The 57,671-nt window shown below is 49.7% G+C and carries 49 protein-coding genes (2 of these 49 only partly in view); 24 read left to right on the top strand and 25 right to left on the bottom strand.

Going from position 1 to position 57,671, the window contains the following annotated elements:
• The 8 genes from O3681_RS04955 to O3681_RS04920 form a co-directional block, all read left to right on the top strand.
• On the top strand, positions 1-903 hold the 3' portion of the coding sequence (locus tag O3681_RS04955) for an SPFH domain-containing protein (RefSeq protein ID WP_070838552.1). 111 nt of this gene lie to the left of the window's left edge; only the last 903 of its 1,014 coding nucleotides appear in the window; its start codon lies off the left edge, out of view; it ends in the stop codon at positions 901-903.
• A gap of 203 nt (positions 904-1,106) precedes the next feature.
• The gene (locus tag O3681_RS04950; protein WP_371459421.1) at positions 1,107-2,627 is read left to right on the top strand and encodes a DUF4178 domain-containing protein; all 1,521 of its coding nucleotides are present in this window, start codon (positions 1,107-1,109) and stop codon (positions 2,625-2,627) included.
• Between the two features lies 1 nt (position 2,628).
• The gene (locus tag O3681_RS04945) at positions 2,629-2,775 is read left to right on the top strand and encodes a hypothetical protein (protein ID WP_162837292.1); all 147 of its coding nucleotides are present in this window, start codon (positions 2,629-2,631) and stop codon (positions 2,773-2,775) included.
• Complete coding sequence (gene speD / locus O3681_RS04940; protein WP_107723595.1) at positions 2,772-3,155, top strand: adenosylmethionine decarboxylase; 384 nt, start codon at positions 2,772-2,774, stop codon at positions 3,153-3,155. Before O3681_RS04945 ends, speD begins: the two co-directional genes overlap by 4 nt.
• Positions 3,156-3,233: 78 nt before the next feature.
• Positions 3,234-3,761, top strand: a complete 528-nt coding sequence (locus O3681_RS04935) for a hypothetical protein (protein ID WP_107723594.1) — start codon at positions 3,234-3,236, stop codon at positions 3,759-3,761.
• A 170-nt stretch (positions 3,762-3,931) separates the two neighbouring features.
• Positions 3,932-5,647 carry a DUF4178 domain-containing protein gene (locus O3681_RS04930; protein ID WP_107723593.1) on the top strand — a complete coding sequence of 572 codons (1,716 nt, stop codon included), beginning with the start codon at positions 3,932-3,934 and terminating at the stop codon, positions 5,645-5,647.
• Positions 5,648-5,715: 68 nt separating this feature from the next.
• Positions 5,716-7,326 carry an NAD(P)-binding protein gene (locus O3681_RS04925; protein WP_371459420.1) on the top strand — a complete coding sequence of 537 codons (1,611 nt, stop codon included), beginning with the start codon at positions 5,716-5,718 and terminating at the stop codon, positions 7,324-7,326.
• 68 nt (positions 7,327-7,394) lie between these two features.
• On the top strand, positions 7,395-7,763 hold the full coding sequence (locus O3681_RS04920) for a hypothetical protein (protein WP_107723591.1): 369 nt from the start codon (positions 7,395-7,397) through the stop codon (positions 7,761-7,763).
• Between the two features lie 104 nt (positions 7,764-7,867).
• On the opposite strand, the gene O3681_RS04915 is transcribed toward O3681_RS04920, so the two are convergent.
• Complete coding sequence (locus tag O3681_RS04915; RefSeq protein ID WP_003745733.1) at positions 7,868-8,506, bottom strand: bifunctional 4-hydroxy-2-oxoglutarate aldolase/2-dehydro-3-deoxy-phosphogluconate aldolase; 639 nt, start codon at positions 8,504-8,506, stop codon at positions 7,868-7,870.
• 90 nt (positions 8,507-8,596) lie between these two features.
• Positions 8,597-10,432 carry a phosphogluconate dehydratase gene (gene edd / locus O3681_RS04910; protein WP_308881504.1) on the bottom strand — a complete coding sequence of 612 codons (1,836 nt, stop codon included), beginning with the start codon at positions 10,430-10,432 and terminating at the stop codon, positions 8,597-8,599.
• A gap of 481 nt (positions 10,433-10,913) precedes the next feature.
• On the opposite strand from edd, the gene zwf reads away from it, so the two are divergent.
• The 5 genes from zwf to pgi all read left to right on the top strand — a co-directional run bounded on the left by zwf (position 10,914) and on the right by pgi (position 16,794).
• On the top strand, positions 10,914-12,359 hold the full coding sequence (gene zwf, locus O3681_RS04905) for a glucose-6-phosphate dehydrogenase (protein WP_371459419.1): 1,446 nt from the start codon (positions 10,914-10,916) through the stop codon (positions 12,357-12,359).
• Between the two features lie 63 nt (positions 12,360-12,422).
• Positions 12,423-13,118, top strand: a complete 696-nt coding sequence (gene pgl / locus O3681_RS04900) for a 6-phosphogluconolactonase (protein WP_308881502.1) — start codon at positions 12,423-12,425, stop codon at positions 13,116-13,118.
• The gene (locus O3681_RS04895; protein ID WP_371459418.1) at positions 13,099-14,112 is read left to right on the top strand and encodes a glucokinase; all 1,014 of its coding nucleotides are present in this window, start codon (positions 13,099-13,101) and stop codon (positions 14,110-14,112) included. Before pgl ends, O3681_RS04895 begins: the two co-directional genes overlap by 20 nt.
• Before the next feature lie 46 nt (positions 14,113-14,158).
• A complete protein-coding gene (gene hexR / locus O3681_RS04890) occupies positions 14,159-15,007 on the top strand; it encodes a DNA-binding transcriptional regulator HexR (RefSeq protein WP_004519348.1) in 849 nt (282 codons plus the stop codon).
• 143 nt (positions 15,008-15,150) lie between these two features.
• Positions 15,151-16,794, top strand: a complete 1,644-nt coding sequence (pgi, locus tag O3681_RS04885; protein WP_371459417.1) for a glucose-6-phosphate isomerase — start codon at positions 15,151-15,153, stop codon at positions 16,792-16,794.
• Positions 16,795-16,845: 51 nt separating this feature from the next.
• On the opposite strand, the gene O3681_RS04880 is transcribed toward pgi, so the two are convergent.
• The 6 genes from O3681_RS04880 to O3681_RS04855 form a co-directional block, all read right to left on the bottom strand.
• Entirely contained in the window at positions 16,846-17,943 is a 1,098-nt protein-coding gene (locus tag O3681_RS04880) for an NnrS family protein (protein WP_371459416.1), read from the bottom strand.
• Between the two features lie 295 nt (positions 17,944-18,238).
• Positions 18,239-18,853: a CadD family cadmium resistance transporter gene (locus O3681_RS04875; RefSeq protein ID WP_036491903.1), complete on the bottom strand. Its 615-nt coding sequence runs from the start codon at positions 18,851-18,853 to the stop codon at positions 18,239-18,241.
• 309 nt (positions 18,854-19,162) lie between these two features.
• A complete protein-coding gene (locus O3681_RS04870; RefSeq protein WP_371459481.1) occupies positions 19,163-19,855 on the bottom strand; it encodes an ATP-binding cassette domain-containing protein in 693 nt (230 codons plus the stop codon).
• A complete protein-coding gene (locus tag O3681_RS04865) occupies positions 19,855-20,652 on the bottom strand; it encodes an ABC transporter permease (protein ID WP_371459415.1) in 798 nt (265 codons plus the stop codon). Before O3681_RS04865 ends, O3681_RS04870 begins: the two co-directional genes overlap by 1 nt.
• Positions 20,653-20,866: 214 nt before the next feature.
• Positions 20,867-21,844 carry an ABC transporter substrate-binding protein gene (locus O3681_RS04860; RefSeq protein WP_371459414.1) on the bottom strand — a complete coding sequence of 326 codons (978 nt, stop codon included), beginning with the start codon at positions 21,842-21,844 and terminating at the stop codon, positions 20,867-20,869.
• A gap of 56 nt (positions 21,845-21,900) precedes the next feature.
• Positions 21,901-23,820, bottom strand: coding sequence for a TonB-dependent receptor (locus tag O3681_RS04855; protein ID WP_371459413.1), 1,920 nt, complete (start codon positions 23,818-23,820; stop codon positions 21,901-21,903).
• Between the two features lie 308 nt (positions 23,821-24,128).
• On the opposite strand from O3681_RS04855, the gene fumC reads away from it, so the two are divergent.
• A complete protein-coding gene (gene fumC / locus O3681_RS04850; protein ID WP_371459412.1) occupies positions 24,129-25,517 on the top strand; it encodes a class II fumarate hydratase in 1,389 nt (462 codons plus the stop codon).
• Between the two features lie 50 nt (positions 25,518-25,567).
• Here fumC and O3681_RS04845 read toward each other — a convergent pair whose 3' ends face one another.
• A complete protein-coding gene (locus O3681_RS04845; RefSeq protein ID WP_371459411.1) occupies positions 25,568-26,092 on the bottom strand; it encodes a hypothetical protein in 525 nt (174 codons plus the stop codon).
• Between the two features lie 168 nt (positions 26,093-26,260).
• Positions 26,261-27,640 carry an argininosuccinate lyase gene (gene argH, locus O3681_RS04840; RefSeq protein ID WP_371459410.1) on the bottom strand — a complete coding sequence of 460 codons (1,380 nt, stop codon included), beginning with the start codon at positions 27,638-27,640 and terminating at the stop codon, positions 26,261-26,263.
• Between the two features lie 93 nt (positions 27,641-27,733).
• On the opposite strand from argH, the gene O3681_RS04835 reads away from it, so the two are divergent.
• Entirely contained in the window at positions 27,734-28,771 is a 1,038-nt protein-coding gene (locus O3681_RS04835; RefSeq protein ID WP_371459409.1) for a sensor histidine kinase, read from the top strand.
• A gap of 200 nt (positions 28,772-28,971) precedes the next feature.
• Entirely contained in the window at positions 28,972-31,557 is a 2,586-nt protein-coding gene (acnB, locus tag O3681_RS04830) for a bifunctional aconitate hydratase 2/2-methylisocitrate dehydratase (RefSeq protein ID WP_293193021.1), read from the top strand.
• Between the two features lie 180 nt (positions 31,558-31,737).
• On the opposite strand, the gene O3681_RS04825 is transcribed toward acnB, so the two are convergent.
• Positions 31,738-33,132 (bottom strand): DEAD/DEAH box helicase, encoded by a 1,395-nt coding sequence (locus O3681_RS04825; protein WP_371459480.1) that lies wholly within the window; start codon positions 33,130-33,132, stop codon positions 31,738-31,740.
• 427 nt (positions 33,133-33,559) lie between these two features.
• Here O3681_RS04825 and O3681_RS04820 point away from each other — a divergent pair, with 427 nt between their 5' ends.
• Positions 33,560-33,910 (top strand): hypothetical protein, encoded by a 351-nt coding sequence (locus O3681_RS04820; protein ID WP_107723576.1) that lies wholly within the window; start codon positions 33,560-33,562, stop codon positions 33,908-33,910.
• Between the two features lie 189 nt (positions 33,911-34,099).
• On the opposite strand, the gene clpX is transcribed toward O3681_RS04820, so the two are convergent.
• The gene (clpX, locus tag O3681_RS04815) at positions 34,100-35,365 is read right to left on the bottom strand and encodes an ATP-dependent Clp protease ATP-binding subunit ClpX (RefSeq protein ID WP_371459408.1); all 1,266 of its coding nucleotides are present in this window, start codon (positions 35,363-35,365) and stop codon (positions 34,100-34,102) included.
• A gap of 313 nt (positions 35,366-35,678) precedes the next feature.
• Here clpX and O3681_RS04810 point away from each other — a divergent pair, with 313 nt between their 5' ends.
• Positions 35,679-36,587: a serine hydrolase gene (locus O3681_RS04810; protein WP_371459479.1), complete on the top strand. Its 909-nt coding sequence runs from the start codon at positions 35,679-35,681 to the stop codon at positions 36,585-36,587.
• Positions 36,588-36,696: 109 nt separating this feature from the next.
• Positions 36,697-37,470, top strand: coding sequence for a M48 family metallopeptidase (locus O3681_RS04805; protein WP_371459407.1), 774 nt, complete (start codon positions 36,697-36,699; stop codon positions 37,468-37,470).
• Between the two features lie 63 nt (positions 37,471-37,533).
• Here O3681_RS04805 and O3681_RS04800 read toward each other — a convergent pair whose 3' ends face one another.
• Positions 37,534-38,028 (bottom strand): DMP19 family protein, encoded by a 495-nt coding sequence (locus O3681_RS04800; protein WP_371459478.1) that lies wholly within the window; start codon positions 38,026-38,028, stop codon positions 37,534-37,536.
• Positions 38,029-38,140: 112 nt separating this feature from the next.
• Here O3681_RS04800 and O3681_RS04795 point away from each other — a divergent pair, with 112 nt between their 5' ends.
• Both O3681_RS04795 and O3681_RS04790 read left to right on the top strand, forming a co-directional pair.
• Positions 38,141-38,338, top strand: coding sequence for a zinc-finger domain-containing protein (locus O3681_RS04795; protein ID WP_003745781.1), 198 nt, complete (start codon positions 38,141-38,143; stop codon positions 38,336-38,338).
• A 3-nt stretch (positions 38,339-38,341) separates the two neighbouring features.
• Positions 38,342-38,698, top strand: a complete 357-nt coding sequence (locus O3681_RS04790) for a hypothetical protein (protein ID WP_036473192.1) — start codon at positions 38,342-38,344, stop codon at positions 38,696-38,698.
• 6 nt (positions 38,699-38,704) lie between these two features.
• Here O3681_RS04790 and mutY read toward each other — a convergent pair whose 3' ends face one another.
• Complete coding sequence (gene mutY / locus O3681_RS04785) at positions 38,705-39,739, bottom strand: A/G-specific adenine glycosylase (RefSeq protein WP_371459406.1); 1,035 nt, start codon at positions 39,737-39,739, stop codon at positions 38,705-38,707.
• A gap of 162 nt (positions 39,740-39,901) precedes the next feature.
• On the opposite strand from mutY, the gene O3681_RS04780 reads away from it, so the two are divergent.
• A complete protein-coding gene (locus tag O3681_RS04780) occupies positions 39,902-40,942 on the top strand; it encodes a zinc-dependent alcohol dehydrogenase family protein (RefSeq protein WP_049335428.1) in 1,041 nt (346 codons plus the stop codon).
• Between the two features lie 68 nt (positions 40,943-41,010).
• Here O3681_RS04780 and trmA read toward each other — a convergent pair whose 3' ends face one another.
• The 7 genes from trmA to O3681_RS04745 all read right to left on the bottom strand — a co-directional run bounded on the left by trmA (position 41,011) and on the right by O3681_RS04745 (position 49,156).
• Complete coding sequence (gene trmA, locus O3681_RS04775) at positions 41,011-42,093, bottom strand: tRNA (uridine(54)-C5)-methyltransferase TrmA (protein ID WP_371459405.1); 1,083 nt, start codon at positions 42,091-42,093, stop codon at positions 41,011-41,013.
• A gap of 117 nt (positions 42,094-42,210) precedes the next feature.
• Positions 42,211-43,713 (bottom strand): phosphate acetyltransferase, encoded by a 1,503-nt coding sequence (pta, locus tag O3681_RS04770; protein ID WP_371459404.1) that lies wholly within the window; start codon positions 43,711-43,713, stop codon positions 42,211-42,213.
• Positions 43,714-43,874: 161 nt separating this feature from the next.
• Positions 43,875-44,951: a peptide chain release factor 1 gene (gene prfA / locus O3681_RS04765; protein WP_295848489.1), complete on the bottom strand. Its 1,077-nt coding sequence runs from the start codon at positions 44,949-44,951 to the stop codon at positions 43,875-43,877.
• Between the two features lie 155 nt (positions 44,952-45,106).
• Entirely contained in the window at positions 45,107-46,375 is a 1,269-nt protein-coding gene (locus tag O3681_RS04760) for an Nramp family divalent metal transporter (RefSeq protein ID WP_070504437.1), read from the bottom strand.
• A 287-nt stretch (positions 46,376-46,662) separates the two neighbouring features.
• A complete protein-coding gene (locus tag O3681_RS04755; RefSeq protein WP_371459403.1) occupies positions 46,663-47,430 on the bottom strand; it encodes a TatD family hydrolase in 768 nt (255 codons plus the stop codon).
• Positions 47,431-47,443: 13 nt separating this feature from the next.
• Positions 47,444-48,427, bottom strand: coding sequence for an asparaginase (locus tag O3681_RS04750; protein ID WP_371459402.1), 984 nt, complete (start codon positions 48,425-48,427; stop codon positions 47,444-47,446).
• 66 nt (positions 48,428-48,493) lie between these two features.
• Positions 48,494-49,156 (bottom strand): DedA family protein, encoded by a 663-nt coding sequence (locus O3681_RS04745; protein ID WP_371459401.1) that lies wholly within the window; start codon positions 49,154-49,156, stop codon positions 48,494-48,496.
• A gap of 249 nt (positions 49,157-49,405) precedes the next feature.
• On the opposite strand from O3681_RS04745, the gene ubiD reads away from it, so the two are divergent.
• Complete coding sequence (gene ubiD, locus O3681_RS04740; RefSeq protein ID WP_371459400.1) at positions 49,406-50,884, top strand: 4-hydroxy-3-polyprenylbenzoate decarboxylase; 1,479 nt, start codon at positions 49,406-49,408, stop codon at positions 50,882-50,884.
• A 267-nt stretch (positions 50,885-51,151) separates the two neighbouring features.
• Here the strand turns inward: ubiD and O3681_RS04735 are convergent, their stop codons facing one another.
• From O3681_RS04735 to nirK, 4 genes are all read right to left on the bottom strand, one after another.
• Positions 51,152-53,245, bottom strand: coding sequence for an AsmA family protein (locus tag O3681_RS04735; protein WP_371459399.1), 2,094 nt, complete (start codon positions 53,243-53,245; stop codon positions 51,152-51,154).
• Positions 53,246-53,421: 176 nt separating this feature from the next.
• A complete protein-coding gene (gene rpsO, locus O3681_RS04730; RefSeq protein ID WP_003679932.1) occupies positions 53,422-53,691 on the bottom strand; it encodes a 30S ribosomal protein S15 in 270 nt (89 codons plus the stop codon).
• A 209-nt stretch (positions 53,692-53,900) separates the two neighbouring features.
• Positions 53,901-54,656 carry a formylglycine-generating enzyme family protein gene (locus O3681_RS04725; protein ID WP_003745813.1) on the bottom strand — a complete coding sequence of 252 codons (756 nt, stop codon included), beginning with the start codon at positions 54,654-54,656 and terminating at the stop codon, positions 53,901-53,903.
• 173 nt (positions 54,657-54,829) lie between these two features.
• Entirely contained in the window at positions 54,830-55,999 is a 1,170-nt protein-coding gene (gene nirK / locus O3681_RS04720; protein ID WP_371459398.1) for a copper-containing nitrite reductase, read from the bottom strand.
• A gap of 399 nt (positions 56,000-56,398) precedes the next feature.
• Here nirK and O3681_RS04715 point away from each other — a divergent pair, with 399 nt between their 5' ends.
• On the top strand, positions 56,399-57,671 hold the 5' portion of the coding sequence (locus O3681_RS04715) for a nitric-oxide reductase large subunit (protein ID WP_371459397.1). 983 nt of this gene lie beyond the right edge of the window; only the first 1,273 of its 2,256 coding nucleotides appear in the window; its start codon is at positions 56,399-56,401; its stop codon lies beyond the right edge, outside the window.

Genomic DNA, 57,671 nt, shown 5'->3' with positions numbered 1-57,671 from the left:
GCGAGCCTGACTGTGCGCGAGGCGCAGATGGCGATGTTTGTCGATGAAGGCGTAACCGCCGACGTGTTCGGTCCGGGGCGTTACACGCTCAATACGCAAACTCTGCCAGTGCTGACTAACTTGAAAAACTGGGACAAGCTTTTTGAATCCCCGTTTAAATCGGATGTTTACTTTTTCAATACCAAACAACAGCTCGCACGAAAATGGGGTACATCCCAACCTGTTACCGTGCGTGATGCCGAGTTTGGCGCGGTGCAACTGCGTTCGTTCGGTATGTATTCTTACCGCATCAGCGATCCGGCAAAATTCTTCAAAGAAGTCAGCGGTGTGGCGGCGCAATACAGCGGTGTAGATTTGGAAAACCAGCTGCGCAATATTGCAGTCACCCAGTTGGCGGCCGCGTTTGGCAGCTCCGGTATCCCATTCTTGGATATGGCGGCGAACCAAGTTTTGCTGTCGCAAAAAATCGGCGAATTGCTCGGTGCGGAATTTGCCAAGCTGGGTTTGGCGCTAGAAAACTTCACTGTTGAAAGCATTACCTTGCCTGCGTCTATTCAGGCTGCGTTGGATAAGAAAATTTCGATGGGCGTTATCGGCGATTTGGGACGCTACACCCAATATCAAACCGCCGAATCCATCCCGCTTGCGGCACAAAATGAAGGCGGACTTGCCGGAATCGGTGCAGGTTTGGGCGTAGGTGCCGGCATTGGTCAGGCGATGGCGGGTGCCATGTCTGGCATGATGCAGCCGAATGCGCAACAGGCTCAGCAAAATGTTCAGCCGGCTGCCGAAGATCCGCAGGCGAAATTGGTGAAACTCAAGTCTTTGCTGGATGGCGGTTTGATTTCGCAAGAAGATTTTGATAAAGCCAAGGCTGAAGTGTTGAAACAGTTGATTGGTTGACAAATTGAAGGCCGTCTGAAAAATATCATTCAAAGAAGCGTTGAGCTGCTTCTGTGAAAAGGTTTCAGACGGCCTTTCGAGTCATTTGAGTGAGTTCGTTCGGCGATTTGGTTTGTTTCTAATCTGAAATCATTGATAAAACCAGTTGATATAAACATTAAGGCCGTCTGAAATACTCCAACCCATTCCGAAAAAGCAAATCTATGTCTCAAACTCCTTTCTTCAAAACCGACTGTCCAAGCTGCGGCGCACCTGTTGAAGCGCATTCTGCTTCTGCCGTGACGCTGGTGTGCGGCTATTGCAACAGCATGCTGGTGCGGCAAGATAACGGCGTTGTCGACTCCGGCCGCGATTCCGCATTGCTGGAAGATTTTAGTCCGCTTCAAATCGGAACCAGCGGCACATTTGTCGCTCAACGCTTTACCTTGGTCGGACGGCTTCAGGTGCAATACGACGATGGTGCGTGGAATGAATGGTATGCGCTGTTTGACGACGGCAGGGCAGGTTGGCTTTCTGAGGCGGGTGATTTGTATGTGATGACCATGCCGGTCGAAATCGATAATCCGCCGAAATTTGAAGACACGCAAGCCGGATTTAGCGAGCTGACTTTTCAAGATAAGCACTATATTGCCTCCGATGTCCGCAAAATCAGCTTGAAACGCGCCGCCGCGCAGGGCGAATTGCCGTTTGTTTTGAAAGAGGATACAGAAAATCTGGTTTCCGACTGGCGTTGCGAAAACCTTTTCATCACGCTCGATTACAACAATGAAACACCCGAAGCCTTCTTCGGGCGGATGGTAAACCTAGATGATTTGAAGCTGGAAAACACGCGCCACGAAGATGAAATTAAAGAAAGCGCAGGCCGTCTGAAAGGCAGTATTACTTCAGAAAACTGTCCTAACTGCGGCTCGTCCATTCATTGGGTGAACGGCCTGACCTCTCATCTGAACTGTCAAAGCTGCGGCAGCGAATTGGCAGTCGGCAAGGATAAGGCGGAGCTTATTACCGCCAATGATCTGCGTTTGTCACAAAATACGATGTTTACTTTGTCTGTCGGCTCGACAGGCCGTCTGAAAAATAAAGAGTTTCATGTTATCGGCGCAATTAGATATTTAGAAACAGATGCGCAGGAAACATTTGATAACTTGTTCAAAGGTGCCAAGCATACATTGGCACCAGAAGGGCAGTGGACAGAGTATCTGCTTTACAACCCTACACAGGGTTTCTTATGGCTGGTTGAAGCTGATGAAGGTTGGAATATTTCTGAAACCTTGAATGATTGGCCGCGCCTCGACCGCAACCGCCAACCGCAAGGCTATGGCAAACTTTATGACTATGGCGGACGGGTCAGGATTGCCAGCGGCGCGTTTTATTGGCGTGTTCGAAGCGGTGATTTGAACTATTACAGCGATTACCGAGACGGGCAAAGCCGTAAGATTGGCTCCGAACTAAACAGTCACGAAATGGCATGGACTAGAAGTGCCCCAATTGCTTATCGGGAAATTGCAGACGCGTTTAATCTGACCAGCCAAGCTCCGCATTACACTGCAAACATGGCGGCAGACGGTATTGATAAATCATTAAGAATTATAATGACTGCTATCTTGGTTGTTGTTAATCTCCCTGCACTTCTGGCCAGCGACAGCTCTGCTGCACTTACCGTCATCTTTATAGGATGCTGGTTGTTGTGGACCATGGGCAAAAAAGACGAGGACGAGGATTAACATGTCGAGAATCACTTACATCATTTTCAGCACCATCATCATCGTCATCTCCATGATCATCAGCTACGGCTCTTCCGACTCCGACGGCTCGCGTATGCACTCCGGCGGCTATTACGGCGGCAGCGGTTATTCCGGAGGCCATAAATGACCCACATGCCCGGTAATCATGGCCTATTGGACTTATATAGCTGCGATGAAGCCATCTTAAAAGATGAAGGCCGTCTGAAAACCGCTTTGATGGCTGCTGCACAGGCCGCAGAAGCCACCATATTGACCGAACACTTCCACACCTTCGGCGGCGCAGGCGGCGTAACCGGCGTTTTACTACTTGCCGAGTCTCATATCAGTATCCACACTTGGCCGGAACACCATTTCGCCGCCATTGACGCATTTATTTGCGGCGGTATGAAATTGGAAAAAGTGAAGGAAATCTTGTGCAGGGAGTTGGCGGCTGAAAGAGCTGTTTGGACGGTTGTGCAACGTGGCGAAGGTATACTGGACGATATACAACCATCGGTTGAACAATAAAATCTGTCAGGCCGTCTGAAAAAAATGGCTGATAGCAAATTAGATAACAAATTTTGTATAGAAAGGTTTTAAAACAAAATGCTTAAAATAAGAGATTTGAATAGCAATAGAAGCTTACCGTTGGTTATTTCTTTGCTTACAGGTTTGTTTTTGCTAGGAGTGGGAAGTGCCGAAGCAAAAAAATTAACACATGATCGTACCGAGTATTGCCGTAATCAAGTTTATGTCAGTAATAACCAAGGCGCATCCCTGCAAGCCCAACCGGACGATAAAGCATCTTCAATCGCTCAATTGCACCATATGCAATACCTTTGTGTTATCGGTAATGACAGCAAAAATACCGAAGAAGGATACTCTTGGATAAAAGTAAAAAAAGTACCTTTGGCAATCAAAGAAAACCAAATCAGTTGTCATGATATGGGCCTACCTGACAACTGCACCAAACCTACCGATTTTCCGACTGAATGGAAAATCAAACCACCCAAAGGCAAAAAATGTCGTCTTTCTACTCATGTTGATGATGAAGGCCAGTTGCTTATTGTCGCAAAAGGCGTTTGCCCGACCGGATGGGTAAAAGAGAGAGATGTACAATTTTTTGCCGATTAGTAAACTTGGCTTTAGTTAAAGAAAAAAACAAAGGTCATCATATGGCAGAACAATCAAGAAAAAAGATTTAACGTATTCTTTATTAAAAGACAGGCCGTCTGAAAGCATATTCGATCCGTTTTCAGACGGCCTTAAACCTTGTTCTGCTTAAACTGAAATATTGACGTTATATGGAAAAAACGCCTTTTTTTAAAACCGATTGCCCAAGCTGTGGTGCGCCTGTTGAGGCGTATTCCGCTACTGCCGTGACGTTGGTGTGTGGCCATTGCCACAGTATGCTGGTAGTTAGAAAAGGAAAGAAAAAAAGCGGGAGCATTGTCTCATATTCGGAGCGGGATTCTGCGCTCTTGGAGGATTTCAGTCCATTGCAAATCGGCACGAGGGGTGTTTTTGCGCATCGGAATTTTACGCTGATCGGAAGATTGCAGGTGCATTACGATGTCGGCGTATGGAACGAATGGTATGCTTTGTTCGATGATGATCTGACCGGTTGGCTGTCTGAAGTTGGTGATTTATATGCTATGACCTGTGAGGCTTCAGGCAAGGCAAAAGGGTTGCCGACAACTTTTGAGTCAGTTCGCCTTGGGCAGAGCTCTTTCGAGTTGGACGGTAAAACTTTTGTCGTTTCAGACGCACGCACCATCCATTACCGCAACACTGATGCACAAGGAGAGTTACCGTTTAACCTGACCGCAAAAAAGGCGACAGGTAAGGTTTGTGATTTTCGTTGTGGCAAGCTGTTTCTGACCATAGATTTTACAGTATCGCCACTCACCATTTATCTTGGCCGCGTTGTCAGTTTGAATAGCCTGAAGCTGGAAAACTTACGCAGCGATGATGAGATCCAGGCAAGTGCAGGTCGTCTGAAAGGAGAAATTCACGCCGAAGCCTGCCCTAATTGTGGCGCATCGGTTCATTGGCCAAGTGGCGTAACTTCTTTTCTTCTTTGTTCCTCTTGCGGCAGCAGTCTGAATACGACGAAAGATACTGTCGAATTGATGAAGGAAAATACAGCACGGCAGGCACAGCAAAACCTGTTTACGCTGAATATTGGCACAGTAGGCCGTCTGAACGATACGGAATATCGGGTGATTGGCGCCGTACAATATGCCGAAATCCCTTTCGGCAGTATTACCCGTAACTATGTTGTCAAGGAAGAGCGGTTTGGGAAGTGGACGGAATACCTGCTTTACAATGCGCAGCAGGGCTTTGCTTGGTTGGTAGAATCGGGAAATAGCTGGCGGTTTTCGGAAACTTTGCAAGCATGGCCGGAGTTTGATGTCAACGGCAACCCTATCGATGAGAAGGTGGTTGATCGTTACGGCGGGCGGGTTGAAACAGCAGCGGGAGCGTTTTATTGGTGTGTCAAAAGCGGGGATTTGATTGACTATACCGAATACCGTTCAGCAACAGATTATTCTGACAATTCCAGATTGTGTGCCGAACAGGGCAAGGATGAAACGGTTTGGAGCAGAAGCAAACCTATTCCTTACAGCCAAATGAGAAAGGCATTCGACCTGCCGCGTGATTCGGTAGGTGCGTTTGGCTTATGGCTGACAAACGAAGAGAGGCGTCCTGAAGATCGTGATGACAGAATCCGTGCTTTTGCTACGTTGATTCTCATCGTTATCAATCTTCCGGCGTGGTTGTCTCCAGATTTGTTGAGCTTTGAAGGCATTGGGGTTAGTTTGTTTGCATTGGTGTGGATATGGATAGCGGAGAGATTTAAAGATGACGACGATTACGAAGAAGAGAGGGGGGTTATGGTTTTCGGTTTCTTCTTTATGATTTTTATTGCTACCTTATTCAACTATGTTAGCGTAGATGAAGGTGATTCGTCTTATTCGGGCAGCGGCTACAGTGGTTATTCTGGTGGACATAAATAGTACGAGGTGCACTCAAACTAAAGCAACCGCTATCTCATTTTTTTTTTCAGACGACCTTTTTATAAAACATGCTAACCCGCCGTCAATTTCTCAGTTATACTGCCGCGCTTGGCGCTGCCTCTGCTTTCTCTTGGCAGACTTATAAGTACCTCAACCACAAACCGCCGGTTTCTATTAACCGTGTCGGCTTGCCGTTGGGGCATTTGTTGCGCGACGGGGAATTGTTGCAAGCACCGGCTCGTCGTTATGAATGCAATACGCTGATACTCGGCGGCGGTGCGGCGGGTTTGGGGGCGTTGTGGTATTTGGCGAAGCATAATCACTGCGATGTATTGTTGGCAGAAGGGTTTGAACGCAATGGCAACAATGCCGCCTATACGTCTTCAGACGGCCTGAAAGCGCCGAGCGGTGCGCATTATTTGGCTTTGCCGTCGAAAGAAAGCGTGTATGTGCGCGAGATGTTGGCGGATTTTGGTATCTTGCAATCGGACGGCAGCTTTAGGGAAACCGATTTGGTTTATGCGCCCGAATCGCGCCTCTTATATCAGGATAAATGGGTGGAACATTTATTGCTGAAAGAAGATGCGGATTCCAAAAAGTTTTTTGATTTGATAGGCCGTCTGAAACAGGCTTACGGCAATGACGGTAAGAAAATTTTTGCCATTCCGATTGCGCTGTCATCGGCAGATGAGACATGGCGCAAACTCGATAATCTGACGTTCAAACAATGGCTTGAGCAAGAAGGTTACCACTCGCCCGAGCTTTTATGGTATCTCGATTATTGTTGCCGCGACGATTACGGACAAGGCATCGGGCAAGTGTCTGCCTTTGCCGGACTGCATTATTTTGCCGCCCGCAACAATGCAGAAACCGTCCTCACTTGGCCTGAAGGTTTGGCACATCTTTCTGAAAACTTGCGCCGTCATGCCGATTTGCAGGAAGGCTGGCAATGGCCGTCTGAAAACCGTATCCGTTTGGAGAAACCTGCTTCGGTTAATGCTTCAGCCGTCAAAATCAAACCGCTTTCAGACGGCCAGATTGAAGTGTGGCTGCGTGATAATGCAAAAGGGGAAACCGTTGCCGTCACCGCGCAACACGTTATCTCCGCCATGCCGCTGATGGTTGCCGCCCGCGTTATTGAATCTCCTGAACAATTTGGTCTGGACATCCCAGAATACGCGCCATGGCTGGTTTCCAATTTTGAACTGCACAGTTTCCCGAAAGAAAAAAACAACAGCGAACTTGCGTGGGACAATGTGGTTTACGGCAGCCAAGGGCTGGGCTATGTTGTTGCGACCAATCAGCTTATCCGGGTTGCCCGTCCTGAACGCACGATTTTTACCGCCTACGCCGCACTCAACCACGATACGCCACAAGCCGTCCGCCGCCAGCTGCTTGAAGCAAGCGACGAAGAGCTGCTCCAGCTTGCCGCCCAAGATCTGCTTACCGCTTACGGTGAAGGCTTTTGGCGGCACGTTTCCCATGTTGACATTACTGTTCGCGGGCATGGCATGAGCGTGCCGAAACCCGGCTATTTAAGCGATGAGGCTTTATTAAAAATCAGAAACCAAAATGCCGGATTGTTATTTGCACACAGTGATTTAAGCAGCTATTCGGTATTTGAAGAGGCTTTGTATTGGGGTGTGGAAGCGGCACGGAAAGTGTTGGGAAAAGGATAATTAGAATGAGGCGGATATTCGGCTAAATTTCTGTTTACATTCAAATTTCAATTTTAAAAGAAAACTATATGAAATATTTGAGCTTTTCTCTGATTGTTGCCTTAGGATTAGGGAGCGCGGCATTTGCCTCTGCTGAAAAAATGCTGCCTCTGAACGAAACAGGCTGCATTGACCAACCCTTACAGGTTAAACGTGGCCAAGTGTATGGTTTTAATAGTTCGGCAGATGCCGGTTTAGTGCTTTCATTCGCGCCTGTCAGTCCCGGTGTCGTTGTGAAAGACCCGAAAGGTAAACGGATTGCTTTGGAAGTAGGGGCTGATGGTGATGCGCCTGAAAACCGCTTCAGCTTTGCCGAAATCGATCAAAAAGGACGTTACACCATCCGCTTCCCGAGAGCAGGTAAGATTGAATCTTTGTGTGTTAATGCCGCCAGTTAGGATAAATATTAAGCCGAATAATGCTTGATTCGTATGCTTGCAGTAAAAAAAGGCCGTCTGAAATCATATTCAGACGGCCTTTTCTTTTTTAACCTATAACCTGATTAGGCTTTTGGTTTCAAAGCGGCAGCTTCGCGAGCCAGACGGGTGATGGTATCCCAGTCTTTGTTTTTGATGGCTTCTTTTGGAGTCAGCCATGAGCCGCCGACGCACAAGACATTAGGCAGCGCCAAGTACTCGGGAGCGGTTGCCAGGCTGATGCCGCCGGTCGGGCAGAAGCGCACGTCGGCATAAGGGCCGTAGAGTGCCTTGAGCATGGCTTTGCCGCCAACGACTTCAGCAGGGAAGAGTTTGAGGGTGTCGATGCCGTGTTCCAAAGCCAGTTGGACTTCACCCGGAGTGGCAACGCCGGGAATCAGGGGAATGCCGCTGTTGTGGCTGGCTTTGGCGAGGGATTCGTGCAAACCCGGGCTGATGGCGAAAACCGCACCTGCGTCTTCGACGGCTTTGAGCTGTTCGGGATTGGTTACCGTACCCGCGCCGACGATGGCATTGGGCACTTCTTTGGCAATCAGGCGGATGGCGTCGAGGCCGACAGGGGTGCGCAGGGTGATTTCGAGGGTGGGAATGCCGCCTTCGACAAGGGCATGGGATAAATCGACGGCAGTGCTCAAGTCGTCAATCGCCATTACCGGTACAACTGCGCCGGCAGTCAGAATTTCACGAGGGGTCAGTTTAGACATTTTAGGTCTCCGTTGGGGACTGTATCGTAATAGGGTCGATAACATGGTTTCAGACGGCCTGTTTGTTTTAAGAGGCCGTCTGAAAAGGGTTTAGGCAAATTCGCCGCCGAAGCTCATGGCACCGGTTTCTGCGCTGCTGGTCATGCTGCGGAAGTTGGCGAAGAGTTCGCGGCCGCAACCTTGTTGGTTCGCGCTCAAATCGATACGTTCGACTTCGCGAGAGTTCCATTCGGCTTCGTTGATCAGGACGTTGAGTTCGCCGGTAACGGAGTCGAAGCGGATCAGGTCGCCGGTACGGATTTTGGCGATATTGCCGCCCATCAAGGCTTCAGGCGTCATGTGGATGGACGCAGGCACTTTGCCGGATGCACCGGACATACGGCCGTCAGTCAGCAGCGCCACTTTGAAGCCGCGGTCTTGCAGGATGCCCAAAGGCGGGGTCAGTTTGTGCAACTCGGGCATACCGTTGGCGCGCGGGCCTTGGTAGCGGACGACACAGACGAAATCGCGTTCCAACTCGCCGCGTTCAAATGCGGCCAATACTTCGCGCTGGTCGTTGAACACGATGGCGGGTGCTTCGATGATGCGGCAGCCTTCGCGCACGGCAGATACTTTAATTACGCCGCGACCGATGTTGCCTTTCATTAGGCGCAGACCGCCGTCTGGGGAGAACGGGTTGTCGGCTTTGCGCAGGATATCTTCATTGCCGCTGGTTTCAGGGGCTTCACGCCATTCGAGTTTGCCGTCGATGAGGAAAGGTTCTTTAGTGTAGTGGCGCATACCGTGTCCGACGACGGTATCGACATCGTCATGCAACAGGCCTGCGTCCAGCAATTCGCGGATAACGAAAGGCAGGCCGCCGGCTGCGGTAAAGTGGTTCACGTCGGCTTTGCCGTTGGGGTATACGCGGATGAGCAGCGGGATGATGGAAGAAATTTCATCAAAGTCGTCCCAATTCAAAATCACGCCTGCGGCGCGCGCCATGGCGACGAGGTGCATGGTGTGGTTGGTCGAGCCGCCGGTCGCCATCAGACCAATCAGGGCATTGATGAAGGATTTTTCGGTCAACATTTCGCCCAATGGTTTGATGGTGCCGTTTTTAATGCCGCGTGCAAGGTGTCCGGCTGCGTAGCGGGTCAGAGCTTCGCGCAAATCGGTATAAGGATGAACGAAAGCGGCGGCGGGCAGGTGTACGCCCATCATTTCCATCATCATTTGGTTGGAGTTTGCCGTGCCGTAGAAAGTGCAGGTACCGGGGCTGTGGTAGGAACCCATTTCGCTTTCGAGCAAGGCATCGCGGCCGACTTTACCTTCGGCGAAAAGCTGGCGGGTACGGGCTTTTTCTTTATTACCGATACCGCTGGACATCGGGCCTGCCGGAACGAAGATGCCCGGAATATGGCCGAAAGACAAAGCGCCGATCATCAGGCCGGGAACGATTTTGTCGCATACGCCCATAAACAGGCCGCCGTCAAACATTTGATGCGACAGACCGATGGCGGTACTCATGGCAATCACGTCGCGGGAAAACAGCGACAATTCCATGCCGGCGTAGCCTTGCGTGATGCCGTCGCACATGGCGGGCGTGCCGCCGGCGACTTGGGCGGTCGCGCCGTTTTTTTGTGCTTCGTCTTTGATTTGGTCAGGGAAGTCTTTAAACGGCTGGTGTGCGGAAACCATGTCGTTGTAGGCAGTGATGATGCCTAAGTTGGGGACGGTTTCCTGAAGCATTTCGATTTTGATGCTCTTAGGCATGGAGGCATAGCCGTGCGCCAAATTGCTGCAGCCGAGTTGGTTGCGCTCTAAGCGTCCCATCTGTTTGGCGCTGCGGATTTTCGCCAGATACTTTTCACGCGTCGGGCGGCTGCGCTCGATGATGCGCTCGGTAATTTCGGCGAGTTTCGGGTGAATAGGAGTGGGGTTCATGTGCGGTCTCCTGGCTAAACGATATGATAGGGATTTTGTTTGCGCGTTTCTGATTTTTGTATTGGGTATGTTTCAGACGGCCTTGAGCTGTGGGAATGAATAATATGGGCCGTCTGAATATTTGAAGATTTCTCTTCGAAGCGTCTGCGTATTATAGTACAAAATCTGTAATTTTGTTACAAAATAATTTACTAAGTGAAAGAAATTTGATTTAAATCGAGGTATGGTCAATTCGTAAAATGGCAGGCTGCAAAAGTCATCAAACTTTTATGTTAAATCAAACAATTTGTAAAAATGAGAATAGACAAAATGTGTAGCCATGTGTAGTATTACTACTCATTAGCCCGCTTGTTTGAAATTTTGGTGCAGGCGATTGGTTTTTTACTGCTTATTGCTTAAAGGCTTTTGATTTTAATCGATTTTTATGGATGACGACAGTCCAAAAGTTTTGAAGCAAGCTTCCTCAACGAGAGATGAAACAATGAGTACACAGACAAATTTTGATTTGGTGTTGTTTGGCGCGACCGGCGATTTGGCAATGCGTAAACTTTTGCCTTGCCTGTATCAGGCGCATGTAGCCGGTTTGCTTCATCCCGAAGGTCGTATTTTGGGCGTAAGCCGCAGCGAATTGGATACCGCAGGCTTTTTGGCCAAAGTGGAAACGAATTCTAAAATCCATGTCAAACAAAACTTCTCTGATGAAGCGTGGGCATCGTTTATCCAACGTCTCGAGTATTTAAAAGTCGATGTGACAAAGAAAGACGACTTCATTGCTTTGGGCGACTTGGTAAAAGCGCGCAAGAATACTGAGAATGTCGTGATCTACCTCTCAACTGCGCCGAAATTCTTTGCGCAAGCCTGTGAAAACCTTGCCGAAATCGGTTTGAATGCCGATAACGTGCGCGTGGTTTTGGAAAAACCGTTGGGTACGGACTTGGCTTCTTCCCAACAAATCAATACAGATGTGGCCCGTTATTTCAAAGAAGAACAAATCTACCGCATCGACCATTATTTGGGCAAAGAAAGCCTGCAAAACCTGCTGGCCTTGCGTTTTGCCAATGTGATGTTCGAGCCTTTGTGGAACAACAAATATATTGAGAGCGTACAGCTGACCATCGCCGAGCAGTTGGGCGTGGAAGAACGCGGCGAGTTTTACGACATTACCGGCGCGTTGCGCGACATGGTGCAAAACCACTTGATGCAAATGCTTTGTATGACTGCGATGGAAGCTCCGGCGAGCTTGGATGCTGATGCCGTACGCGACGAGAAAGTGAAAGTCATCAAATCGCTGAAACCCCTGACCATCGAATCCGTCAACGAAAATGTTATTCGCGGCCAATATGTTGCAGCAAAAGGCATGAACGGCTATCTAGAAGAAGTCGATGTACCGAAAGACAGTTTCACTGAAACCTATGTCGCCATCAAAGCCGAAATCGAAAACGAACGTTGGAAAGGCGTACCTTTCTACCTGCGTACCGGCAAACGCATGGCAGGCAAAGTGGCGGAAATCGTGTTGAACTTCCGTCCGCTGCAAAACCATATTTTCGACAACAGCCAAGCCGCGCCGAATCGTTTGGTTATTGAACTACAACCGACCGAATCCGTCCGCCTTTACACTCAAGTAAAAACCCCGGGTGCAGGCAACAAAGTCGAAGTGACACCGATTGGCGTGGACTTGGGCACAGCCGTAGAGGGTCGCCGCGCTGAGGCTTATGAGCGTCTGCTGCTGGACGTGATTAACGGCAAACTCGCTTTGTTCAACCGTCGCGATGAACTCGAAGCCGCTTGGGAATATGTGATGCCGATTTTGGAAAACTGGGCGAACAATACAACGCCTCCACATGCTTACGAAGCCCATTCTTGGGGCCCTGAAGCTGCGCGCGCGCTGTTGGCGCGTGACGGCAACAAGTGGCACGAAGAGCAATAATATTTCTTTCAGACGGCCTTGTTTTCCAACAAAAGGCCGTCTGAAACCATGAAAGGACGAAATATGTTTGTTTGGTACGAACAAGAAAACGCTGCAACTGCCGCGCAAGCTCTCGCCGATGCCGTTGCCGCTGCATTGCAAGCCGCGTTGAATGAGAAAGGCCATGCGGTTTTGGCCGTTTCCGGCGGTCGTTCGCCGATCGCGTTTTTCGAGGCTTTGTCGCAAAAAGATTTAAATTGGCAAAACGTCGGCATTACTTTGGTGGACGAGCGTATTGTCCCGACCACGCATGCCGACAGCAATACAGGCTTGGTACGCGAATATCTGCTCAAAAATAACGCGGCCGTTGCCACATGGATTCCTGTTGTTGAAGACGGAAAGTCTGAAACTGAATTACAACCTGAAGTTGTCGTTGCTTACGCATTGAAACATTACAAGCAACCTGACGTGCTGGTGTTGGGTATGGGCGGAGACGGGCATACGGCGTCGTTGTTCCCTCAAGCGCCTCAATTACAGGCAGCAATCAATGAAGCCAATGACCCGACATTGATTCATACTACGCCGGTTACCGCGCCGCATGAGCGCGTAAGCATGACTTTGGGTGCGATTGCCAAAACGCCAAAAGTGTTTTTGGCTATTCAAGGCGCAGAGAAAAAAGCAGTATTTGATAAAGCTGCCACAAGGGTCGATACCGAATATCCGACCAGCTTGATTCTCAATCATCAAGGAATTAACTGCCATGTCTACTATGCACACTGAAGCTTATCCTCGTTTGGTTGCCGATATCGGCGGTACGAATGCCCGTTTTGCACTTGAAACTGCACCACAGGTCATTGAAAAGGCTGAAGTCTTGCCTTGCCAGGATTACGACACCATTGTCGATGCCGCCAAAACTTATTTGGAACGCGCAGGCAGTCCGAAAGTTTTGCACGCCGCCTTTGCGATTGCCAATCCGATTTTGGGCGACTGGGTACAGATGACCAACCACCACTGGGCATTCTCCATCGAAACCACCCGCCAGGCTTTGGGTTTTGAAACGTTGATTCTGTTGAACGACTTTACCGCCCAGGCTTTGGCAGTAACAAAAACCGATAAGAAAGACTTGATACAAATCGGCGGGCAAAAGCCCATCGAATTTGCGCCTAAAGCTGTCATCGGCCCGGGTACCGGTTTGGGTGTCAGCGGTTTGGTGCACAGTGCTGCCGGCTGGGTGGCATTGGCAGGCGAGGGCGGCCATACCAGCTTCCCGCCGTTTGACGATATGGAAGTGTTGATTTGGCAATACGCTAAAAACAAATACGGTCATGTTTCTGCCGAGCGTTTCTTGAGCGGCGCAGGTTTGAGCCTGATTTACGAAGCATTGGCCAAACGCGACAACATCAAACAATGCCGTCTGAAGCCTTCTGAAATCACCGATAAGACATTGAGCGGAACATCGCCGATTTGCCGTCAGACTTTGGATATTTTCTGCGCCATGCTGGGTACGGTTGCTTCCAATTTGGCTTTGTCATTGGGTGCGCGCGGCGGCGTGTATTTGTGCGGCGGGATTATCCCGCGCGTGTTGGATTACTTTAAAACGTCTCCATTCCGCAGCCGCTTTGAAAACAAAGGCCGCTTTGAGGCTTATCTTGCCGCTATTCCCGTGTATGTCGTATTGAGCGAGTTTCCGGGCATCGTCGGCGCAGCGGTCGCATTAGACAATCATTTAAATAACGTTTTAGACACACAAACGGCGGTGCAGGGCAGGGTGTGAAAAATGTACCTTGTCCTGAACGTCAAAGAATCAAAGGGTAGAGTATATGTTAAGCAAAATCAGCGAATCATTGTCCAATCTCTCCGGCGCAGAACGCAAAGTTGCCGAATCTGCGCTGGCCGAGCCGAAATGGTTCGTTCATGCCGCTGTGGCGGAAATCGCCGAGCGTGCATCCGTCAGTCAGCCGACTGTAATCCGTTTCTGCCGCAGCTTGGGTTACAAAGGCTTGCCTGAGTTCAAACTCGCTTTGTCTGCCAGCATCGGCCACGAAGGCATGCCTTACGTTCATGAAGAATTAAACGCCGATGACAACATGGGCAGCGTGGTCGAAAAAGTATTGGGCAATGCCGCAGCCTCCCTCTTGGGTGAGCGCCGTTTCCTGAAAGAATCCGAGCTGGAAAACGCGATTGCCATTCTGATGCACGCGCGACGCGTTGAGTTTTATGGTGTCGGCAACTCCGGCATCGTTGCCCAAGATGCGCAACACAAATTCTTCCGCTTCGGTATGTCCACCGTTGCCTATGTCGATACACATACCCAGCTGATGGCGGCTTCCGTATTGACCGAGCAGGATGTGTTGGTGGCGATTTCCAATACCGGCTCATCTATCGAATTGTTGGACGCGGCCAGTATCGCCAAAGAAAACGGTGCAGCCGTTATCGCGCTGACCCGCAATGATTCGCCGTTGGCCCAAATGGCCGACTGTGTATTGAGCATTGCTACTCAGGAAAATGCCGAGCTTTATACGCCTATGGTGTCCCGTCTTCTGCAGCTGGCCGTTATCGACATTCTTGCCATCGGCTTGGCCTTGCGTTTGGGCGACACTGCCAGCACGCAACTACAAAAAAGTAAAAAAAGCATACATAACAAGCACATCGAATACGATAAAGATTGATTCTTCACTGATATCTTCAGACGGCCCCAACCCATATCAAGGCCGTCTGAAACCTCAAAAAACGGAAACCATCCCGTTCCCGTTTCAGACGACCTCACGGCCGTTTTCTCAACAAAACTGTCCACTATCCAGGAGAGCATCCGATGAAACACCTTCACGATTTACCGGCTTGGTCAAAATTATGGATACATTTTGACGAAACCAAAGAACAACACATGCGCGAAATGTTCGAGCAAGATCCCGAACGTGCCGAGCGCTACTGGCTGCAGGTTGGCGGCCTGACTTTGGATTATTCTAAAAACCGTATCAACGACGAAACCATGGCACTGTTGTTCGAGCTGGCGCGTGAAGCAGGCGTGCCGGAACGGATGCAGCAAATGTTCCACGGCGAAAAAATCAATACGACAGAAAACCGCGCCGTACTCCACGTTGCCCTGCGCAACCGCACCAATGCCCCCATTGTTGTGGATGGTGAGGATGTGATGCCTAAAGTCAACCATGTCCTGCAACGCATGGGCGAGTTCGCGCATGAAGTCCGCAGCGGCAGCTGGTTGGGCTATACCAATCAAGTCATTACCGACGTCGTCAACATCGGTATCGGCGGCTCCGACCTCGGCCCTCTGATGATGTGTACTGCGCTCAAGCCTTTCGGCCATCCGCGTTTGAACATGCACTTCGTCTCCAATGTGGACGGCTCCCAACTGCGCGACGTATTGTCCAAAGTCCACCCTGAAACTACGCTGTTCATTATCGCCTCCAAAACCTTTACCACCCAAGAAACCCTGACCAACGCCCTGACCGCGCGTAAATGGTTCTTGGATCATGCAGGCGATGAAAGCGCCGTGGCCAAACACTTCGTTGCCGTATCGACCAACCAAAAAGCCGTTGCCGAATTCGGTATCGATACCGCCAATATGTTTGAATTTTGGGACTGGGTCGGCGGACGATACAGCCTGTGGTCGGCCATCGGCCTGCCGATTATGCTGTATCTCGGCGAAGAAAACTTCATCGAAATGCTCAACGGCGCGCACCTGATGGACCAACACTTCATCAACACGCCGCTGGAGCGCAACCTGCCGGTTATCCTTGCCCTTATCGGCGTTTGGTACATCAACTACTACGGCGGCGGCAGCCACGTTATCGCGCCTTACGACCAACATCTTCACCGCCTGCCTAAATTCATCCAGCAGCTCGATATGGAGAGCAACGGCAAACAAGTTACCCTTGACGGTAAACCGGTCGGTTACGAAACTTCCCCGATTATTTGGGGCGAAACCGGTATCAACGGCCAGCACGCCTTCTTCCAACTGCTGCACCAAGGTACGCACATCACACCGATTGACCTCATCGCCTCTCTTGAAAAACGCAGCAATTTGCAAGGTCACCACGAAATCCTGCTGGCCAACGTCTTTGCCCAAGCCGAAGCCTTTATGCGCGGCAAAACGCCTGACGAAGTACGCGCCGAGCTTCAAGCCCAAGGCATGGAAGCAGAGCGTATCGAAGAGCTGATTCCGCACAAAACCTTCTCAGGCAATCGCCCGACCAACCTCATCCTCATGGACAAAATCAACCCGCGCAATATGGGCAGCCTGATTGCCATGTACGAACACAAAACCTTCGTTCAAGGCATTATTTGGGGCATCAACAGCTTTGACCAATGGGGCGTAGAACTCGGCAAACAACTGGCCAAAACCATTCTTGCCGAATTGACCGGCGAGACCGAAGTGCAAAAACACGACAGCTCCACTACACGCCTGATTAATCTTTATTTGAACGCCAACAAATAAAGCATTTATTTAAAGCTAAGGCCGTCTGAAAGTTTCAGACGGCCTTTTGTGTTATTCCGGATCATCCGTAAACGCATTTTCCCGAAATATCGGTACAAACGTGAAAAGATACAGTACGAACACGGCGATGGTCAGAATCGCAGGAACGGTGATGAAGAAAATAGGGTTCACGTTCATTAAGAAAGCGCGTGAGACGGCAGCCATAAAGAGAAGGGGGACGGCAATGCGGCAGAGCTTGGGGTAGTCGAGTTTGGTAAAGCCGCTGTGCCACAGTCCGGCAGTCAGCCACACCATCATCACGCCGCTCATCATGCCGCCGAGGGTAATCAGGTGTAATGGAGCGGAGGAGGGCAGATTTTGCAGTTTCGCCGCGCCTGTCCACAGATAGCCTGCGGCGGCAAAGAGTTGGAGCAGGTAATAAGTGCGGACGTAGTGTTTGCGCAGGAGTTCGTGATGGTGAAGCTCACGCAGCTTGGCGAGCAGGATAAAGCCGACGGCAAGCGCAGTAAAACCAGCGGTTTGCGCGGGCAGCCAAAGTTCGGCGGCGGCGTGCAAGAGCAGGAAAGTAATGGCGATGTTTTTATAGACGACGTTGGGGATGAATACGGGGTCTTTTAGACGGCATTCTTTAAGGGCTTCCGCACCTAGAAGGACGCTGACGCGGACGGATACAAACATGACCGCCGCCATGTTCAGATGTACTTGCGCGCGCAGTAAGTTCAAATCGCCGCTGACAGCATAGGCCGTCTGAAAAACGGTAAACGCGGCAAGCAGCATTAAGAGGGAGAAGTTATCAGTGTTGCGGTCGAGCCAAATCAGCCAGGTGCAAAACAGCAGCAATACCAGCCAATAGGCGGCAACGAAAAACGAGGCAGTTTGCGGCGAAAAGGGCAGTATGGCGGATGCGGCGAGCAACAATGTCACCATCAAAGTAGCGACAGGTTTCAGACGGCCTTTATAACCCGTCCATTCGAGCATGGCGGCAGTCAGGAAACCACCGTATGCCGCAGGCAGCATGAGTTCTAAGAAGATTTGGCGGTGCAAAATGACGGCACCGGGGCTGATGAAAAATACCACCGCGCCGAGTATGGCAAGTGCCGCCGCGCCGACGAAAAATGGCCGCATGGGGTGGGTAAAAAATTTATTCATGGTTTGGCTTGATTCTGCATGAAGATGCTTTCGGATATAGATTTATTGGGAGGACAGGGTTGTATCTTGTATTGAAGAAGCAAACCTTCGGCTTGCTTGCCCTCTCCCTAGCCCTCTCCCACGGGGAGAGGGAATTGGGCTGTCGAGCCTGAACATTTTCAGGTTTACCTGTCATCTAATTCCCAATCCTGCACTCTTTGATTTTCAGCAACTTGATTCCCTCTCCCCGTGGGAGAGGGTTAGGGAGAGGGCAACGAACCGCAAGGTTTGTCAGATACTCAAATGCCCGTATCATTCATATTATTGATATTATTGTTTGAATTGTATTATTTTCAATAATAATAAATAACCCTAAACCAATATAAATAACAGCCATTATCCAACGACTAAACTTCTCTACAATTTCACCAACACCTGAAATATTAGCCAATCTTTGTGCTGTATATACTAAAACAAAAATCAATATTAAAAATACAAGAAGAGTAACTAATAAGTCGACAAGATCTAAAGTCACAAAGTAAGGAACAAAAAGTCCAATATTATCTGCACCACAACTAGCAACTGTAACCAAAGCAACAATACCGACTAATTTTGACAACCCTTTTTCATCCAATTCTTTTTTAGCTCTTTTTTCGCCCTCACAATCGTCGTAAATAGCAACTTTAATACCTAAGTAAATCGGTATTAAACCTAATAAACCCAACACCCATTTTTCCGGAACATAATGCAAAACAAAAGCTAGAAATAAACTAACTAATATTAAAATTACAGAACCTAAATATTGTCCGATATAAATATCTCGATATTCTTTTCTAGTATTTGCTCTAGCAAAAAATATTAATAGTATTACCAACAAATCTACTGCTGTAGCAATATATAAAACAGCAGCAGTAATCACAGTCGAAAACATAAAGCACCTCATAATGAATCCCCTGCCCCCTTGGCACCACGGCTTTTTCAAAAACCGAATCGCGTTCGGATAACAGATTCGTATCTTTCGCTAAAGAGGCAAGCCTGCGGCTTGCTTACCCTCTCCCTAGCCCTCTCCCACGGGGAGAGGGAATTGGGCTGTCGAGCCTGAATATTTTCAGGTTTACCTGACATCTGATTCCCAATTCTACGGCTCTCTGATTTTGAGAAACCTGATCCCCTTTCCCCGTGGGAGAGGGCTAGGGAGAGGGCAACGAACCGCAAGGTTTGTCAGAAATTTAAATTCCTATCACTCATAATAATGAATCCCCTGAAACTCTCTTGCCACCACGGCTTCTTCAAAAGCCCAATCGCGTTCGGACAGCGGCGTAGGCAGGGTAATCACGTTTTGCACGTTCATGCCCTTAGTGGAAAGCAGCATGATTTCATGGCTCAGGCGTGCGGCTTCGAAGCGGTCGTGCGTTACCAGCATACACGCCATGCCCTGCCGCTCGATTTTTTCCACCAGCATGGCGACCAAAATATCGCGCAAATCGCGGTCCAAACCGACGAACGGCTCGTCCAGCAAGGCAAGGTCGCAGCCGCACAGCAGCAGGCGCAAAAATGCTACCCGTTTCGCCATGCCGCCGGACAATTCGGTCGGATATTTGTTCAAATCGCCCTCAGTCAGCCCGACTTTCGCCGCCAGCGCGATGATTTCGCCTTCATCGGGTTTGTCCATAAAAATAGCGATATTCTGCATCGCGGTCAAGTTTTCCGGCAGGCGGTTTTCCTGAAACAGAAAACCTGTTTTGCGGAAAGTATTGCGTATCGAGCCCGATTTCGGCGTTTCCAAGCCCGCAATCAACCGCAAAACCGTCGTCTTGCCACAGCCGCTTGGCCCGAACAAGGCTTTTACTTCGCCATGTTGCAGGTTCAAACTGAAATCGCGCACGATGGGGTCGCGTAGAATTTCAAAACGCACGTTTTCAAGACAGAGCATCATCTCCTCCACGGCATAAACAAAATTTCCAAAGGCTTGGTAATCAGGTATTCAAATAGCGACACAAACACGATAACTAGCACCACATAAGCCATCACCGTCGAAGTCTCCAGCATCGCCCTCGCGTCTGCAATCCGCGCGCCCACGCCTTCGCTCGCGCCCAAGAGTTCCGCCATGATCACCACCTTCACCCCCATCGCCACCGCCACGCCGATGCTGGAAATCACATAGCCCGTCAGATGCGGGATATACAGATAACGGATTTTTTTCAGACGGCCTAACTTATAAGCGTCAAACAATTCCTCATGCTGCCTGTTCACGCTTGCCATCCCAACTGCCGCACTCGCAAACGTCAGCGGCGCAACCAACACAATGATGGTAAACAGCACGCTCGGATTGCCGAAACCGAACCAAAACAGAGCCATTACCACCCAAATAATCGGCGGCATCGCCAATAAAACCGTAATCACAGGCTTAAGCAACGCCATCGCCGTCTTAAAACTGCCTGCCACCAGCCCCGCTGTCAATCCAGCTACCAGCGCAACCGAAATACCCACCACCGACCGCCACAGCGAAATGCCAATTTCGTTTTCCTGAAAATGTTTCAATAAATCCAATGATTTTTGAAACACCTCCACCGGCGCAGGCAGCATAAACTCGCCGAACACGGCACTGCCCCACGCCCACAACGCCACCACCACCATCGCCACGCTCAAACCGGCAAAGCCGCTCCAAAGGTAGTCGATGATGTAAAACACCGCAGGCTGCGGTTTGCGTATTTTGTCGGTTTTAATCATGGTTTGGGTGTTGGTTCATAAGTGATGGTTTGGAGATGATAGGCTGTCTGAAAAAAAGTAGGTCGGATACTCGTATCCGACAGCCCTCGTTTAGCCGAAATGTCGGATTCAAGAATCCGACCTACACTGCTGATAATGTCCTGATAGGCCGTCTGAAAATGACAAGGCAGATTTCATGGCTACGCCACTATTTTCAGACGGCCTTTCTCCCATTTTAAGCTAAGAAGAATCCGTTATCCGGCAGCTTGCCGCCGAGAAGTTTCGGGTTGAACTGCATCAGGATTTCGTAAAACTTCAAAATCTCGTTCTTCACTTCGCTGCCTTTGGTTACCGTCAGCCGTGCGCCGTCCAAGCCCATGACTAGTGCGGGTTCGGGGGCGGGGAGGTAGTTTTTGCCGATTTTCGCCGCGCTTTGGCGGTTGGCCAGTATCCAGTTGAGCGCGTTTTTCAAATCCTGATGGAAGATGTCGAACTGTGCCTTGTGTGCGTGGAAATATTCTTCGTTGGCGATGATGCCCGCCATCGGAATCAGCGGTTTGGTGTCAAACTCCTGCCCCCATGCTTTCACCAAATCAAAGCCGCGCACGACGTTTACGCCCATGGTTTTGCCTTTCAGTAGGCTGGCGGTTGCCATCGGTTCAGGCAGGATGGCGGCGTGGTAGTCCTTGCTCAAAAACAGTCCGACTGCTTCGGGCGGCGTGGCGGTGTAAGTGATACCGACTTTATGCGCGTCGATTTTCAGTTTTTTCAGTAAGGCTTGCAGCACGATGTCGGGCATATCGTTTTTAAACGGCACGAGGATTTTTTTGCCGACCAAATCCTGCGGCGAGGCAATCGCGCTGCCTTTGCACATCAGCTGCGTGATGCCGTTGGTCAAAATATTCACCATGCCGACTTTCTGCCCTTGGTTGCGCAGGTTCACGCCGACATTGCTCGGACTCATCATCACTTTAAATTGTCCGCTCGCTACGCCTGCGCGCAGTTGGTCGGGCGAACGCCAAATTTTTAGCGATACATCCGCCTGTTTCGCCAGCTTGCCTTGCAACGCCGCTACGGCGATGGTAACGCTGGGCATTGCCGGTGCGCCGTACACGGTAAATTGTTCTTTACCTGCTGCCAACAATGAAGGCGAAACGCCAGCGGCTGCCAGCGCGGCGGTCATTTTTAAGAAATCACGTCTTTTCATGTCCATTTTTATCTCCTAATTCTTAATAAGCCAGTGTAGGCATTCTTTCAGACGGCCTGATTTTAAAAAGCCGCATGCAAACTCAACCAATATGTTCTGCCCGGTGTATACACTACGCTGGGGGATAGGGCGAGGACGTGGTCGCCGCTGATGTATTCGGCGTATTTTTTGTTGAACACGTTGTTCACGCCCAGGCGCAAGCCGTATTTGTCTTTGATGTTTACGCCTGCGTAAAGGTCGGCAACGGTAAAGCCTTTGGCGGCTTCGCGTTTGTCTATGCCCAGACCGCTTGCCGCGTCAAAATCGCCGCGCGTTTGTTTGGCGACAAAGCGTGTTGCTGCGCCAATGTTGTAGCTGCCGTGGGCAAAGTAGTTTTTGTAGTCGGCTTGGACGGCGGCTTCAAACGGACGGATTTGATAGAGCGGCCTGCCGTCGGTTTCGTTGTGTCCGTAGTTGTAGGTGGCTTTGATGCCTGCCGCCCAATGCGGATTGAAGTTGTAACGCGCGTAGGCCTGCGCGGTAAACAATCGTGCGTCCACGTTGCGTGTGATGATGCCGCCGCCTTTGGAAGCTGTGCCGCTTTGTCCGTGTGCGCGGTCAAAAATAATCAGGTCTTTGACTTTGTCCGCCACAAGCGTGCCGCCTACGTTCCAGCCCGCGCCTGCGAGCGAGTTCATATAGCCGTTGTAGTAGTCGTTGCGGCTGTCGGCGGTGAGCTTGATGCGGTTGTGTTTTTCGGTTTTCAGTAGGGGATTGCCTGCGATGGCGGCGACCGGGTTTTGGTTCGTCAACGCGCCGTTCATGCGGTTTTGCACGATGGCGGCAAGCGAGTTGAAGCGTTCGGTGTTGTCGCCGATGCGTTCCAAATGCGCGAGGGAAACGCTGTATTTTTGCGTTTCAGACGGCGTGAAATCGTATTTGAGTTCGCCTGAGAAGGCATGACGGCGCACTTTGCCGTTGAAGTCGTAGCCGTAATGGGTTTTCCAGATTTGTTGTGATGAGGCGAAGGCAAGGTTGCGGTTTATCGGATGGGCGGGCTGCGCCGTATTTTTGCGAACGTCCGCTTCATTGATTTCGTAGCTTAAACCCAAGCCCAGTTTGTGTTGGTCGTTGAACTTGTAAGACAAGGTATCGGCAATGCGCCAGCGGTCGATGTGCACATCGGCGAAACGGTAGCCGTTGAGGAAGTCGCGCATGGCGGTGTGGGCGTTGCGTTCGCCGTTTTGGCTGTCGTTGCGGTAGCTGACGGCGGCGGTGTTGTGGAATTTGCCGAAGTCCGCATCGTGTTTGAGCGAGAAGTCGTACACTTTGCGGTCAAGCTCTACGAACACTTGCTGCGGCGTGTTGTTTGGGCGCAGGGAGTAATTGTCGGCATGGCGTTTGAGTTTGATGATGCCTGCTTCTGCGCTGACCGTATTGCTCAAATCGGCATTGCCCCAACGCGCGTTGAGTTTGGCGATGTGTCGTTCGGTATCCAATGCGTCGTTGACGAACTGCGGCTGGCGGTCGTTGTTGATGTCGTCGTGTAGGTAGGTGAGGCGGTATTCCTGGTTTTCAGACGGCACGAAGCCGAGTACCAAAGCTTGATTAAAACGGCTGTATTTCCAATCGGTCTGATTGCCGTCGCCGTCTTTATAGCCGTTGGCCTTGGTGTGATTGAGGTTAGCCACGCCGTACACTTTTGCCCCACGCGCTTGCGCGGTAATGGAGTTGTAAAAGCTTTTGCCGTAGAAGCCGCTGTTCGCTTTCAGCGGACGGAAGGCTTGGTCTATGTTTTCGGTAACAAAGTAGTGATCGCTGCGGTCGGTGCGGTCGAATTGGTTTTCGGGGAAATAGCCTTGTGCGGCGGTCGGTGCAATCGGTTTGGGAGGGGAGAAGGTTTTGACAGGCTGGATTTCATCAGGGTCTGCCAAGGTTTCGGCAAAACCGTTTGCAGCGGCAAAACTGCTCATTAACAGGTAAACCAAATGTTTTCGTTTCATCTCTATCTCCTGATAATCATTTTTATTCATTATGCTCTTGGAGAGAAACAAAGTAAAGAAACGATAAGGTATTTATTGTCGATAAACACCTAGCGCAAAATACAAATCGGTAAGGAGGAGAATTTTTAGAAGAGGGGAGCGGCGGTGCAGGTTGTATTTGCTCCGAAATCGGGTTTTGTCTACTATTAATATTTCAGGGTAATAAAGCAAAAGGCTGTCTGAAAACCCCTCTCTTTTCAGACGGCCTTTTGCTGGGTATAATAAATTTACGAATCATTATTATTTCTGTTTAAATGTAGGAGAAACGCATGAGTACCCGTACCGAACACGACACCATGGGCAATGTCGAAGTCCCGTCCGAAGCCTATTGGGGCGCGCAGACCCAGCGCAGCCGCAACAATTTCAAAATCGGCGGAGAAACCCTGCCGCAGCCGTTGATTTATGCTTTGGCGCTGGTAAAAAAAGCCGCAGCCGCCACCAATGTTTCCCTCGGCAGGATTAAGCCCGAACAGGCAGATTTGATTACGCAGGCGGCAGATGATGTGTTGAACGGCAAGCTTGACGGGCAGTTCCCATTGGTAGTGTGGCAGACCGGCTCCGGCACGCAGTCCAATATGAACATGAACGAAGTGCTGGCGAACCGCGCCAACGAAATCGCTGGTACGGGTTTGGCAGCGTACCAGCCCGTCCATCCCAACGACCATGTGAACCACGCGCAATCGACCAACGACGCGTTCCCGACCGCCATCCACGTTGCCGCTGCAATTGAAATCAACTGTCACCTTATTCCGGCGGTCAAAGCCTTGCGCGATACATTGGACAAAAAAGCCAAAGAATTCGCCCCTATCGTCAAAATCGGCCGCACCCACTTGCAGGACGCGACGCCGCTGACTTTGGGTCAAGAGTTTTCCGGCTATGTTTCCCAGCTCGATCACGGTTTAGGCCGTCTGAACGATGCACTTAAAGACTTGTATGAACTCGCTTTGGGCGGCACAGCAGTTGGCACGGGTTTGAACAGCCATCCCGAATACGCCGAAAAAGCCGCCGCCAAACTCGCCGAACTGTCCGGCCTGCCGTTTGTCAGTGCGCCGAACAAATTTGAAGCCTTGGGCGGACGCGATGCTGCCGTTGCCGCTTCGGGAGCATTGAAAACGCTGGCGGCAAGCCTGAACAAAATCGCCAACGACATCCGCTGGCTGGCAAGCGGCCCGCGTTGCGGTTTGGGCGAAATAAAAATCCCTGAAAACGAGCCGGGTTCGTCCATCATGCCGGGCAAAGTCAACCCGACCCAATGCGAAGCGATGACCATGGTGTGCTGCCAAGTGTTCGGCAACGACGTTACCATCGGCATGGCAGGCGCATCGGGCAATTTCGAGCTGAACGTCTATATGCCCGTTATCGCCTATAATCTCTTGCAATCCATCCGCCTCTTGGGTGACGCGTGCAACAGCTTCAACGAACACTGTGCCGTCGGCATCGAACCCGTGCCGGAAAAAATCGACTATTTCCTGCACCACTCCCTGATGCTGGTTACTGCGTTGAACCGTAAAATCGGCTACGAAAATGCCGCCAAGGTCGCCAAAACCGCCTACAAAAACGACAAATCGTTGCGCGAAACCGCCATCGAATTGGGCTTGTTGACAGGCGAAGAGTTTGACGAATTGGTCGTTCCTGCCGATATGGTTCATCCGCGTTAAGCTTTAATAATGAAACATGCCGTCTGAAAATGTTTTCAGACGGCATGTTTTTATGCTGCACTTGTCTTTTTTTCGAATAGGTCAAAAATCATTGGCAGCAGATTGGCGACCATTAGAAACATTATTGAGCTCAAAAATGTACGCCAGGCGTAATACCACGCCTCCGTTCTGTCTGCTTGGGGTAGGAGCGATGCAGAATAGCGGTTGTGTAGGGTTTTTGCGGTGTCATTGTTTTCCAAATAGTCCAGCGAAAGTACCAATAATTTGCCCGTGTCCTTATGTTGTAAGAATTTGGCATGTTCAACCCAGATGCTTGGCTTGGCGTGTTCGCATAAAGATTCAATGCCGACGCAAGAGGCTAAGCTGTTTTGGTTGTTTTGCAAAATCGACAGCTCGTTTTTTTCAGCCTGCATGGTGGCGGCGGAGGTTTGATGAAGGTATACGCTCATGCCGTTGCTCTCTATTGCTTGAAAATCATGGAGCTGGCTGAATCCGCCATTTTCCCAGGCAACGAATACGGCATAGCATCCGCAGCATAGGCAGATCATGATCAATTTTAAGACAATGTTTTTCATCCTTGCTCCTTTTGTTTGAATAGGGCGGCAAAGTCAGGAGGCGTGTTTTCTCGTTTGAAGGTAAGTCAGGTTTTATCTGTTTTTATTGTGAGGTTGAGTGTAACATGGGTAATCAAAAGGCCGTCTGGAAACTTTCAGACGGCCTTTTACTTATGTGTTTAGATGGGTTTAAGCCAATAATTCACGCCAGCGTTTCACTTGGAAACGGACTTGTTCAGGCGCGGTGCCACCCAAGTGGTTGCGCGCGTCTAAGCTGCCTTCGGGTGTCAGCACGCTGTAAACGTCGTCGGCAATCAAACCGCTGAAACCTTGCAGGACTTCAAGCGGCAATTCGCTTAAATCAACGCCAGCTTCATCGGCATGGCGCACGGCTTGGGCAACAACTTCGTGGCTGTCGCGGAAAGGCATGCCTTTTTTCACTAAGTAATCCGCCAAATCGGTAGCCGTTGCAAAACCCTGCATTACGGCGGCGCGCATATTGTCGGGTTTGACGGTCACGCCGCGCATCATGTCGGCGTAAATGCGCAGGGTGTCGATAAGCGTGTCGGCAGTATCAAACAAAGGCTCTTTGTCTTCCTGATTGTCTTTGTTGTATGCTAAAGGTTGCGATTTCATCAGGGTAACCAGGCCGATCAGGTGGCCAATCACGCGACCGGATTTACCGCGCACGAGTTCGGGTACGTCGGGGTTTTTCTTTTGCGGCATGATGGAAGAGCCGGTGCAGAAACGGTCGGCAATATCGATGAAGCCGAAACGCGGGCTCATCCACAAAATCAATTCTTCGGAAAGACGGCTCAGGTGAACCATAATCAGAGAAGCGGCAGCCGTGAACTCAATGGCAAAATCGCGGTCAGATACGGCATCGAGCGAGTTTTGGCAGATTTGCTCAAATCCCAGCAGCTCGGCGGTAATTTCGCGTTGAATCGGATAGGTGGTACCGGCCAGTGCGGCAGCGCCGAGCGGCATACGGTTGACGCGTTTGCGGCAGTCGGCCATACGCTCGAAATCGCGGCCGAGCATTTCAACGTAGGCAAGCATGTGATGCCCGAAGCTGACCGGCTGGGCAACTTGCAGATGGGTAAAACCGGGCATGACGGTTTCGGCATTTTGTTCCGCCAAATCAACCAAGGCCGTCTGAAGGTTTTGAATCAGGCTTTGAATAACGGTAATTTGATCGCGCAGCCACAGGCGGATGTCGGTAGCGACTTGGTCGTTGCGGCTGCGACCGGTGTGCAGGCGTTTGCCGGCATCGCCGATTTTGTCGGTGAGGCGGCGTTCGATGTTCATGTGGACATCTTCCAAATCCAGCGACCAGGAAATCGTTCCTTCTTTGATTTCTGCTATAATCTCGGCCATGCCCTGACGGATGGCGGAGAGGTCGTCTTCGCTCAAAACGCCCGACTGTGCCAGCATTTGCGCGTGTGCCAGCGAGCCTTGGATGTCCCATTCTGCCAGTCGTTTGTCAAAATCAATCGAGCCGGTATATTTTTTGACCAGCTCGGAAACAGGTTCGTTAAAACGGCCTGACCAGGTTTTGTCCTTGCTCATATCAGCATCCTTAAAATATAAATAAAAAAACAGGGTCTACGTCTTCAATATAGCAGACCCGTCTATACATTATGAAAGAAAACGGTTGAAATCATGTCTATTATACGTCAAATAAACCAGAATTTCGCAGTGCCGGATTTGCGCAACTCCGCAACTCTGGTGCGCCTGCTCATTGTTTTGTTAATCAGTTTGTTTATCTTTCCGTTGATGACGGTATCGGGCGTGCCTTATCCGGAACAGATTTTCCAACATTTTTCATGGGCTTGCCCCGTCATCCTCTTAATTTTACTTAAAGTCTATTTCTTACAGGCATTTGCGCCGTCCCTGCTTCGCTCGCAGTACAGCGTCGTGGTTTCCTACGTCTCCAACCTGCTGATTTTCTTGTTTGTCGATCTAGTGATTTTGAAGACGGAAATTTGGCCGCTGATTCAACACTTCTTTTTGCTGACCTTTTTTTGTTTCAGTTTCATGTACATCGAAGCAGCCCGTCGCAACGGCCTTGCGCCTTCCATTTCCGAAGCCAGACTGAGCGCGTTGACGGCGCGTATCCGTCCGCATTTCTTGTTTAACAGCCTGAATGCCGCCATCAGCTTAATCCGTCTACGTCCGTATGACGCGGAAACTTTGCTGGAAAATCTGGCCAACCTGTTTCGCGCACAACTGCGCGACGGTAGTCAAAACAGCACCTTGGGGCAGGAAATCGAGTGGGCGCAGGAATATATTGCCATCGAGCAAATCCGTATGGGACATATGCGCGTACAGGTTATGTGGCAACACCATGCGCCCGATGATGCCGAAACGCCACATCTGTTGTTGCAACCGCTTTTAGAAAATGCCGTATTTCATGGCGTCGAATCTATCCACCGTCCAGGGATAATTACGGTATTAACAAAATTGGAAAAATCATCTATTTTCATCAGTATCGAAAATCCGTGCGGAACAGAACCTAACGAAAATACTAAGCCGCATAAAGGCAATTCTATGGCCTTGCGCAATCTGAAAGAGCGCCTGACTTTGATGTATGACACCGACGCGAAAATCAGATATATCCAATCAGACGGCCTGTTCCGCGTTGAAATCATATTGCCGTACCGTAAAAAATCAGCCGAAGTTTCCCGTCTGTTTGGCTAAAAAGCCTAGAAGAGGGCGGCTTTAGATAGGTTGAACTATTAACACATTAAACAAAATAGTTTAAATTTATTACATTCAGCAACATAACTGTTCCCATTTTTTGAAAACTGGTCTATGATGGTCAAAAGGATTGTTCACAATCCTTAATTGCAAATCATTTGCAACTGCCCAGAAGAAAAAACAGAAAAAGGAACAAAGAGATGTTAGAAGCCTATCGTAAAGCCGCCGCCGAGCGCGCCGCCCTTGGTATTCCCGCCCTTCCTCTGACTGCTCAGCAGACTGCTGATTTGGTTGAGCTGCTGAAAAATCCACCTGCCGGTGAAGGCGAATTCTTGGTTGAGCTGTTGGCTCACCGCGTACCACCCGGTGTGGACGATGCCGCCAAAGTTAAAGCCTCATTTTTGGCAGCCGTTGCCGAAGGTAGCGCATCCAGTCCGCTGATTTCCCCTGAGTATGCTACCGAGCTGTTGGGTACCATGCTTGGCGGTTACAACATTCATGCACTCATCGAACTCTTGGACAACGACAAACTTGCGCCTATCGCTGCAAATGGTCTGAAACACACTCTGTTGATGTTTGACTCTTTCCACGATGTGCAAGAAAAAGCCGAAAAAGGCAACAAATACGCGCAAGAAGTATTGCAATCTTGGGCAGATGCCGAATGGTTCACATCACGCGCCAAAGTTCCAGAAAAAATCACTGTTACCGTCTTCAAAGTCGACGGTGAAACCAATACAGACGACCTCTCTCCTGCACCTGATGCATGGAGCCGTCCTGATATCCCTCTGCACGCGCTGGCGATGTTGAAAAACCCGCGCGACGGCATCACGCCTGACAAACCGGGCGAAGTCGGTCCGATTAAATTGTTGGAAGAACTCAAAGCCAAAGGCCATCCGGTTGCTTACGTTGGCGACGTGGTCGGTACTGGTTCTTCACGTAAATCTGCTACCAACTCCGTGATTTGGCATACAGGCGAAGATATTCCGTTCGTACCGAACAAACGTTTCGGCGGCGTATGCCTGGGTGGTAAAATTGCTCCTATTTTCTTCAATACTCAAGAAGACTCCGGCGCATTGCCGATTGAAGTTGATGTTTCCGCGCTGAAAATGGGCGATGTCGTCGATATCCTGCCTTATGAAGGCAAAATCGTGAAAAACGGCGAAACTGTTGCCGAGTTCAGCCTGAAATCACAAGTATTGCTGGACGAAGTGCAAGCCGGTGGCCGTATCAACTTGATTATTGGTCGCGGTCTGACTGCCAAAGCGCGTGAAGCATTGAAACTGCCAGCTTCTACCGAATTCCGTTTGCCTCAAGCGCCTGCCGAAAGCAAAGCCGGTTTCACATTGGCTCAAAAAATGGTTGGTCGCGCCTGCGGTTTGCCGGAAGGCAAAGGCGTGCGCCCGGGTACTTACTGCGAACCACGCATGACTACTGTCGGCTCGCAAGATACTACCGGTCCGATGACTCGAGACGAATTGAAAGACCTGGCTTGCTTGGGCTTCTCAGCAGATATGGTGATGCAGTCTTTCTGTCACACCGCGGCTTATCCAAAACCTGTCGATGTGAGAACTCATAAAGAATTGCCTGCTTTCATCTCTACCCGTGGCGGTGTATCCCTGCGTCCGGGTGATGGCGTGATTCACTCATGGCTCAACCGTCTGCTGTTGCCTGACACGGTCGGTACCGGCGGCGATAGCCACACCCGTTTCCCTATCGGTATTTCTTTCCCTGCCGGCTCCGGCTTGGTTGCTTTCGCAGCAGCTACCGGCGTAATGCCGCTCGATATGCCTGAGTCCGTATTGGTACGCTTCAGCGGCAAACTGCAACCGGGCGTCACCCTGCGCGATTTGGTGAACGCCATTCCGCTGTACGCGATTAAACAAGGCCTGCTTACTGTTGCCAAAGCCGGTAAGAAAAACATCTTCTCCGGCCGTATCCTAGAAATCGAAGGCCTGCCTGATTTGAAAGTGGAACAAGCCTTTGAATTGACTGACGCATCTGCCGAACGCTCCGCCGCAGGTTGTACTGTGAAGCTCAACAAAGAGCCGATTATCGAGTACATGAAATCCAACATTGTGTTGATGAAAAACATGATTGCCAACGGCTATCAAGATTCGCGCACTTTGGAACGCCGTATCAAAGCCATGGAAGCATGGTTGGCAAATCCTGAATTGCTCGAAGCGGATAAAGATGCCGAATACGCTGCCGTGATTGAAATCAACATGGACGACATTAAAGAGCCAATTATTGCCTGCCCGAACGACCCTGACGACGTGTGCTTCATGTCTGAACGCTCCGGCACCAAAATCGACGAAGTGTTCATCGGTTCTTGTATGACCAACATCGGTCACTTCCGTGCAGCTTCCAAACTCTTGGAAGGTAAAACCGACATCCCGGTGCGTCTGTGGATGGCGCCTCCAACCAAAATGGATGCGAAAGAGTTGTCTGACGAAGGTCACTACGGTGTACTCGGCCGTGCAGGCGCGCGTATGGAAATGCCGGGTTGCTCATTGTGTATGGGTAACCAAGCACAAGTACACGAAGGCGCGACTGTAATGTCCACTTCTACCCGTAACTTCCCGAACCGCTTGGGTAAAAACACCTTCGTTTACCTCGGCTCAGCTGAGTTGGCGGCGATCTGCTCCAAACTGGGTAAAATCCCGACTGTTGAAGAATACCAAGCCAATATCGGTATCATCAACGAGCAGGGCGACCAAATCTACCGTTACATGAACTTCAACGAAATCGACAGCTACAACGAAGTAGCCGAAACCGTGAATGTGTAATGTAACAAGGTAAACCGATTTTCAGACGGCCTTAAATAATAAAGGCCGTCTGAAACGGAAAAATAAAGGACGTGTTCATCACGTCCTTTATTTTTAGTTTAATAAAAGGCCGTCTGAAAGATAAGTTTCAGACGGCCTTTGTTAGGATAAATAATCAGAAAACCGATTAATCAGCGTTGTTTACTTTACGCCAAAACCAGGTTGGAGCAGGGCGCAAGGCTGACGCTCGTGACGGCTGCGGCGTGTTCTGCCGGCAATTTTGCCGCAGACAATACCTGGATCGTTTTTCTCTTCTGCTTTTTTCGAGTTTTTGTCTGATTTATTTGCGTATTCGTTGCGTTTGTTTCTATCTTCGCGGCGAGAGCGGCTGTCGTTATGCTGAACCGGTTGCGCTTCGGCTTCATCTTGATTGTCGTTGCCCCACCAATGCGGATCAAAGCCTTCGATGCGTTCCACATTCAAATTGCTGCCGGTCAGCTCTTTAATGGATTCAAACATTTTCTGTTCGGTTTTATCCATTAAGGAAATGGCAACGCCGTCGGCACCGGCCCGGCCGGTGCGTCCGATGCGGTGGACGTAGTCTTCAGGTTGGGTTGGCAGCTCGTAGTTGATGACAAAAGGCAACTCGGCAATATCCAAACCGCGTGCGGCAACGTCGGTGGCAACCAAAACGCGTAATGTACCTTCTTTAAAGGCGTTGAGGGTTTCCAGTCGGCTTTGTTGGGATTTGTCGCCGTGGATGGATTGAGCGGCAATGTTGCGGCGGACGAGGTCGCGGGTAACTTGATCGACGCTTTGTTTGGTTTTGCAGAATACAATGACTTGATTCATATGCAAATCAACAATCAGACGTTCGAGCAGGTTGCGCTTTTTGAGTGCATCAACGGCAATGATGTGTTGCTCGACATTGGCGTTGGTGGTATTTTGCGCAGCCACTTCAACCATTTCAGGCGTGTGCATAAAATCTTGCGCAAGCTTGCGGATAGGCGGTGAGAAAGTGGCGGAGAATAGCAGAGTTTGTCGCTGTTTGGGCAGCATCTGCATGATTTTACGGATATCGTCGATGAAACCCATATCAAGCATACGGTCGGCTTCATCGAGTACAACGATTTCAACTTTGTTTAAATTGATGTTTTTTTGTTTAACGTGGTCGAGCAGTCGGCCAACCGTAGCGACAACGATTTCGCAACCGGCGCGCAAGTCGGCAGTTTGTTTGTCCATGTTGACGCCGCCGAAGAGGACGGTATGGCGCAAAGGAAGATTTTTAATATAGGCCTGTACGTTTTGGTCAATTTGATCAGCCAGTTCGCGGGTCGGGGTCAATACCAACATGCGGACGGGGTGCATGGCAGGGGAGGTGCTGGATGTGGCGTAGCGTTTCAGGCGTTCGAGGCTGGGCAGCATAAAGGCGGCGGTTTTACCTGTGCCGGTTTGTGCTGCGGCCAAAAGGTCGTGTCCTGCCAAGGCTTTAGGAATCGCTGCGGCTTGGATAGGCGTCGGGTTTTCATAACCCTGATCGGTCAGGGCAGAGACTAATTCGCTGCCTAAACCGAGTGAAGAGAAAGGATTCATGATGGTGGCTTTCTGTTCAGACGGCCTTTTGAATGGTGAGGCCGTCTGAAAAATCTGATTCTGAAATGGATAAACCGCAGTATGATTTTGATTCTGCGGTTTGAAAAAAGGGGTACGGAACTATCCGGTAAGTAGTCCATTATGCCATAAAAAGAGGGACTCCCCAAATGATGGTTGCAGCTAAAATCGTCTAAGTTTTGATATTTTTACAGTTCAAAAACAGAAAAAGTTACTGGCCTGCAAGGTTTTGAGTTTATTGGGAATTAAGCATTTGTCTTAACGTCAATAGGATTAATTTATCAAAAACTTACAGGATGAAATGAAACTAAATTGGAATTGGGTACTCAATATTGAGGTGCAGGGCTGTTTGACAGCCTGTATCTCCCGTTTAACGGTAAACCATAAAATTAAAATTTAGGAATATACAATTATGAAAACTTTATTGATCGCTCTTGCAACCGGTAGCCTGATGTTGGCAGCTTGTTCTTCTTCCAAACCCGCTGAAGAAGCGGCAGCACCACGCGTCACTGTTGAAGAAGCAATGACCCAATGCCAACAGGCATCTGGTGAAAATGCTGACCGTGCTGTGTTTGATGCCTGCATGAAAGACAAAGGCTATCAACGTACGGCTGAGTCAGCTGCTTCCGAGCCCGCTGCCTCTGAACCGGTAGCAGCGCCTGAGGATGTTGCTCCTGAAGCTGCCGCATCCGAGCCTGCTGCTAAAGCTGCTCCTGCTAAAGCCGCTCCTGCAAAAAAAGCTGCTAAAAAAGCAAAAAAATAAGCTTCATAAAATTCAAGGAAGTCACTCTCATCAATACTCCGGATGAAGACAGACTTAGAGCAACTTGAAAACAAAGGCCGTCTGAATATGTTTCAGACGGCCTTTGTTTCGTATATAGAATTGTTCGGCAATATAGTTTAATTCAAAAAAAGACGTGTACGGTTACACGTCTTTTTCAAAGAATCAGTTTTACTGTTTGTATTCGCTGCCGTCTTTGCGGAAAAGTTTTGGCTGCTCGCCTTTTTCTACCACCTCTTTATTGATGACGACTTTGGCGACGTCTTTCAAATCTGGCAGGGCATACATGGTGTCCAAGAGGCAGCGTTCGACGATAGAGCGCAGGCCGCGCGCACCGGTTTTGCGTTCCATTGCCAGTTTGGCGATGCTGCGCAAAGCGTCTTCTTCAAACTCAAGGCTGACATCTTCCATTTCAAACAAGGTTTGATATTGTTTGACCAAGGCGTTTTTCGGTTCGGTCAAAATGTTGACCAAAGCGTCTTCGTCCAATTCCGCCAATGTGGCAATCACGGGCAGACGGCCGATCAACTCAGGAATCAAACCGAATTTAATCAAGTCTTCAGGCTCGACGGTTTCAAACAGGGCTGAAATATCGGCGTTTTCATCTTTGCTGTGTACCGCTGCACCAAAGCCGATACCTCCTTTTTCAGTACGTTGGCGGATGACTTTTTCCAAACCGGCAAATGCGCCGCCGCAGATAAAGAGGATGTTGGTGGTATCAACATTGATGAATTCTTGGTTCGGATGTTTGCGTCCGCCTTGAGGAGGAACGCTGGCTACAGTGCCTTCAATCAGTTTCAGCAAGGCTTGTTGCACACCTTCGCCGGATACGTCACGCGTGATGGACGGGTTGTCGCTTTTGCGTGAGATTTTATCGATTTCATCGATATAGACGATGCCGCGCTGGGCTTTTTCAACGTCAAAATCACATTTGCCCAAAAGTTTGGTGATGATTTGTTCGACGTCTTCACCGACATAACCGGCTTCGGTCAAAGTTGTGGCATCTGCCATGACAAAAGGGACATCCAGTTTGCGCGCCAAAGATTGCGCCAACAGGGTTTTACCTGAGCCGGTCGGACCGATAAGCAGGATGTTGGATTTGGACAATTCGACTTTGCCCTCTGCTTTCGGGTGGTGCAGGCGTTTGTAGTGGTTGTAAACCGATACTGCCAACGCTTTTTTTGCGTGTTCCTGACCGATAACGTGGTCGTTGAGGTTGGCAACGATTTCGGCCGGGGTAGGCAGTTTTTTCTCGGCGTTTTCTTCTTTCGCTTTGACAAGCTCGTTTTCAATTTCGCCGGATTCGTTGTCTTGCAGCATTATGCCGCAAGTTTCTACACATTCGTTGCAGATGAAGGCGTGTTCGCCTTCGATCAGGTTTTTAACGTCGTTTTCAGACTTCCCGCAGAATGAACAGGTGCGTTTTTCTTCAGACATAATAATTTCTTCGTATGGTTGTATGGAGGCTGTGTTGTAAAGGGGGAACAGATATTTCGGGCGTATTGCCGGATTGAGGGAATGCCTCTGACAAAGGAGCCTAAGTATAATGACTATCTTGTGTTTTTTCAAATCAGAGCAGGCATTGCGCCGTATCGTCTAAGAAACAGATGAGGGCGTGGGATTTGAATATCTTGCTAACAAACGCAAAGTTTTCTCAACTCGCTTTACAATTGTCGAAAAATTTAACAGAATGTTGAATTAAATGTATTTTTTTGAATTGGCAGATATGAAAATCTATAAAACTTTAGGAATGGTATGGACAGGTGTGGCATTGGCCTTTGCTTCTGCGCCTGCCGTTGCCAATGATATGGATGTATTGGGACAATTTTTGGAGCAAAATTTCCCAGTGCAAAATGACCCGCTGGAAGCTTTTGCATTGAGTCATGCCGACCAAGTCGAAGCTCAAGCCGCTTTGGCAGGTCCTCTGCTGTCTTCGCAATCTGCTTTGATTTTCAATAATAAAACCGGTGAAGTGCTGTATCAGAAAAACCCTGATCGTGTCATGCCGATTGCCTCTATTTCCAAATTGATGAGCGCGATGGTGGTTTTGGATGCGCATCTGGATATGAACGAGCCGATTACGATTACCGAGGCTGAAATCGACCGTTTGAAAGGTACGGGCAGCCGTTTGAGCATCGGCACGACGCTGACACGCGGCGAACTGTTGCACCTGAGCCTGATGAGCAGTGAAAACCGTGCTACTCATGCATTGGGCCGTACGTATCCGGGCGGTATGAGCGCATTTGTTGCGGCTATGAATGCCAAAGCGCAAAGCCTGGGTATGACCAGCAGTCGTTTCTATGAGCCTACCGGTTTGAATTTCCAAAACGTTTCCACTGCACGCGATTTGAACCGCATGGTTGCGGCAGCCAGTAAATATCCGCTGATCCGTAAAAATTCGACTTCAAATTACGGTTCGGTTTGGACGGCAAACGGTCGTCAAAACTACAAAAACTCCAATGCCTTGGTGCGTGAGGGCAGCTGGAATATCGAATTGCAGAAAACAGGCTATATTCGTGAAGCAGGACGTTCTATGGTGGTTAAGGCCAATGTACAGAATCAGCCGATTACCATTGTGTTGCTCAACTCTCCGTCTTCTACAACCCGCGTGAACGATGCGCGTAAGATTGAGTCTTGGATGTTGCAGCGCCGTTCTTAAAATATTACGCTTAAAGGCCGTCTGAAACCGTTCAGACGGCTTTTTGTGTAAAGTGTATTAAATTTGGGTACAATGTCGTTACATTAACTTAAAAACACAGATAGAAAACATGTTGAAAAAACTGAATAAAAAATATTGGGCCGGCATGGGCATTATTTTGGCATTGACCGGCTGTACTTCCGTAGCAGATATGGTTGGCTACGATACCGCGACTTTAAATGAAGATGCGGCTAAAAGTTACACACAAGTCATTCAAAAAGCGCGTGGTCAAAAAGCTTTGGATGTTTCATCTCCAACCGCGCAACGCGTTCAACGCGTGTTTGCACGTCTGCGTCCTCATGCTGAGCGCGCCAACAAAACCGGCGTGCCTTTCAACTGGCAGATGAACGTTATCCGCAGTGATGAAATGAACGCATGGGCAATGCCGGGCGGTAAAATGGCCGTGTACACCGGCATAGTAGAAAAATTGAAGCTGACGGATGATGAAATTGCCGCCGTTGTCGGCCATGAAATGACCCATGCTTTGTTGGAACACAGTAAAAAAGCTTTGGGCGGACAAGTATTGACCGGCTTGGGCGGTTCGATTTTGGCCAGCTCAACCGGTGTGGATGGTGATTTGGTCGGCTTGGGTGCAGATTTGTTGGCAACCAAACCGTTCTCACGCCATCAGGAAAGCGAAGCGGATGCCGGCGGTGTACGTTTGATGGCTGAAGCAGGCTACAACCCTGAGGCTGCGGTAAGCGTGTGGGAAAAAATGAACAAAGTACAGGGCGGCAGCTCATTGGCTATTTTGTCGACCCATCCGACCAATCAAGCGCGTATCAATGCAATCCGCAAGATGTTGCCTGAAGTGATGCCGATTTATCAGAAAAACAAACGTTAATTTGATGTACTTATAATTTTGCCGGTTTGAACAGATGATTCAAACCGGCAAAGTTTTATGGTTTCAGTCTGACAGTTTGGCAAATTTATCCCAATTTGCCTGAACATACGCTGCCGCAGTTTCCAAGTCTTCGTCGGCAATGTCATAATAATCGCCGTCAAGCTCTTCAAAATCGGGAAAAACTTTGCGGATTTCGTCGAAATCCCTTTGTTCTTCTGCCATTTTTTCAATGGCTTCACCGTGTTTTTCGTACAGGGCCTTGGCTTTGTCTAAGATTTTCGGTATCGGCTTGATGCGCCAGCGGCGCAGGCTGTCAGCAACCGGATTGCCGAAGATGTATTCTCCGTATCCTGAAGCGATAAGCTGTACGAAGCCGCCTTCTTGAACCTGGCTGTCGAGATAGCAAAGGGCGGTCAATGTATGCTGTTCGTCGTTGAGGCCGGACATTTCCTCGTCGCCTGCCTGTTCGGTGTGATCCAAATAGGCTGCACTGAGTGTATAAAGAAATGAAGCGGAATCGGAAGTATCGAAATCTTGAAGGCGGAGCAGTGTAGTCATCATCATCAAAGGCCGTCTGAAAAAAGTGATTATATAATGTTTTCAGTCGAACCTAGCGGCCGTTTTGCTTTACAATATCGGAAGATAAGAAAACATAGTGAGGAACCAAACCATGAGTACACAGTCTGAAAAAAACGTTGTAGTCATCAAGCCGCAGGATTTGCCACTGCATTGCTCCGGCCCTAATCATGAAACATGGAACGGCCATCCGCGCGTGTTCTTGCCGATTCAGTCCAACAGTGAGATTGAATGCCCGTATTGCGGCACTTATTACCGGCTTGATGGCGAGATTCCGCATCACCATTACTAATCTATGCCTATGTTGAACAAAATCATCTGCGCTTTGTGCGTGAGTTTGTGCGCTGCGTGCGGCTCGTATAAGGCCGTGCGCCCTGATGCGCCGTTACCGGTTATTGCACAGGCGCAGACGTATTCTGTCCGTTATCAATCCGCACAAGGTCGGACGATTACTGCAATTTATATCAACAGTCACAGCCCGATGATGGTTGAGCTGCGTGAAGGCAATACGGTTGAGAAACTGGTGCAAGTCCGCTTGCGGAGTCAGGGCGTCGAGTATGCCAATCCAAGCTCGCGTTGGCAGATTGGCGATGGGTTTGCCGTATTGATTCGCGGTGGGAAAGAAGTTGTATTTAAAGAGATTGTGGAATAGGGCGGTTTAGCCTTTCGCCAAATATTTGATTAAAGGTTTGGGCAAACCATAATCCGCCAACTGTTCCGCTGATACCCAAAGGCCGTCTGAAAGATGTTCAGACGGCCTTTGTTGCGTCTGAAAAGGGGTAATCATCAATAAGCGGTGGGTCAGGCGGTGGGTAAACGTGGTTTGTTCTTCGAGGCTGTCTGAAATAATGCCGAAGCGTTCGGCGTAAGCATACAAATTGTCTAATTTTTCAAAACAGGGTACGCAATACAGACCGCCCCAAATGCCTTTGGCAGGGCGTTTTTCAAGCAATAATGCGCCGTCAGTGTTATGGATAATCAGCCAATAAAGCGGGAGGGTTTGCACTTCTGGAGCAGTTTTTTTGCGAGGCAGTTCGTCAATGCGGTTTTGTTTTCTTGCTTCGCAGATATCTGCCATAGGGCATTGATGGCACAAAGGTTTTGTTCGTTTGCAGACGGTTGCGCCCAAATCCATCAGCCCTTGTGTATAGGCAGGCATATCGGCGTTTTCAGACGGCAGCAGGCTTTCGGCAAGCGTCCAGAGCGAGTTTTCAAATTTTTTATCTTGCGGATTGCCGTCTTGGGCAAAGACACGGCAGAGAACGCGTTTAACGTTGCCGTCCAAGATGGTTTCGCGTCGGTTGAAAGCAAAGGCAGAAATGGCGGCGGCGGTACTTCTGCCTACGCCGCAGAGTGTTTCCAAGTCTTTGCGTTTGGGCGGAAAGATACCGCTAAATTGTCCGACGACTTGTTGCGCGGCTTTGTGCAGGTTGCGTGCGCGGCTGTAATAGCCCAAACCTGCCCACAAGGATAAAACCTCGTCTTGCGGCGCAGCGGCAAGCGATTGCACGGTTGGGAATTTGGCTAAGAAACGCGGATAGTAGTCCAATACGGTAGCAACCTGCGTTTGTTGGAGCATGATTTCTGAAAGCCAGACGGAATAGGGGTCTTTGATCTGCCAAGGCAAGTCGTGACGGCCATGCTGCCGTTGCCAATCGATGAGTCGTTGTGCAAAGGATGTGTGTGTGTTCATTAATATTTACTTTTTAATTATTTATTTTTAAAACAGCATGTTACACTATAACATACAAAATAATAATCAGGATTGACTTATCTGGTAGAGGGGTATATAAATATAGTTAACGTGGATTTACGCTGTATTGTTAAAGTTTATTAACTGCTCAAGGAGATTCACATGAAAGCAATGGTTTATCATGGCGCAAACGACATCCGTTTCGAAGAAAAACCCCGCCCTCAAATTATCGATCCGACCGATGCAGTCGTCAAAATCGTTAAAACCACGATTTGTGGTACTGACTTGGGTATTTGGAAGGGTAAAAACCCTGAAGTTGCCGACGGTCGTATTCTCGGTCATGAGGGCATCGGTATTGTAGAAGAAGTCGGCGATGCTGTAAAAAACATCAAAGTCGGTGATAAAGTCATTATTTCATGTGTCAGCAAATGCTGTACTTGCGACAACTGTAAAATCCAACTTTATTCACACTGCCGCAACGGCGGTTGGATCTTGGGCTATATGATTGACGGTACTCAGGCCGAATACGTCCGTACGCCTTATGCCGACAACAGCTTGGTTCCGCTGCCTGATAACGTCAACGAAGAAGTTGCCCTGCTGTTGAGCGATGCCCTGCCGACCGCCCACGAAATCGGCGTGCAATATGGCGATGTGAAACCTGGTGATACCGTATTCATCGCCGGTGCCGGCCCTGTCGGTATGTCTGCGTTGCTGACTGCTCAACTGTATAGCCCTGCCGCCATCATCGTTTGCGATATGGACGAAAACCGCTTGAAACTGGCGAAAGAACTGGGCGCAACCCATACCATCAACCCTGCTTCCGGTGATGTGAGCAAGCAAGTTGCCGCTATCGTCGGCGAAGACGGCGTAGACTGCGCCATTGAAGCGGTCGGTATCCCTGCGACTTGGAATATGTGTCAAGACATCGTGAAACCCGGCGGCCATATCGCTGTGGTCGGTGTGCATGGTCAATCCGTTGATTTCAAACTGGAAAAACTGTGGATTAAAAACCTTGCCATTACTACCGGTCTGGTTAACGCCAATACCACCGAAATGCTGATGAAAGCCATTTCCAGCAGCTCAGTGGATTACACCAAAATGATGACCCACCATTTCAAATTCAGCGAATTGGAAAAAGCTTACGATGTATTCAAACACGCTGCTGAAAACCAAGCCATGAAAGTGGTTTTGGAAGCGGATTGATTTGAAAATCGCTTAATATGCCGTTAATTAAAGGCCGTCTGAACATTCAGACGGCCTTTTTGTATGTTTTATTTTTTCTTCAACCAAACGCCGCTTTCGATATGGTGGGTAAATGGGAATTGGTCGAATAGGGCGGCGCGTTCAATGGTATGGGTTTGACAGAGCGTGTCGAGGTTGGCGCGCAGGGTCTCAGGGTTGCAGGAAATATAGAGGACGTTGTCGAATCGGGCAACTAATTTGAGCGTCTCATCATCAACACCGGCGCGTGGAGGATCGACAAAAATAGTTGAAAAATCATAGTTTTTCAAGTCGATGCCTTGTTCTTGCAGGCGGCGGAATTCACGGTTTTGCGTGTAGGCCTCGGTAAACTCTTCCGCAGACAGGCGGGCGATTTTGAGATTGGTAATTTGGTTAGCTTCAATATTCCATTGGGCGGCGTTGACGGAAGTTTTGGAAACTTCGGTTGCCAGCACTTGATTGAAATGTTGCGAAAGCGGCAGGGTGAAATTGCCGTTGCCGCAATATAGCTCAAGCAGGTCTTTGCCTAAGTTTTGCGCGGCATCACACGCCCAAGTCAGCATTTTTTGGCACACTTGGGCATTGGGTTGGGTAAAGCTGCCCTCGATTTGACGATAGCGGAAGGTCTTGCCGTTGACTGTCAATGCTTCGGTCACAAAATCTTGGCTTAATACGATTTTTTGTCCGCGGCTGCGGCCGATGATGTGGATGCCCAAATTGTGCGCCAACTCTTGCGCGGCTTGTTGCCATGCGTCGTTCAGCTTCTTGTGGTAAATCATGGTAACCAGCATTTCGCCGCTTAAAGTGGACAAAAATTCGACGGCGTACCAGCGGTTTTTCAGCTCGGGATGATTGGATGCGGCTTCAATCAGTTTCGGCATTAAGGTATTGATGGATTCGGACGCGGCAGGAAATTGGTCGCAACGGATCAGGCTTGCCCCGCTTGCCTTTTGCCCGCGCTCAAACATGGCGTAAAACATTTCGCCGCCTTCATGCCAGATGCGGAACTCGGCACGCATCCTGTAATGCTGTTCCGGAGATTCAAAGACTTCGATTTCAGGGAAATCCAGCCCTTGGAATAGTTGCTGAAGATATTGCTTTTTGTCGGCTAGTTGTTGCTGGTAGGCAGTCATTGGGGCAGTCTTTCGGAAAATAATGGCGAATTATAATATAGTTGGCGCAAAGATACGAAAGGCCGTCTGAAACATCGGTTTCAGACGGCCTTTGATTTTAAAGCATCAGCTTGTCAATCAGCCTTGCATTTGTTTGGCTTGAACGGCAGTCAGAGCGATGGTGAAGACGATGTCTTCAATCAATGCACCGCGGGACAAGTCGTTAACCGGTTTGCGCAAACCTTGCAACAACGGGCCTACGCTCAGGACGTTGGCGCTGCGTTGTACGGCTTTGTAAGTACAGTTGCCGGTATTGAGGTCTGGGAAAATCAGGACAGTTGCCTGACCAGCGACAGCGCTGCCCGGAGCTTTGGATTGGCCGATAGATGGAACGGTAGCCGCATCGTATTGCAACGGACCTTCGATGGCCAAATCAGGGCGTTTTTCATTAGCCAGTTTGGTGGCTTCGATTACTGCATCGACATCAGGGCCGCTGCCTGAGTTGATGGTAGAGTAGGAAATCATGGCTACTTTTGGATCGATACCGAAAGCTTTGGCGCTGTCGGCAGATTGGATGGCGATATCGGCCAGTTGTTCCGGAGTTGGGTTCGGGTTAACCGCGCAGTCGCCGAAAGCTAAAACTTGGTTAGGCAGCAACATGAAGAATACGCTGGATACGAGGCTTGCACCCGGAGCGGTTTTAATCAGTTGCAGGGCAGGACGGATGGTGTTGGCAGTAGTGTGGACTGCACCGGAAACCAAACCGTCCACGTCGTTTTGAGCCATCATCATGGTACCCAGTACGACGGTGTCTTGCAGCTGTTTACGTGCATCTTCAGGAGTCAGGCCTTTGGATTTGCGCAATTCACACATTGGCTCAACGTATTGCTCAACCAAAGAAGCAGGATCGATGATTTCCAAAGAATCGGGCAGGGAAATGCCGCGTTCTTTCGCTACGGCTTCAACTTCTTCGCGAGTCGCCAATAGTACGCAACGGGCGATGCCTTTTTCGTGACAGATAGCGGCAGCGGCGACGGTGCGTGGTTCTGCGCCTTCAGGCAGGACGATGCGCATATCGGCTTTGCGTGCGAAATCGATCAGGTTGTAACGGAATTGGGCTGGAGACAGGCGTTTGGCTTCGCGTTTGGCCAAAGCGGATACGTCTTGTAGTTTGTCGCTGGAGCCGAAGAAAGTCAGGCCGGTTTGCTCGGCAACTTGTGCGCCTAAAGCAGCGGCTGCGCCGTCAATGATAAAGCCTTCCAATAAGCCTGGGGAGTTGGTGTAGAGCTGTTTGGTGAGGTTTAATTGTTGGGCGATGGCGGCCGCGTCAGTATTGTCGGATTTCAGCGCCAATACAACGCCTGCGTCCAAAGACAACGCCAATTCGACGTTTTTGCCTGCCAAGAACAATTTGTCTGCATCAGGAGTGATGCCTTCGATAACGAGGTTATCTGCATTCAATGCTGCAACTTTACCGACAAGCGCGTCAAACCAGTCGTCGCTCTTGCCTTGAGCCAACAGGGCTTCTGTAGTGGAGTCAACGGTCTGGAAAACTTGTGCATTCAATGCCGCTGCAAATGCTTTTGCCGCTGCATCGGCGCTCAGGCCGGTAGATACCGGTGCGATCAGGATTTTTGCCATTTTGTGTCCTCTCTTTCGTTAATTGTAGAAGGGTGTTGCTGGGGCGCAGCTGGTGCTGCATTTTAACACTTCAGGATTGAAGTTTCTTTAATATATTCACGGTCATATTGACATATGTCATCAGGCCGTCTGAAAAGTATAAACGCAATGGGCTAAATTCATCAATCCCCCATTGCCGCCAAAAGCTCGGCTTGATGCTCGGCAATCAGGGCATTGGTGATTTCTTCCAAATCGCCGTCCATCACAAAATCCAGTTTGTGCAGGGTAAGGTTGATGCGGTGGTCGGTCACGCGGCCTTGTGGGTAGTTGTAGGTACGGATGCGCTCGCTGCGGTCGCCGCTGCCGATCAGGGATTTGCGTTCGGCGGCTTCTTTGGCTTGTGCTTCGCGTTTTTGCGCATCGTTTAAGCGGGCGGCGAGGACTTTCATCGCCTGCGCTTTGTTGGCGTGTTGGCTGCGGCCGTCTTGGCATTCGACCACCATGCCTGTCGGCAAGTGGGTAATGCGGACGGCGGAGTCGGTTTTGTTGATGTGCTGACCGCCCGCACCGGATGCGCGGAAGGTATCGATGCGCAGGTCGGCGGGGTTCAACTCGATGTCTTCGAGTTCGTCCGCTTCGGGCATGACGGCAACGGTGCAGGCAGAGGTATGGATACGGCCTTGGCTTTCGGTGGCAGGGACGCGCTGCACGCGGTGGCCGCCGGATTCAAATTTCAGACGGCTGTACGCGCCTAAGCCGATAATGCGGGCGATGACTTCTTTATAGCCGCCCAATTCGCTTTCGTTGGCGGAAACGATTTCGACCTGCCAGCGGTTGCGCTCGGCGTAGCGGCTGTACATACGCAGCAAATCGCCTGCAAACAGCGCGGCTTCGTCGCCGCCGGTACCGGCGCGTACTTCGATAAAGATATTTTTATCGTCGTCGGCATCTTTGGGCAGCAAGAGTTTTTGCAATTCGGTATCGAGTTCGTCGATTTTGGTTTTCGCCGCTTCGATTTCTTCGGCGGCAAAGTCTTTCATTTCGGGGTCGGACAGCATTTCTTCGGCATCAGCCAAGTCGCTTTGCGCCAGCTGATAGTTTTGGAAGACTTCGACGACGGGGGTCAGTTCGGCGTGTTCGCGTGTGAGTTTGCGGTAGTTGTCCATGTCGGACGTGGCTTCAGGCTGACCGAGCAGGTGCGTGACTTCTTCCAGTCGGTCGCTGAGTTGTTGTAGTTTTTCTAGGATAGACGGCTTCATAAATTTTCCAAAATACGGATGCCGTCGAGTGGTCTGCAACGGCGAAATAAGGAGTCATTATAATGGGTTTGAATGAAAATTCAAAAAGATATGATGGATTGGAAAGGCCGTCTGAAACCTGTTTTTAAGTTTCAGACGGCCTTTTTTATATGGGCTTATTTAGGCGCAGCCAAAATGCCTGTTTGGTTCAGCAGGAACAAAACGGTAAAGCCGGTCAAATAAATCAAACCGATAATGGCGAGGAAGTTCATGCCCATGGTCAGTTTGTGGCGTTTGTCACCTTTTACGAGGCGGTAGTTCAACCAAGCGAACACTGGGGCGGCAACGAAGGCGGTAATCATAGCGAACTTGAGCAGTTCCGCCATCGCGCTGTTGAACCAGAAAATTACAGCCAAGCCTGAGCCTGCAACCCAGACGTTCCAAGCAAACAATTCGGCATTGCCGGTTTTGTCTTTGCCGCGCAGCAGGCGTACCGGTTCGGCAATCGCGCGGGCGTAGCCGTCCACTACGGTAATGGTGGTGCCGTACATGCAGGCGAAAGCAATAAATGCCACTAATGGACGAGACCAGTCGCCGATGGTCACAGCGTACATATTAATCAGCTGGCCGACATATTTGCCGCCCGCCATTTGCACTTCCTCGCCGTTGCCGTATTGTACATATGCACCCAAGGCGAGGAAAACGACCGCCAAAATCGCGCTGGTAATGTAGCCGACGTTGAAGTCAAAAATGCCGTCGCGGTAGCTGGAAGGGTTGATGCGTTGTTTTTCGGTAACCCACAAAGAGTTGATGGCGGAAATTTCAATCGGTGCAGGCATCCAGCCCATCAGCGCGATGAGGAAGCCCAAGCCTGCCAGTGTCCACGGGGTCGGCTCGATAAAGTCGGGTTTCATCTGCATGCCGCGAGACATGGCCACGGCTGCTGCGGCGACGGTGGCGATGGTCAGGCTGACGATGATAATTTTGGAAACGTTGTCCAATGCTTTATAGCGGCCGCTTGCCAAAATCAGCAGGCAGGAAACCATAATCATGACGGACACCATGCCGGCATCGAAAGTCAGCGACGGGATCGCCATTTTGACGATGGCGGCGGTAACGATGGCGACCGCGCCGGCATTAATCGTTGCCGATGCAATACATAAAATCAAAAATACCCACAAATAAACGCGGCTTTTTTCGGCATAGCCCTCAATCAGACTTTTGCCCGTATCCAGCGTGTAATGTGCGCTGAAGCGGAAAAACGGGTATTTGAACAGGTTGGTCAGAATGATAATCAGCGCAAGCTGCCAGCCGTAAAGTGCGCCTGCCTGCGTGGAGGCAATCAGGTGCGAGCCGCCGACTGCCGCCGAAGCCATCATGATACCCGGGCCGAGAGCATTGATTTTGCTCTTCCAGGTGGAAGCGTGTGTATGTTGTTCAGCCATAATTAGTTTCCGCCTTTTTCAGACGGCCTTATTATCAAAAAAAGGCATATTTTAACGTAAATAAAAAGTTTGCCCAATAATATGCGTAATACTTTTTATCAATCAAAGGGAAAATACGGTGTTAAAAAGCCGAGATGACGGAGTGAACGATATTTTGTGCCAAAAACATTTTTTCAGACGGCCTTGTATCGCTTTTTATTCATGAATATGGGGTAGGGAGGGCAGAGTGTGTCGGTTTGGAAACGAAATGGCTGGGCAAGGCTTTTTGATGCCTTGAGGTCGACATATTAAGGGGAAGTATGGAGCAGGGAATCCACGTTTTGCTCGGTGATTTCAGACAGTTGTGCCAGCGGTACGCCGCGCAGTTCGGCCGCGATTTCGGCGATACGGCGGATGTTGGCCGGTGTATTGGTTTCATGGCCGAGCATAAAGGGGCTGTCGGTTTCGAGAACGAAATCCGTGTCATCTAAGGCTTGTAAGGCGGCACGGACTTTTTTGGCATTGGGATTGAGCAACAGCGAGCCTATGCCGATTTTGAAGTCGAGTTTCACCAGAATCCGCGCTTCTTCCACGCTGCCGGAGAAGGCATGAACGATACCGCCTCGTGTGAAACCGGCGGTTTTGACGGCGGCGGCAATGGCGGCGGTGGCTTTCAGATTGTGGATGATGACGCAGCGGTTGAGGTTTTGGGCGAGGATGAGTTGGCGGATAAAGGCGTCGGTTTGCGTGTCGCGTTGGGCTTGGGTTTGCTCTTTGCCATAAAAATCCAAGCCGATTTCGCCAACCCATGCTTGCGGATGCCGGATTAATTCGGACTCTAACTCTTGGAATGCCGCTTCGTTGAGACCGTCTGCAAACCATGGATGGATGCCTAAAGCGATATGGATATTTTCAGACGGCCTCTCCAACTGCGCAACTGCCTGCCAATCTTTCGGAGATGTAGCCGGTACGATAAAACGAGCTACGCCGACGGCTTGCGCTTCGGCAAGCACGGCAGGCAGCGTGTCGGCAAGCTTAGGATCGGCAAGATGGCAGTGGGTGTCGGTAAAAGTCATATTAAATAGCGGTTTACAGCAGATTTAATTGTCTCAATTCTTGTTGCACCTTATCCGCATTCCAGTCATGCGATACGGCAAGGGTCATCAATGCAGTGGCGGTTTCAAGATTGCATTTGCCGCCGTTGATGATGCCTGCCTGACGCAAAGCATTGCCTTGGGCATAGACGGCGGCGGCGCAACCTTGCGGCACTTGGCTGATGTTGAGCAGCAACTTGCCTTGTTGCGTAAAGGCTTGAACGGCTCGGACAAACGCATCATTACTCGGCGCATTGCCGTGGCCGTAGCTTTGCAGGATTAGGGCTTGGGTGGAAAGGTGGGGCAGGCCGTCTAAAAGCTCTTGCGTGGCATAACCGGGAATCAGCGTGCGGACGGAAACTTTGGCTTCAGGATTTGGAAGACGCGGTTTGAGGCCGTCTGAATGTTGGGTCAGGGCGGTACGGATATTGTGCCAACCTTGGTTTTCCTCCCATTCGGCGAGTGCGCCAAAATGCAGGTTGTCAAAACCTGCGGCGGTCTCGGTGCTGACCTTGCTGCTGCCGACGGAGGGGAAGAGTTTGCCGTCAAAGGCAATGGCCACTTGTTTGAGCTTGAGCGAGAAAGCGGAAACGGCAGTGGCAAGGTTGCGCGGCGCATCGCTGTTGGCGGCATCGTAAGGCCATTGTGAGCCGGTCAGGATAACGGGTTTGTCCAAGCCTTGCAGCGAAAGGGCGAAGAGGTTGGCGGTGTATGCCATGGTATCCGTGCCGTGCAACACCAAAATTCCGTCATAGTCAGGCAGATTGGCGATAATAAGCTCCAGCCAGTTGCGTTGGTTTTTCAGCGTTACCGCGGAAGAATCGATGAGCGGCTGGCAAACGTGCCATTCGAAATCAAGGCCGTCTGAAAAGGGGGCAAGGGCTTTATCGACGAGAGCGGTGTCGGGGCGCAGGCCGGCGCTGCTTTGGGTCATGCCGATGGTGCCGCCGGTGTAGAGGACAAAGATTTTTTGTTTCATGGTGTTTCTGATGAATGATTGAGGCCGTCTGAAAGAGGGGAAGTGTTTCAGACGGCCTGGAATGGTTTATTGATTGGCTTGTTTTTTGGCTTTTGCCGCGCGTTTTTCGTGCAGTTTTTCACGGAAGAAGGTATGGCGGCGGTGTTTTCTCCACCAAATCCAGCCGACGATGACTGCGCCGATGCCCAGTACGGTAAAGATACCGGATTGCAGGCTGTGCATTTTTTCCATCAACCAGTCGGTATTGCGTGCGCCGTATTCGCCTAGATAAATCCAAACCGGAACGGAAATCAGCGCGGCCAAGCCGTCCATCAGGATAAAGCGCAGGTAGGAAACCTTGCGGCTGATGCCTGCAGTCACGAAAACAGCGGTACGCAGGCCGGGCAGGAATCGGGCGACGAATAAAACCCAGTTTCCGTATTTGTCGAATTTTTCCTGTACTTGGGCATAGCGTTTGGGCGTCATCACGCGTGCAATCGGTTTGAATTTAAGGATTTTTTGCCCCCAAATCCGGCCGGCCGCAAACATAAAGCCGTCACCTACCAATACGCCGAGCATACCAACGGCAAACATAATATGTGAGTTGGTATAACCCAGGCCGGAAATCACGCCGCCGGTTACCAGCGTCAAATCTTCAGGAATCGGCACGCCGAAGCCGCAAATAACCAAAACGAAAAACACGGCCGCATAGCCGTATTCAACGAAAAAAGATTCTAAAAATGCAAACATGGCCGCCGTCCCACGATAGATATTGATTGATAACTGGATTAAGTTGGAATTCTACCAAAGATAAGGCCGTCTGAAAGCAATCACAAGCAGATATTGTTCAAATTTGACGGTAGTTTGCAAAAAATATGGAAATTCGGACGCGGAAAGTTGGGATATGGACGGATTTGGCAGGTACAATAGCCACTGGTTTATCTTTCAAACCCGAAATGGCGGTCTGTTTTCAGACGGCCTGTTCAGGAAAATGAAATCATGAAATACAGAGATTTGCGAGAATTTATCGCCGGATTGGAAGCCGATGGCAAACTCAAGCGCATTCAACATCCGGTGTCGCCGCATTTGGAAATGACCGAAATCGCCGACCGCGTGCTGCGCGCCGAGGGGCCGGCGTTGCTGTTTGAAAACCCGATTAAGCCTGACGGTACGCGCTACGATTATCCCGTGTTGGCGAATTTATTCGGCACGTCCGAACGCGTGGCGCTGGGCATGGGGGCGGACAGTGTGTCCAAGCTGCGCGAAATCGGGCAGACGCTGGCGTATTTGAAAGAACCCGAACCGCCCAAAGGCATTAAAGATGCGTTTTCCAAACTGCCGCTGCTGAAAGACATTTGGAGCATGGCGCCGAACGTGGTGAAAAATGCGCCGTGTCAGGAAGTTGTGTGGGAAGGTGACGACGTTGATTTGTATCAACTTCCGATTCAACATTGCTGGCCGGAAGACGTTGCGCCACTGGTCACATGGGGCTTGACCGTTACGCGCGGGCCGTACAAAAAACGCCAGAACTTAGGCATTTACCGTCAGCAGTTAATCGGCAAAAACAAGCTGATTATGCGCTGGCTGTCGCATCGCGGCGGCGCGCTGGATTATCAGGAATTCCGCAAACTCAATCCTGACACGCCGTATCCCGTCGCCGTTGTCCTCGGTTGCGACCCCGCCACCATTTTGGGTGCGGTAACGCCTGTTCCCGATACCTTGAGTGAATACCAGTTTGCCGGACTGCTGCGCGGTTCGCGGACGGAGCTGGTGAAATGTATCGGCAATGATTTGCAAGTGCCTGCCCGTGCCGAAATTGTATTGGAAGGCGTGATTCATCCAAACGAAACCGCGTTGGAAGGCCCATACGGCGACCACACGGGCTATTACAACGAGCAGGATCACTTCCCCGTATTCACGGTCGAGCGCATCACCATGCGTGAAAACCCGATTTACCACTCCACCTACACGGGCAAACCGCCCGATGAACCCGCTGTTTTGGGCGTGGCATTGAACGAAGTGTTCGTGCCGCTTTTGCAAAAGCAGTTTCCCGAAATCACCGATTTCTACCTGCCGCCCGAAGGCTGTTCCTACCGCATGGCGGTGGTCAGCATGAAAAAACAGTACGCCGGACACGCCAAGCGCGTGATGATGGGCTGCTGGTCGTTCCTGCGCCAGTTTATGTACACCAAATTCATCATCGTGGTGGATGACGATGTGAACGTGCGCGACTGGAAAGAAGTCATCTGGGCAGTCACCACGCGCATGGATCCCGTACGCGACACTGTTTTGATGGAAAATACGCCTATCGACTATCTGGATTTCGCCAGCCCTGTCAGCGGACTCGGCGGCAAAATGGGTTTGGATGCGACCAACAAGTGGCCGGGTGAAACCAACCGCGAATGGGGTCGGGTGATCAAAAAAGACACTGCCGTTACGGCCAAAATCGATGAGATTTGGGAGCGTTTGGGTTTGTAGATGTCATTTCTATTGGAATTTATACTTCAAATCGTGATGGAAATGATTGGGGCAATGTTTGAGGGTACGGTAGAAATATTGAGGCTCGATTGGAGAAAAAGAAAACTCTCCCAAAAAGGCTTGATAATGTTGACCGTATGGTCTGCCGTCATTGTTGCACTGATTGTGTATATGGTCATTCCTAAGTAAACATCTTATTCTGACAACACATCTGTTAAAAGGCCGTCTGAAACTTTTTAGGTTTCAGACGGCCTTTAATTTGAAAATTTAGCGTGGTTTGAGCCACTTCCATTGTTCTTGTATGGTTTCTTGCAGGGCTTTTTGTTTTTCTGCCGGTGTGTTCATGCCATTGGTCAAACGGCTGTAATCAAGGGTAATGGAAGGGTTTTGTACGGTTCCGCCGATTTTGAGGGGAATCGGTTTGTTTTTGGGTTGTAGTACGTTGCTGATAAGCAGGTTTTCGGACAGCTTTTGGGTATTCAAATCGGTATAGCCGCTGCTGACAACGTGCAGGCTGTCGGAAAACAGTTCGGTATTGATATGATGGCTGATGCCTTTCTCGATTTCGCTATTGAGGATGAAATGATGGAAAGGGGTTTTGAGGTTGCTGTTGTCAATTTTTTCCGAAGAGATGCCGTTTTTCAGAATGCTGTCCATATCGATACCGTGCCATGCGCCGTTGGTAATATCGAGGAGCAGGCTGCCGTTTAGGGCTTGTATCATTTGGGCGCGGTCGTTGCCGGAAGTTTGAATGTCGATAACGGCGTCGCCGCTGCCGCTAAAGCTGTGGAAGCCAAACAAGTCTTGCAGCAGCGGCTGAATTTGTATGCCTTTTGCGTTTTGCTGAAGGTGGTAAGAAGCGGGTTGGGTGGCTGTAATACTCAGTCCGCCCTCTGTTTTGCCGCCATAAAGCCCGGCTTTGAAACGGTGCAGGGCGATATGTTCTTTATCTGCGGTAAGCAGGGATTCGACGTTTTCAAGTTGCAGGCCGGCAGTTTGAATGGTGCCGATTTGGAGGTTGGCCTCAATGTCGGGCAGCCAGGATTTGGCCAGCAGGGAAGGAAGATTCAGTGATGGCTGGGTTTTCAGATCTTCCAAGTAAGGGGTCAGATTAAGTTTTTGTAAGGCGATACCGGCGTCAAGGTGCGGACGCGGTTGGGCATCGCGTTGGTATTTAAAGGCCAAGGCAAGGGCCTGCCTGTCAAATGCGCCTTTCAGACGGCCTTCCCATGTGTTCAGGCTGAAGTTGGCCTGCCCTTCGAGTGTGCTGATGAAGCGTGGACGGGGAAGGCGGTTGATGGTGTCTTGCAGGGTGCTGAGGTGCAGTTTGGGCGCATCGATGCCTTTGCCTTTTTGCCAAACCAACGGGCTGGAAAAGGTAAAGTTGGTTTGGAGGCGGTCGTTTTTATGGCTGCCTTTGAGTTCAAAATTGGCGGCGGTTAAAACGGTTGCGTAGAGGTTGGCTTTGTCCAGTTTGAATGAGCCGTCCCATTGGTTGTTTTCGCTGCCGGCAGTCAATGCGCCGTTTAGTGTATTAAGGTGTAAATAGCCGTTTTTGAATTGCAATAGGGGAGAACGTGCGTTGATATGCAAGTTTTGAAAGCCGCTTTCGGCTTGCAGATTGAAGTCGCGGAGTAGGGCGGTTTGGTTTTGCCAATTAAGGCTGCCTGCGATTTGGGCATCCAGCTTGTTTTTGAGTAATACGGTTTGCAGGTTCAATTTGAGGGCGGGAACGCTCCAGCCGGCATCATCTTGTACAAGATGACCGACGCCTTGCCAACTGATGGAGTTGCCGATGTTTTGCAGTGTGCCGCTGATGTCGAAGGGATGGCCGTCTGAATCGGCTTGCTGCAGGGAAAATTGCAGATTGTTTAAGGCAATATTTTGCTCTTTAGTGTGATAACGGATGCTGCCGTTATTGATGATGATGCGGTTGAGCTGAAAACTTTCTTTTGACGATGGGTCTTGTTGCAGGCAGGCGGGCAGATGGTGTTTTGAGTCCAGTGTCAGTGTCGGGTTTAAAAGAATCCATTTCTCAAGAATGGGGGCATCCGACCATAGGCTGCTCCAGCCAAAGCCCATTTTGGACTCGGCGATGTTCAGCGTCGGCGTGTCAGGTTCGGAAGAGGAAAGGCTGAGGTCTTTTAAAATCAGCGTGGGGCGCGGCAGCCATTTTCTGCCGATAGTGGCGTTGTATTTGATTTGGCAGCCATGGGCGGAAAAGTTTTTTTGTATGAATGCGTCGATGTTTTCTGTGTTGAATATGCGGAACATTAAGGCACTCAATACCGCCGCGAGGCATAAAAGCGCGGTAATGCTGAAAACCAGGGTTTTCAGCCAAAATTTTCCTGAGTGCAACATGGAATGAACAGACAATTCAGATTCTCGCTTTGATGGGAGCTTTAAGGAGTGATTGGGAGTTTAAGCCTTGCTGCTTAAGCGTGTGGAAGTATAACACAGAGTGAGCCTATGTTTCAGACGGCATGGGCATATGAATAAAAACACCGCCCAAAGGCGGTGTTGATTTTAAGCATAAATTATTTACGCAGACCCAGGCGGGTAATCAGTGTACGGTAAGTATCAGGCTGAGTACGGCGCAGGTAAGACAGCAGGCGACGACGTTGGCTAACCATTTTCAACAGGCCGCGACGGCTGTGGTGGTCTTTAGGGTTGGCTTTGAAGTGAGGAGTCAGGTCGTTGATACGGAAAGTCAATAGAGCGACTTGTACTTCAGAAGAACCGGTATCGCCTTCTTTGCGTTGGAAATCTTTAACAATTTGTGCTTTTTGTTCTACGGTCAATGCCATGATGGATAACTCCGAAAATAAAAGAACCTTTTCAGGTTCGGACAAGTTTGCCAAGCCAAACGACCTAAGCAAACTCCTAAGTGCCTTTTTATAAAGACGGGCGGATTATGCCACAATTTGTCTTTGTGTGCCACATCTTTTCAGACGGCCAAAAAAAGCGGCGATACCTTCCAGTACCGCCAAAGCTGCTTTGGTGATAAAACTAAACTTTATTTGCTTGCGCAGCGGAAGCCTAAGTTATTTAAAACATATTTGGATTGCAGGCTGGTACGGATGCCGTAGCGCAAGAAAGCAGCATAGTTGGATGGGTCGCTTGAGCCTACGGATGCGCCGCTACAGAACATTTGTGTGTTGGATGAGCCGGCTGAGAGTTGGCTGCTATTAAAGTCTTCAGTCCATTCCCAAATCAGGCCGTGCATATCGTATACGCCCCAGTAGTTGGGTTTGTTTTTACCAATGTCGTGCAGGCCGTTGCGGCCGCCGTCTGCATACCAATCCAAGATGGTACGGTTGTAGCCGGGTTCGGCAGAGCCGTCTTTTTGAGTGGCAGAGGCCAAGCCTGCAAATTCCCACTCGTCAATAGTCGGCAGGCGTTTGCCTTTGGAAACGCAGTAGGCATTGGCGGCAAACCATGAAACATTGGTTACTGGATGTTTGAGTTCGCTGGCTTTAGGCGCATAACTGTTGCTGCCGTTTTTTACCCAATGTTTCAGGTAAGCTTTTTCAGCTTGTTTAGAGCTGATTTTGTCTTTTTGCCATTGTGGATGTGTTTTCAAAAATTCGGCGAATTCGGCATTGGTTACAGGATATTTGTCAAGTTGGAAGGGCTTGACTTTAATAAGGGAAGTTTCTTTTTTGAGATAGAGAGGGCGATAGCTGCCTCCTTCGATTTTTACCATTTCGGCTGCAAATGTATTGCCGCAGATTAAGGCACTGCCTAAGAGGAGGAGTCGTATGAGTTTCATGGTACGCCCTTATTATCGTTTGAAAACAGAAAATTCATTTTTGAGATAGCCTAATCATAACAAGGCCGTCTGAAAAATCAATCTGTCTGATTGAATGGGAAGATTAATTGTGATGGAAGCCACTGCGACTCTAAGAGAAGAGTAGCAGTGGCTTGGCGTATTAAACCGAGGGATTATTTAGCGGCTTCAGAAGCAGCAGGTGCGGCAGACGCAGCTGCTGGAGCAGAAGCGGCAGCACCGGCAGGTTGGTAAACGGTGTCGCTCAGTTTTTTGGTCATGATTTCAGGGTTTTCATCACCCTCAACTTTCAATTGACCCAAAGCACCTTTGTTGAACGCACGGAAGATAGAGTGGTCAACCACAGTGTAGCTGCCTGGAATATCGACTTTGAATTCGATCATGGCGGCACCACCGGCAGGAATCACAGTGCTTTGTACGTTTTCGTTAATCAGTTTACCACCTTCAACATATACTTTGTCGAAGATTTCGCCGATAACGTGGAAAGAAGATACCAAGTTAGGACCACCGTTACCAACGTACATACGAACAGTTTCACCAGCTTTGGCTTTCAGGGCGTTATCGCCGGCGATAGAGCCTACGTGACCGTTGAATACAACGTATTCAGGTTGTTCGGCAATCGCTTTATCCATATCGAAAGGTTGCAGGCCTTGAGCACCTTTTTTACCTTTAGTATAGAAGTCGCCTTGTACGATGTAGAACTCTTTGTCCACTTTAGGCAGGCCTTCTTTAGGTTCAACCAAGATCAAACCGTACATACCGTTGGCGATGTGCATACCGACAGGAGCAACGGCACAGTGGTAAATGTACAAACCGGCTTGCAGAGCTTTAAAGCTGAAAGTAGAAGTGTGGCCTGGGGCAGTGAAAGAAGCTTCTGCACCACCGCCTTGACCGGTAGCAGCGTGGAAGTCAACGTTGTGAGGAACGGTAGAAGAAGGATTGTTAGAGAATTCTACTTCTACGGTATCGCCTTCGCGTACACGGATCATTTGGCCCGGAACGTCGCCGTTGAATGTCCAGTAGTGGTATTCAACACCGTCTTCCATAGTCATGGTTTTTTCGACGGTTTCCATTTTAACGCGTACTTTAGCCGGATGATCGCGATCGATTGCAGGTGGAACTTCCGGAGCGTGAGTCATGATGGCATCGACTACAGGCAATTCTGAAGAAGGAGTCTCGGCAGCAGCTTGTGAGTCAGAAGCAGCAGCAGGAGCTTCGGCAGAAGCGGTGGCAGCCGGAGTTTCAGCTGGTTTAGCAGCTTGTTCGCCGCATGCGGCCAGTGCAAATACAGAAGCGATAAGTGCAGCTAAGGTTTGGCGTTTCATGTTTAAAGTTTCCTTATTGTAAGAAAAGTTAAGTATCCTGATAGGATGGTTTGAAATTTTGTATGATTATGTAGGCGCTTGTTTGGGTGTATTTTGACATAAATCAAATTGTTCAATGAATATGAATCTTTTAATCCTTAAATACTCCTTTAGTAGTATAAAAAACTAAACCGAAAAGTTTATTTTTGTGTGAAAATGTTAGTGTGGGCTTAACACAAAATATAACAAAGGAGGAGTTATACAGGATAATAGGAATCAATATCATGTAAGTTAATGGTTTTAAAGGAATATTATTGACAAAATATTTCTTTACTTTTAAAACCGTGATACAATCTTTAACATTCATATTTGATGAATTAATACCCAACCACTTTTTACCAAAATCAAGGAGTACTCAAAATGGGACAGTACAAGAAGCTTTGGTACTTGCTGTTTGCCGTACTGGCAGTATGCTTTACCATTCTTGGTTATATGGGTAGCGAGGTCTATAAAAAGGCTCCGCCATACCCTGAACAAGTCGTTTCTGCATCCGGCAAAGTCCTGATGACCAAAGACGATATTTTGGCAGGTCAATCTGCATGGCAAACTACCGGCGGTATGGAAGTTGGCTCTGTATTAGGTCACGGTGCATACCAAGCTCCGGACTGGACTGCCGACTGGCTGCACCGCGAGCTGGTTGCATGGTTGGATCAGACTGCGCAAGAAACTTACGGCAAAAAATTTGACGAAGTTTCTCCTGAGGAACAAGCTGTTCTGAAAACCCGTTTGGCTGACGAATACCGCAACCAAAGCCGTATTAAGGAAGACGGTTCTGTCGTTATCAGCGATACCCGCGTGAAAGCGATCGAAAGCATTCTGCCTTACTACCACGGTGTGTACAGCGACGATCCTAAGTTCCAAACCACTCGCGAACACTTTGCAATGAAAAACAACACATTGCCAAGCCAAGAAGCGCGTGAAAAACTGTTCAACTTCTTCTTCTGGACTTCTTGGTCTGCTTCGACCAACCGTCCTGACGAGAACTTCACTTACACCAACAACTGGCCGCACGAGCCTTTGATCAACAACGTACCGACTACTGAAAACTACATGTGGTCCTTCACCAGCGTGGTATTGTTGCTGATGGGTATCGGCTTGCTGATGTGGGGTTACTCTTTCTTGACCAAACACGAAGAGGTTGAAGTACCTACTGAGGATCCTATTTCCAAAGTACAACTGACTCCTTCTCAAAAAGCGTTGGGCAAATATGTATTCCTGACTGTTGCGCTGTTTGTCGTACAAGTACTGTTGGGTGGTTTGACTGCTCACTATACTGTCGAAGGTCAAGGCTTCTACGGTATCGATACCGCCTTGGGCTTTGAAATGGCCGACTGGTTCCCATATGCGTTGACCCGTACTTGGCACATCCAATCCGCTATTTTCTGGATTGCAACCGGCTTCCTGACAGCAGGTCTGTTCTTGGCTCCGATTGTGAACGGCGGTAAAGATCCTAAATTCCAACGTGCCGGTGTGAACTTCCTGTACATCGCCCTGTTCATCGTAGTCGGTGGTTCTTATGCAGGTAACTTCTTTGCTTTGACCCACATCATTCCGCCTGAGCTGAACTTCTGGTTCGGTCACCAAGGTTACGAATACTTGGATCTGGGTCGCTTCTGGCAACTGTTGCTGATGG

Source organism: Neisseria sp. 27098_8_158, from assembly GCF_041433145.1.
Taxonomy (GTDB): Bacteria; Pseudomonadota; Gammaproteobacteria; order Burkholderiales; family Neisseriaceae; genus Neisseria; species Neisseria subflava_E.
This window is presented reverse-complemented; position numbering and strand designations above follow the sequence as displayed.

Bases quoted from the DNA above. Each gene is read 5' to 3' on its own strand.
- O3681_RS04950 (WP_371459421.1), top strand. From the start codon at position 1,107: ATGTCTCAAACTCCTTTCTTCAAAACCGACTGTCCAAGCTGCGGCGCA.
- speD (WP_107723595.1), top strand. From the start codon at position 2,772: ATGACCCACATGCCCGGTAATCATGGCCTATTGGACTTATATAGCTGC.
- pta (WP_371459404.1), bottom strand. From the start codon at position 43,713: ATGGCAAAAATCCTGATCGCACCGGTATCTACCGGCCTGAGCGCCGAT.
- O3681_RS04725 (WP_003745813.1), bottom strand. From the start codon at position 54,656: ATGAAACTCATACGACTCCTCCTCTTAGGCAGTGCCTTAATCTGCGGC.
- O3681_RS04805 (WP_371459407.1), top strand. From the start codon at position 36,697: ATGTTGAAAAAACTGAATAAAAAATATTGGGCCGGCATGGGCATTATT.
- O3681_RS04915 (WP_003745733.1), bottom strand. From the start codon at position 8,506: ATGTCTAAACTGACCCCTCGTGAAATTCTGACTGCCGGCGCAGTTGTA.
- zwf (WP_371459419.1), top strand. From the start codon at position 10,914: ATGAGTACACAGACAAATTTTGATTTGGTGTTGTTTGGCGCGACCGGC.
- O3681_RS04930 (WP_107723593.1), top strand. From the start codon at position 3,932: ATGGAAAAAACGCCTTTTTTTAAAACCGATTGCCCAAGCTGTGGTGCG.
- O3681_RS04735 (WP_371459399.1), bottom strand. From the start codon at position 53,245: ATGTTGCACTCAGGAAAATTTTGGCTGAAAACCCTGGTTTTCAGCATT.
- nirK (WP_371459398.1), bottom strand. From the start codon at position 55,999: ATGAAACGCCAAACCTTAGCTGCACTTATCGCTTCTGTATTTGCACTG.
- O3681_RS04810 (WP_371459479.1), top strand. From the start codon at position 35,679: ATGGTATGGACAGGTGTGGCATTGGCCTTTGCTTCTGCGCCTGCCGTT.
- O3681_RS04920 (WP_107723591.1), top strand. From the start codon at position 7,395: ATGAAATATTTGAGCTTTTCTCTGATTGTTGCCTTAGGATTAGGGAGC.
- clpX (WP_371459408.1), bottom strand. From the start codon at position 35,365: ATGTCTGAAGAAAAACGCACCTGTTCATTCTGCGGGAAGTCTGAAAAC.
- fumC (WP_371459412.1), top strand. From the start codon at position 24,129: ATGAGTACCCGTACCGAACACGACACCATGGGCAATGTCGAAGTCCCG.
- acnB (WP_293193021.1), top strand. From the start codon at position 28,972: ATGTTAGAAGCCTATCGTAAAGCCGCCGCCGAGCGCGCCGCCCTTGGT.
- O3681_RS04835 (WP_371459409.1), top strand. From the start codon at position 27,734: ATGTCTATTATACGTCAAATAAACCAGAATTTCGCAGTGCCGGATTTG.
- O3681_RS04865 (WP_371459415.1), bottom strand. From the start codon at position 20,652: ATGATTAAAACCGACAAAATACGCAAACCGCAGCCTGCGGTGTTTTAC.
- O3681_RS04750 (WP_371459402.1), bottom strand. From the start codon at position 48,427: ATGAAACAAAAAATCTTTGTCCTCTACACCGGCGGCACCATCGGCATG.
- O3681_RS04800 (WP_371459478.1), bottom strand. From the start codon at position 38,028: ATGACTACACTGCTCCGCCTTCAAGATTTCGATACTTCCGATTCCGCT.
- O3681_RS04925 (WP_371459420.1), top strand. From the start codon at position 5,716: ATGCTAACCCGCCGTCAATTTCTCAGTTATACTGCCGCGCTTGGCGCT.
- O3681_RS04820 (WP_107723576.1), top strand. From the start codon at position 33,560: ATGAAAACTTTATTGATCGCTCTTGCAACCGGTAGCCTGATGTTGGCA.
- O3681_RS04875 (WP_036491903.1), bottom strand. From the start codon at position 18,853: ATGTTTTCGACTGTGATTACTGCTGCTGTTTTATATATTGCTACAGCA.
- O3681_RS04945 (WP_162837292.1), top strand. From the start codon at position 2,629: ATGTCGAGAATCACTTACATCATTTTCAGCACCATCATCATCGTCATC.
- rpsO (WP_003679932.1), bottom strand. From the start codon at position 53,691: ATGGCATTGACCGTAGAACAAAAAGCACAAATTGTTAAAGATTTCCAA.
- O3681_RS04845 (WP_371459411.1), bottom strand. From the start codon at position 26,092: ATGAAAAACATTGTCTTAAAATTGATCATGATCTGCCTATGCTGCGGA.
- O3681_RS04755 (WP_371459403.1), bottom strand. From the start codon at position 47,430: ATGACTTTTACCGACACCCACTGCCATCTTGCCGATCCTAAGCTTGCC.
- hexR (WP_004519348.1), top strand. From the start codon at position 14,159: ATGTTAAGCAAAATCAGCGAATCATTGTCCAATCTCTCCGGCGCAGAA.
- O3681_RS04860 (WP_371459414.1), bottom strand. From the start codon at position 21,844: ATGGACATGAAAAGACGTGATTTCTTAAAAATGACCGCCGCGCTGGCA.
- ubiD (WP_371459400.1), top strand. From the start codon at position 49,406: ATGAAATACAGAGATTTGCGAGAATTTATCGCCGGATTGGAAGCCGAT.
- pgi (WP_371459417.1), top strand. From the start codon at position 15,151: ATGAAACACCTTCACGATTTACCGGCTTGGTCAAAATTATGGATACAT.
- O3681_RS04780 (WP_049335428.1), top strand. From the start codon at position 39,902: ATGAAAGCAATGGTTTATCATGGCGCAAACGACATCCGTTTCGAAGAA.
- O3681_RS04790 (WP_036473192.1), top strand. From the start codon at position 38,342: ATGCCTATGTTGAACAAAATCATCTGCGCTTTGTGCGTGAGTTTGTGC.
- trmA (WP_371459405.1), bottom strand. From the start codon at position 42,093: ATGACTGCCTACCAGCAACAACTAGCCGACAAAAAGCAATATCTTCAG.
- O3681_RS04935 (WP_107723594.1), top strand. From the start codon at position 3,234: ATGCTTAAAATAAGAGATTTGAATAGCAATAGAAGCTTACCGTTGGTT.
- edd (WP_308881504.1), bottom strand. From the start codon at position 10,432: ATGAACCCCACTCCTATTCACCCGAAACTCGCCGAAATTACCGAGCGC.
- O3681_RS04880 (WP_371459416.1), bottom strand. From the start codon at position 17,943: ATGAATAAATTTTTTACCCACCCCATGCGGCCATTTTTCGTCGGCGCG.
- O3681_RS04745 (WP_371459401.1), bottom strand. From the start codon at position 49,156: ATGTTTGCATTTTTAGAATCTTTTTTCGTTGAATACGGCTATGCGGCC.
- O3681_RS04870 (WP_371459481.1), bottom strand. From the start codon at position 19,855: ATGCTCTGTCTTGAAAACGTGCGTTTTGAAATTCTACGCGACCCCATC.
- prfA (WP_295848489.1), bottom strand. From the start codon at position 44,951: ATGAAGCCGTCTATCCTAGAAAAACTACAACAACTCAGCGACCGACTG.
- O3681_RS04760 (WP_070504437.1), bottom strand. From the start codon at position 46,375: ATGGCTGAACAACATACACACGCTTCCACCTGGAAGAGCAAAATCAAT.
- pgl (WP_308881502.1), top strand. From the start codon at position 12,423: ATGTTTGTTTGGTACGAACAAGAAAACGCTGCAACTGCCGCGCAAGCT.
- mutY (WP_371459406.1), bottom strand. From the start codon at position 39,739: ATGAACACACACACATCCTTTGCACAACGACTCATCGATTGGCAACGG.
- argH (WP_371459410.1), bottom strand. From the start codon at position 27,640: ATGAGCAAGGACAAAACCTGGTCAGGCCGTTTTAACGAACCTGTTTCC.
- O3681_RS04895 (WP_371459418.1), top strand. From the start codon at position 13,099: ATGTCTACTATGCACACTGAAGCTTATCCTCGTTTGGTTGCCGATATC.
- O3681_RS04855 (WP_371459413.1), bottom strand. From the start codon at position 23,820: ATGAAACGAAAACATTTGGTTTACCTGTTAATGAGCAGTTTTGCCGCT.
- O3681_RS04795 (WP_003745781.1), top strand. From the start codon at position 38,141: ATGAGTACACAGTCTGAAAAAAACGTTGTAGTCATCAAGCCGCAGGAT.